The sequence below is a fragment of the Streptomyces sp. NPDC007084 genome (assembly GCF_040703595.1).
GTDB lineage: Bacteria > Actinomycetota > Actinomycetes > Streptomycetales > Streptomycetaceae > Streptomyces.
This window is the reverse complement of sequence record NZ_JBEYFY010000049.1, coordinates 1-48,654: the sequence shown is the minus strand read 5'-3', so window position 1 is coordinate 48,654 and position 48,654 is coordinate 1. Positions and strand designations below refer to the sequence as shown.

The window sequence follows — 48,654 nt, the reverse complement described above, 5'->3', positions numbered from 1 at the left end:
CCGCAGAGGCCGCGGCCGGCGCGCCGGGCGCGGACGCTCCGGCCGCAGGGGCGACGGCGGCCCTCTCGTCGGCTCCGGCCGTCTCGGTTCGGGCCGTCTGGCCGATGCCGGCCGTCTCGTCGGCGGCGGCCGTCTCGGTGCCGGCGCTCTGGCCGATGCCGGTCGTCTCGGTGCCGGCCGTCTCGTCGGCTCCCGCCGCCGGGGCGGCGGCGGCCGTCTCGTCGGTGCCGGTCGCCTCGTCGGTGCCGGTCGTCTCGTCGGTGCCGGTCGTCTCGTCGGTGCCGGTCTGTTCCGTGGCCTGCTCCGCGGCCTGCGAGTCCGTCATGAGCGGCAGCGTATGCCCGCCCGCCCCCTTTGGGTACCCGTCGGTAATGTCCTTTCACGGACCACTCACACCCCGCCAGCGATCACTGGCAGCAAACCCGCTGATCAGGGCGTTGTCGGTGCTCCGGTCACCTGGGCGGCGTTTTTCCGGCTCACAGCCTGTCCACGTCCAGGTTGGCGATGGCCTGCCGGGCGACCTCGCGGCCGCGTTCCGTGAAGTCGCCCTTGCCCGGGTAGCTGACCGTCAGCTTGTACATGTCGCCGGCCGTCGACTTGTAGTAGAAGAGCCGCAGTTCCCGTGGACGGGGGTGCTGGCTGTCGGTCGTCGTGTACGTGAGCGTGTTCTCGGCGGACTTGCGGCCCCGGTAGGTCGTGTCCCCCTCGGTCCTGGTGTGCGGCCCCTTGGGCATGCTCAGGGAGTACTCGCCGCTCTCCTTGAAGTCGCCGTTGTCGGCGTACATCTCGGCCGCCGCGGAGTCCTTGATCTGCTTGCCGGTGTCCTCGGACTTCTTCGCCAGGCTCAGCCCGATCCAGATGCTTCCGCTCCAGTCCGTGTACGTGACCCAGTGCTTTTTGTCGGAGGAGCGGTCCGGGGTGGCCACCTGGTAGTCGGCGGGCACCGCCAGCGTCGCGGCGACGTCCGCCACATGCCGTTTCGTCCAGCCGTCGGGCAGCGGACCGGCGAACGGGTCGGCGATCACCAGGTACGCCGCCACCGCGAGGGCGACGACCGCCGCGCCCAGGCCGATCAGCGTCCTGCGGCCGAGCCGGATTCCCGGGCCTGCCGGCCCCACCGGTCCGGACGGGCTCGCGACCGTGACGACCTGCGTGGGCGCGGGGGCCGGGGGCCGCGCGGCCTCCTCCAGCAGCCGGCGGACCCGGTCGGCGCCGGGCCGGTGCGCGGGGTCCTTGGCGAGCAGTCCGTTGATCACCTCGGCGAGCGGTCCCGCGCCCGGGTTGGGCGGGGCCGGCGTGGAGTTGAGGACGGACTGAAGAGTGGCGGGCGTGTTGCTGCGGCGGAACGGTGAGACGCCCTCGGTCGCGGTGTAGAGCACCACGCCGAGCGACCAGAGGTCGGAGGCGGGGCCGGGCCGCTGTCCGAGCACCCGCTCCGGGGCGATGTACTCGGGCGAGCCGACGAAGCCGCCGGTGTCGGTGAGGCTGGTCTCGCCCTCGATCTGGGCGATCCCGAAGTCGGTGAGCACGACCCGGCCATGGCTGCCGAGCAGGACGTTGTCGGGCTTGACGTCGCGGTGCAGGATGCCCGCCGCGTGCGCCGCCTCCAGCGCGCCGAGCACCTCCAGGCCGACCCGGGCGGCCTCGCGGACACCCAGGGTGCCCTCCTGGAGGGCGTCGCCGAGTGAGCGGCCCCGGACCAGCTCCATGACGATCCAGGGCTGTCCGTCCACCACCGCGACGTCGTGGACGTTCACCACGGCGGGGTGGTCGAGCCGGGCCGCCGCGCGCGCCTCGCGCCGCATCCGCTCGTACACGTTGGCGCGTTCACGCTCGGGAAGATGGTCCGGAACGCGCGGTTCCTTGACGGCGACCTCACGGTCCACGGTCTCGTCCTTGGCCCGCCACACCGTGCCCATGCCCCCGTGGCCGAGCTTGGCGAGCAGCCGGTAGCGGCCGGCGATGAGCCGCCCGGCTCCCGGGTCGGGCGCGGACGGCGCGGGCCCCGGCGCCGGACCCCCGGCGGACCCGGACGCCTCGGACGCTCCGGAGGCCCCAGACCCTGCGGAGGCCCCGGAGGCTCCGGAGGCCTCAGACGCTCCGGAGGCTCCGGACGGCCCGGACGCGGGCGCGCCCTGCGGCTGCTCCGGGACGATCCGGGTGGGCGTGGCGTACGGATTGCCCGGGTACGGAACGGCGGCCTGGGCCTCGTGCGCACGGCCGGGCACGGTGGGCCGTGGTGGTTGCAGACCGAAACTCGTCGGCTCGTCGCCCCCGTGCGGGACTCCCCCGTTGTCGCTCATGGGTCCATCTCTATCGCGGCGGGCCCGCCGGTATCCAGCCCTGTCGCCCGCCGGTCACAGACCCGTGACGCGCGCCATCCCTTATCTCCCGCTTGGTTCAGGTACGGGCGAAGGTGTCCACGGCCACGTCGAAGTACTCCTTCGCCTCCGTCACCCGCCCGACCGGCGCCGACACCCACACGTCGTACATCCGGCCGCCCTCCTCCCAGCACAGGTCGTAGGTGTGCCGGGCGCCCTCGGCCGTGGTGAAACCGTCCCAGGTGAACTCCCACAGGGCGGCGGGGCGACCGCCGTGCGTGGTGCGGGTGACCCTGCCGTCCCGGTAACCGGGGTTGGCCGAGGGGCCTTTCCCGGCGGCCCGGCGCAGCACGCCGAGCGGGCCGCCCGGCGCGGGTTCGCTCACCTTGACGCCGAGCCGGAAGACCTGACCCGGTGACATGTAGAAGACCCGCTCCCCCTGCGGGTCCCGGGTGAAGTCCTCGGGCACGGCGAGCGCGAAGCCGTACGGATCGGACGCCAGCCGGTATCCGGAGGGCGGCGCCGGACGGGTGCCGATGGCGGTGGGCGCGGCGCCGGCGGGGGACGCCGGGTGCGTGGCGGACGCCGGAGGGCCGGAGGTGGGCGAGGTGGTGCCGGGCGTGGGCGAGGTGGGGCCGGGCGCGCTCGACGTGGGCGGCGGGCCCTTTCCGTCGCCGCCGTCGTGCACGAGGAGGGTGGCCGCCGAGACACCGGCCCCGGCGAGAGCGGCGACCAGCGCGGCGGCGAGCAGCAGACCCCGGGCGGACTGCTTGGGCGGGCCCCCGTCGGCCGCGCCGGAGGGAGCGGGGGGCGTGGGCGCGGGCCGGTGCAGCGGGTTGTCCCGCCGGGTCGGCGTGTACGGGGCGGACCGGCGCGGGGTGCGCCCGCTCTCCCGGAAGGCGCGCAGCATCCGCTCCGCCTCGGCCGCGCCGAGCCGCCGCTCCGGATCGCGCTCCAGCAGACCCCGTACGACCGGCAGCAGGGGCGCGGCCTGCGCCGGGGGACGGATCTCGTCCACGACGACCGCGTGCAGGATGCCGCCCAGCGAGTCGCGGCGGAACGGGGACGCGCCGCTCAGCAGCGTGCACAGCAGCGCGCCCAGCGACCACAGGTCGGACTCGGGCCCCGTCCTGGCGCCGGACATCCGCTCGGGCGCGGTGTACTCGGGCGAGCCGACGAACGCGCCGGTCTCGGTGAGCGTCGTCGCCCCGGCGACCTGGGCGATCCCGAAGTCGGTGAGGACGACCCGGTCGGTGCCCGCCTCGATCAGGACGTTGGCGGGCTTGAGGTCGCGGTGCAGGACCCCGGCCTCGTGCGCCCGGCGCAGCGCCCCGAGCAGGTCGACGCCGATCCGCGCGGCCTCCCGGGCGTCGACCGGACCGCGCGCCGAGATCCGCTCGGCGAGCGAGCCGCCGTCGATCAACTCCATGACGATGTACGGGCGTTCGTCGTCCACCACGACGTCGTGCACGACGATGATGTGCGGGTGGTGGAGCTGGGCCACGGCCCGCGCCTCGCGCAGGGTGCGGTCCCGCTGGAGACGGAACTCCTCGGCGGAGAGCGAGTCGTCGAGGGCCAGTTCCTTCACGGCGACCTGGCGGCCGAGCAGTTGGTCGGTGGCACGCCAGACGACGCCCATGCCGCCCCGGCCGATTCTCGCCTCCAGCCGGTAACGCCCCGCGATCAGACGGACGTTCTCCCCCTCGGTCCCCATGCGCCCCATGATGCACCAACGGACGCGGACCCTCCGGAGCCGTGTCGTCGCCGTGGGTGTTATCCGGCCTCGGCCCAGCTGCGCAGCACCGCGCCGAACTGCTGCCGGGTCACGATCCAGTCCTCCAGCGGCGAGGACATGTAGATCGCGTACTCGACGCCCTTGCGGGAGATGTAGGTCTCCTCGATGGCGCGGCGCAGGCCGGGGAAGTCGCTGCTCTGCTCGGCGGTCCAGGTGAAGTCCCAGAGGGAACCGCGGCAGTCCCGGAAGGTGTTGGCGGCGGGACCGTCGCTCGTGTAGTTCTTCAGCTTCTTCAACTGCTGTTGCAGGTCGAGCTGATGACGGTAGGGGTCGTCGAAGTCCGGCGACTCGTCGATGGCGATCCGGACGAAGTGCTGCCCGCCGTCGGGGCTGTAGTCGATCTGGGAGCCGGTGACCTTGCGCTTCCAGTCCTTGCCGGGCAGGGCGAGGCGGAAGCCCAGCGGGTCCGTCACCCGTACCCAGCCCTTGGGCAGGGCGTCGGCCGGCGCCGTCGGCGTGGTGTGGGTGGACTCGCCCGTCGGCTTGTCGTCGTCGCCGCCCGTGCGCCCGCCCGTCGAGGCGGCGGTGGTGTCGTCGTGCCGCCAGTCGTTCGCGTAGCGCATGGCCACGGCGCCACCGCCGCCGACCAGCACGGCCAGGGCCAGGACGAGCGCGACGGTACGACCGCGCCGCCGCTGCCCCGCCGCCGGGCCGGACGCGGGCGCGGGTCCGGTCCGCATCTGGTACGCGGTGCCGGCCGGGCCGGCCCCTCCCCCGGCGGGCGGCCCGTAGGCCTGGCCTCCGTAGGACGGGCCGCCATGGGTGCCGCTCCCGTACGGTCCGCTCCCGTACGGTCCGCCGCCGTACGTTCCGCTCCCGCCCCCGTGCGGCCCGCCTCCGGGCCCGTTCGGATGGGCGGTGTCGGGGCGGGCGTTGTTCGGATGGGGGTTGTTCGGGCGGGCGTTGTTCGGGCGGGCCGCGTTCGGGTCGACGCGGGTGTCCGTGTGGCGGGCCGTGGGGACGTGGGCCCGCGCGGTCCGCGGGCGGCGGCCCTCCGCGGCCTCCGCGAGCATCTCCTCGGCTTCGGCGGGACCGGGCCTGGCCTCGGGGTCCTTGCTGAGCAGCGCGGCGATGACCGGCTCCAGCGGGCCGGCGTTGCGCGGCGGCTCGGGGTCCTCGTCGACGACCGCCTGCATCGTGGTCAGCGGGGAGGTGCGGCGGAACGGGGAGCGGCCCTCGACCGCCGTGTACAGCGTGGCGCCGAGCGCCCACAGGTCGGAGGACGGGCCGGGGTCGTGGCCGCGCACCCGCTCGGGCGCGAGGTAGTCGACGGAGCCGACGATCTCACCGGTGCGGGTGATGGTCGTGTCGCCCTCGACCTGGGCGATCCCGAAGTCGGTGAGCAGCACCCGCCGGTCGGGCGACAGCAGGACGTTGCCCGGCTTCACGTCACGGTGCAGGACGCCCGCCGCGTGCGCGGCGCGCAGCGCGCGCAGCACCCACAGCCCGATCCGCGCCGCCTCGGCCGGGTCGATCCGGCCCCGCTCCTTGACCTCGTCGGCCAGCGAGTTGCCCTCGACCAGCTCCATGACGATCCAGGGCCGGTTGTCGTGATCCAGCACGTCGTGGATGGTGACGACGGCCGAGTGGTTGATCCGGGCCGCCGCGCGCGCCTCGGCGTGCGTCCGGGCGAGGAGCCGGGCACGGTCGCCCTCGGCGGCGTACAGCGCGGCGGTCAGCTCTTTGACCGCCACGGCACGGTGCAGCACCTCATCGTGCGCACGCCACACCCGGCCCATGCCACCGCTGCCGATGGAGTCCACAAGCCGGTAGCGGCCCGCAAGGAGCAGGCCCTGCATCTGATTCACGTTTCCCCGCAATGGTCTTGACAGGGTCAGACTAAAGATCCGTCCCCGCGCAGGGAACATGCGGGGTCGTACGGAGACAGCACTGTGACGGTTCTCCCTTGCGGGTACGCGGGAGAACCGTCCGGTGTTCAACCGTTCACGGCGGACCGGATACGGGCGGCCGGGCGGGGGAGGCCGGGCGCGGGCGGCCCTGCGCGGGAGGCCGGGCACAGGCGACCGTGCGCGGGCCCGGGTGCCTGGGGATCAGGAGCGGCGCTCAGCCAGTGACTTGACAGGAAATCAGGAGCGGTGCTCAGCCGGTGACTTGATAGGTGTCGGCCGCCTGCTCGTACAGCCGCGAGACCTCGTCGCGTTCGGCTTCCGGGCCCCGCACCTGCACCACGTGGTAGCGGCCGGCGACGATCATCGCGAGGTTGCGCACGTAGAGCGAGCGGCCCGCCGAGTCCTGCCAGGTGAACTGGCCCTCCGCCATCGCCCGGCCGCCCACGTCGATCCGCCGCATCCCGCTCGACGTGGCCCACGTCGAGTCCCGGAAGGGCTGCAACTCCTTCTCGCTCTCCCGCTGATACGTCATCGGGTCGGCGCCGTAGCTGCCCGTGGTGTCCCGGCCCGGGACGACGATCAGCTCGAAGTCCCCGTGCGAGTAGACGACCTGGCCGCGCCCGTTTTTCGGTGTACGGTCCCAGCCGCTCGCCACCGCCACCCGGAACCCGGCGGGGTCCTTGCGGAGTGTGAAGCCCTGCGCGACATCGGGATCGCCCGCCCCGCCCGACGGTGCCGAACTCGCCTTCCCCGAGGGGCTCTTGCCGGTCGACGGCGAGGTCTGGTCCGGCCGGGGCTCACTGCTCACCGCGGGGCCGCCGCCGGTGTCGGGGGCGGGACTGACCTGGCCGGCGTTGCCGGTACGCCGGCCGTCCGCGCCGTTCGCGCCGTCCTCACCGGACTTGGGCATGAAGACCATCGCGTACGCGACCGCCGCGACCAGCAGGAGCAGTACCAGGAGGACCAGGTTCCGGCCCAGGCTGCGGGGTTTGCCGGAGGTCTCCCTCCGCGCGCGCTTGTGGCGGGCGTGCGGGCTGGTCGCGGGGAGCCCGGCGCGACGCCTGCGGACCAGCTCGCCCCGCCGCCGTACGATCGGCAGCCGGCTCGGGTCGACGGGCGGCACGGCCACGACATGCGCCCCGGCCTCGGGTTCCGGCGCGGACCGCACCAACGACCGCAACCAGCCGCGCAGTTCCTCGAAGTCGAGCCGCTCGGTGGGGTCCTGGCGCAGCAGCGACTCGACGACGGGCCGCAGCGGGCCGCACTCCTCGGCGAACGCGGGGGGTTCGGAGCAGACCAGTTGGACCAGCTCGGCCGTGTTCTCCTCCGGGTAGGGCGCGTGGCCCTGCACGGCACGGAAGAGCAGGGCGCCCAGCGCCCACAGGTCGGTCGCGGGCCCGATGGGGGCGGCGAGCTGCCAGTTCTCGTGAACGGGGCCGGCCTGCTCCGGTGCCCAGCGCTCGGTGACCGGCCCGACCACGGCCATCCGCGCCTGCCGGGCCCGCTCGGCGGCGAGCGCGGTAGCGGGCCCCCGCCGCGGCGGCCCACCGGCGACAAGCGCGCCCCAGCCGCCTTGTCCGGTACGGGGGTTGGGCGGGCCGGAGGCACGGGTGTGCTCCGGGACGGGACCGGCCTCGAATGCGTCGGCCGCGCTGTTGTGCCCGGGGTCCTCGAAACCGCGCTGCTGCGACGGGAGTTGGGCACCCCGTCCGACGCCCAGGCCAACGCCCTGGCCTGCGGGGAGAGGGGGGCGGCCCTGGCCGTTCTCGCCCGTGCCGCTTCCGCCGACCGCTCGCGTGGGGCGCGGCTGAGCACCGTGCCAGCCGGCGCCGCCGACGCCGTACGGGTCGGCTATCTGACCGGGGGGTGCGGCGGGAGGCCGCTGTTGCCCTGCCTGGGAGGGCAGTTGGGGCATCCCGTACGGCTGGGTCCGCTGCGGGTCGGCGGCGGAGCCGTGGCCCTGGTTGTGCTGGGGGTTCGTCTGCTGGGGGTTGGCCTGCTGGGCGTTCGTCTGCTGGGGGTTCGTCCACGGGGGGTTCGCATACCGGGGATCGGCCGACGGGGCGTACCCCTGGTGCCGGCCCTCGCCGCCCTCGCCGCCCTGTTCGCCCCGGCCTTGCTGGGAGGAGCTTTCCGCGCCGTACCCGCCGTCCCGGCCGGGGTGTCCGTACTGGGCCTGCCTGTCCTGCCGGCCCTGTTGCCCGTACGGGTCGGGGCCGCCGGTCGGTTCGGTGTCGGCCGCCGGGCGCGGGGCGGGGAGGGCGAGCGGGTCGCCGCGCTGTTCCTCCTGGACGCGGGCCGCCGCGCGGGCGCCCGCGCGATAGGCGGCGATGGCTCCGGCGCGGGCCGCCCGGATGTCACCCCCGGGGCCGTCCGCCCGGCCACCCGCCTCCGGTTCGCCGGCCGGTGCGCCGGGGCCGGTACGCCGGGCGCCCGGATGTGCCGGACCGCCCGCTTCGAGAGCGCGCGGCCCCCGGACCGGGGCCCCCGGCGTCGGCTTGCCGGGTACGGGTGCGCCCTGCTCGGCGCGGGCCTCGATCGCGGCGCGCCGGGCCTCCTCCGCGTCGGCACCGGAGGTGGCCGCCACGGCGACACCGTGCCCGGCACCCCCGCCGAAGCCGATCCCGCCCCCGGGACCACGCCCACCGGGGCCGCCGGAACCACCGGGACCGCCAGAACCGCCCGTACCGCCGGCACCGCGTGGCGCGCCGCCCGGCCCCAGACCCGCCGGGCCGTCACCCGCGTACCCGAACCGCCCCTGCCCTTGCCCCTGTTGGCCCTGCTGTCCCTGGTGTCCTTGCTGTCCCTGCTGACCAGCGGCCCCGCCGAAGCCACGCCGTGCGACGCTCCCGGCACCGGGGTCGGCGCCGGGGTCGAGGCCGGGAACTTCCTCCCGGACCGGCACCGGGTCGTACCCGCACAGCGCCTCCTCGGCGGCGCCCGCCGCGAGCCCGGTCAGCAGCACGCGGCCGTCGTCGCAGACGAGAACGGTCCGGGCCGTGACGTTCCGGTGCACCCAGCCGTGCGCGTGCAGGACGCGCAGCGCGGTCAGGACGTCGGAGGCGACCTCGGCGGCGCGATACGGGGTGAGCGGCTTCTCGGCGAGCAGCGCGGCCAGCGGTCGCGCGGGCACCATCTCGCTCACGATCCACAGCGAGCCGCCCTCGGCGAACACGTCGAAGACCTGGTCGAGCCGGGGGTGGTCGGGGATCTGCGCGGCGGCCTGCGCGGCCTCGATCGCGCGCCGCACGGCCGGTTCGGTGGGCCGGCGCGTGGTGCGCGCGGACGCCCGCCGCGCTCCGCCGTCCCGCGCGATGAACCCCTCGGGCAGACCGTCCGCGTCGAGCATCTCCGCCTCGACGACCTCCGGCAACGGCACCTGGCGCACCAGGACTTCCTGCCCGCTGTAGGTGTCGAAGGCCCGGCTCTCGGCGAGTTCGTACTCGTCGGAGGGCGGCAGCGGCAACCGGTAACGGTCCGCGAGTACTCGTCCCGCGTAGTCGTCCACGATGCCTCCCCCAGCCGACCGGTCGGTCAATTCCGTTCGCCTCGCGGCCCGTTACGGCTTCGTACGGTCCGCAACCACTCACGATACGTGCCCGAGGCAACCCGCAGAGCGCTGATGCGAGATCTCGGCCGCCCGTCCGTGGCGGAACGTCACCCCGTCGAGCGGTACGTCACGACTTCGGCTGGAACGTCTGGGTCAGCGTCTTCCACGTGTCCTTGCGCAAGTCGCCGTCCCAGTCGGCGTCCTTCGCCGAATACATCAACGCGTACCCCTGATGCGCGTTCACAACGAAACCCCGGTCGATGGAGCGGTACTTGGTGCCGTTGTCCGAGTAGGTGAACTCCCAGTCGGCGGTGTTCCAGCCGCGGTAGTCCACCTTCTCTATGCGCACGCGCGAGTACTGCGAGCGCGTCATGTAGCGCTCCTGGTTCTTCCAGTCCGCCACCGGGTCGGATTTGGGGGTCGTCGTCCAGCCGACGAGGAGCCGCTGTCCGTCGGGCCCGGTGAACCGCGCCCCGGCCGCGTCCGCCGACTGGTACTTCCAGCCCTTCGGCAGCCCGATCGAGAACCCCTGGGCGCTCTTGTACGTCGACTCCGCGGTGGAACCCGAGCCGCCGCCGTCACCGCCCGCACCCGCCGGCGCGCTCGCGTCCGGGTCCGACGTGGACCCCGGGGACTCCTTCGAGCCGGAGCCCGAATCCGAGGTGTCGCCGCTGTCGGTGTGCTCGGCGCCCTTGCCGCCCTTGTCGTCCGTGTTCTTGTCGTCCGTGTTCTTGTCGTCGCCCTTGCCGCTGCCGCTCTTGTCGCCGCCGGCGCTCGCCCCTGCGGACGCGGCCGGCTTGCCGCCGCCCTTGTTGTCCTTGGTGCCGCCGTCGTCCCCGCCACCGAGGGTGAGGGCCAGTACGGTGCCGAGCACCACCAGCGCCACGACCAGGGCGAGTATCACCAGCGTGCGGCGCGGCACGACGTCCGTCAGCGACGCCTTCGGCACCGGGCGCGGCGGGCGCTCGGGGGCCACCGGCCAGCCGGACCCGGGGGTGCTCCGCGTGGCGGCGGCAGCCGCCGCACCGGAGCCCTCGGCCGAACTGGAGTTCACCGACGAACCGTCACGACCGGTTCCCTCTGCCGGGCGGCCGGAGGCGGCCGACCCGGCGGCTGCCGCCACCCCGGCGGCCCCCGCGGCTCCGGCGGACTTGGCGGCCCCGCCGGACGCTCCGGCCCCGCCGGACGCTCCGGACCCGCCGGACTTGGACAGTCCGGTGGACGGAGACGCCGCCGCCACGGAGGTGTCACCGGCCCCGGCCTTCCCGGCCGCGGCGGCACCCCCGGCCGCACCCGCACCCGTCCCCGCACCCTTGCTCGCACCCGTACCCGGGCCCGCAGCCGTGCCCTTGCCCGCAGTCGTGCCCGTGCCCTTGCCCGGCGCGGCGGCCGTGCCTGCCGCGCCCGCGCCCGCGCCGGAGGTCTCCGAGGACCCGCTCGCGGGCTTCGCACGCGCCGTGGCCGCTGCGGTGGCCGCCCCGGCGGCGGTCGCGGCCTTGCGCACCGACCGCAGCGCCCCGCGCAGCCGCTCGGACGCCTCCTCGCCCTTCCGGGGACCGGAGCCCGTACTGCTGCTGCCGCTTCCCGGACCGCGCCGCCCGGCGTCCTCCTCCGGGACCGGCGGCAGGGTCACGACCTTCGTCGCGTCCAGCGGCTCCGGCTCGGCGGCGGGCTTCGGCTCGAACCCGCGCAGCACCTCGTTCAGCAGGGCGCGGGCGCCCGCGTCGTCGAGCCGCTGCTCGGGGTCCTTGGCGAGCAGGCCGTAGATCACGCTCTCCAGCGGGCCCGCGTTCTTCGGCTGCTCCACCGGCTCCGTCATCACGGCGGTGAGCGTCGCGATCGCCGAACCCTTGTCGTACGGCGGCACGCCCTCCACCGCCGCGTACAGCAGGCCGCCCAGCGACCACAGGTCGGCCGCGGGGCCGGGCTTGTGGCCGCGCGCCCGCTCGGGCGAGATGTAGGAGGGGGCGCCGACGAGCATGCCCGTCGAGGTGATGGAGGGGTCGCCCTCGACCTGCGCGATGCCGAAGTCGGTGAGCACCACCCGGCCGTCGTCGGACATCAGCACGTTCGACGGCTTCACGTCCCGGTGCAGGATGCCCTGGCGGTGCGCGGCGCGCAGCACGTCGAGGATGGCGAGGCCCACCTCGGCGGCGCGCTTGGGGGTGAGCACCCCGTCCTCACGGATGGCCTCGGCGAGGGACTTGCCCTCGATCAGCTCCATCACGATCCACGGCCGGTTGTCCTCGTCGACCACGTCGAAGACGGTGACCGCGCCGGTGTTCCGGATCCGGGCGATCGCCTTGGCCTCGCGCAGCGTGCGCGTGATGAGCCGGCGCTTCTCCTCCTCGTCGATGCTCGACGGGAACCGCAGCTCCTTCACGGCGACCGTGCGGCCCAGGGTCTCGTCCTGCGCGCGCCACACCGTGCCCATGCCGCCGCGGCCGAGAACATCCCCCAGCCGGTACCGCCCGGCGAGGAGACGTTCGCTCTTGTCCTGACGGGATGCCCCCGCCCGCTCCGCCTCCGACATGCGTCCCCTCATGCAACCCGCCCTGACAGAGCCTCCATTGTCCCTCACCCGACAAGTGCCCGACGCCCAGGGGCCCCCTGGAACCGCAACAGCTCAGCCAGTGAGACGCCCCGCCCTCACCGGCGCCCGCACAGCAGCCGCACGCCACCCACGGCGGCCTTCCCGCCCCGGCCGCCCCGCCCGTTCGCGGCATGGCTCAAACCGGCCTGTCACCACCGGTTTTCGCCACTCGAGGGGACGCGGCACCGGCAACACACGGGTGAGGGACGGCCCTTGACGGAGCCGCCCCTCACCCGCGTCCGCCGTCCCGTCGTTCCGCCGTCCCCTCGCCCGCTGTTCCGTCCTCGCCGGTCAGAACGACACGATCTCCGGCGCTCCGAGCCGTGCCGCGTCCGCCGTCAGGTCGTCCGGCTGGCGCTGGGACTCCCGCTCGGCCTCGACGCGCTTCTCGTAGTGCTCCACCTCGCGCTCGATGGTGTCCTTGTCCCAGCCGAGGACCGGCGCCATCAGCTCGGCGGCCTCCCGGGCGCTGCGGGTGCCCCGGTCGAACGTCTCGATGGAGATCCGGGTGCGCCGGGTCAGTACGTCGTCGAGGTGGCGGGCGCCCTCGTGCGAGGCGGCGTAGACGATCTCGGCCCGGAGGTAGTCCTCGGCGGCCGGCATCGGTTCGCCGAGCGAGGGGTCCTCCGCGATGAGGTCGAACAGCTCCTCGGCGAGCGATCCGTAACGGTTCAGCAGATGCTCGACGCGCACCACGTGCAGGCCGGTGCGGGCGGAGATGCGCGCTCGCGCGTTCCACAGCGCGTGGTAGCCCTCGGCGCCCACCAGCGGGGTCTCCTCGGTGACGCATTCGGCGACCCGCTGGTCGAGGCCGTGCACCGCCTCGTCCACGGCGTCCTTGGCCATCACGCGGTAGGTCGTGTACTTGCCGCCCGCCACCACCACGAGCCCCGGCACCGGGTGGGCCACGGTGTGCTCGCGGGACAGCTTGCTGGTGGCGTCCGACTCCCCGGCCAGCAGGGGCCGCAGCCCCGCGTAGACCCCTTCGACGTCGTCACGGGTGAGGGGGACGGAGAGCACCGAGTTCACATGCTCCAGCAGGTAGTCGATGTCGGCGCTGGACGCCGCCGGGTGCGCCTTGTCGAGGTCCCAGTCGGTGTCGGTGGTGCCGATGATCCAGTGGCGGCCCCACGGGATGACGAAGAGCACGGACTTCTCGGTGCGCAGGATCAGGCCCGACGAGGAGTTGATCCGGTCCTTCGGCACCACCAGGTGGATGCCCTTGGACGCGCGGACGTGGAACTGGCCGCGCTCGCCGACCATCGCCTGCGTGTCGTCGGTCCACACGCCCGTGGCGTTGACCACCTGCTTGGCGCGGATCTCGTACTCGCCGCCGCCCTCGACGTCCCGCACCCGGGCGCCGACCACCCGCTCGCCCTCCCGGAGGAAGCCGGTGACCCGCGCCCGGTTGGCGACCTTCGCGCCGTACGCCGCGGCCGTGCGCACCAGGGTGGCCACATAGCGGGCGTCGTCCATCTGGGCGTCGTAGTACTGCAGGGCGCCGACCAGGGCGTCCTTCTTCAGGGCCGGGGCGACGCGCAGGGCGTGGCTCCGGGTGAGGTGGCGGTGGGTGGGCAGGCCGCGTCCGTGGCCGCGGGCCATCGACATCGCGTCGTAGAGCGCGACGCCCGAGCCCGCGTAGAGCCGCTCCCAGCCCTTGTGCTGCAAGGGGTACAGGAACGGGACGGGCTTCACGAGGTGCGGCGCCAGCCGTTCGAGCAGCAGGCCGCGCTCCTTCAGCGCCTCCCGGACCAGGGCGAAGTCCAGCATCTCCAGATAGCGCAGGCCGCCGTGGATCAGCTTGCTGGACCTGCTCGACGTCCCCGAGGCCCAGTCCCGCGCCTCGACCAAGCCGGTGGACAGGCCGCGTGTCACGGCGTCCAGCGCGGTGCCCGCGCCGACCACGCCCGCGCCCACGACCAGCACGTCCAGCTCCCGCTCGGCCATTCCCGCCAGTGACTCGGCTCGCTCCGCCGGCCCCAGTGTCGCTGTCCTCACCGCTGCCTCCCGCTGTTGTCGCGCTGGCCGCACCTGTCGGGCGACGCCCGGCTCACATCCCCCTTGCCCAAAGTCTGACCGTCTTGCCCCTCATCGGCCACCGTCCATCCTCAGCCTGTGGACAACACTCGGCGACTCGGGGGCGACGCGCACGGAATCTCGGCCGGACAATCCCGTAAATCGGTCATATTTACTCCTAGTCTGACATTGCGCTCGCCCATCCTGTCCACAGGGCTTGCGCACCTGTCCCGCTTCGGTTACTGGGAAGGACGGCCCACTCCATGCCCGCAGACCTCGCCGTCATCGGACTCGGTCATCTCGGCCTGCCCCTGGCCCAGGCCGCCGTCTCCGCCGGCATCTCCACGGTCGGCTACAAAACGGGGCCGGAAGGCGGCTCCCTCACCCCCGCCGAACTGCGCCGGATGCTCTCGGGGGGCTTCCGGACGACCGCGAACCCGGCCGAGCTGGGCCGCGTGCGCACCGCCGTGATCTGCGCGCCGACCCCCCGGGGCGCGGACGGCGCCCTCGACCTCACCCAGGTGGAGACGGCCGCGCGCACGCTGGCCGCCCGGCTCCGCCCGCACACCACGGTGATCATGGAGTCGGCGGTGCGGCCCGGCACCACGGAGGACTTCCTGCGCCCGCTCCTGGAAGAGGGTTCCGGGCTCCGCGCGGGACGCGATTTCCACCTGGCCTACTCGCCCAGCCGGGTCGATCCCGGCAGCCGCGACTTCACCCCGGCCAACACGCCGAGGGTCATCGGCGGCCTCACGCCCGCCTGCACCGAGTCGGCCGCCGCCTTCTACGGGCGTCTCACCGACAAGGTGGTACGCGCGCGTGGCCCGCGCGAGGCGGAGACCGTGCAGGTCCTGGAGACCAACTTCCGGCACGTCAACATCGCCCTCGTCAACGAGATGGCCGTGCTCTGCAACGACCTCGGCGTCGACCTGTGGGACGTCATCCGCTGCGCGGAGACCAAGCCGTTCGGCTTCCAGGCCTTCCGCCCCGGACCCGGCGTCGGCGGCCACGGCCTCCCCCAGGACCTCGCCGGGCACTCCGGCCGCCCCCTGCGGATGGTCGAGCTGGCCCAGCAGGTCAACAGCCACATGCCCCAGTACGTCATCCAGCGCGCCGCCACCCTGCTCAACGAGCACGGCAAGTCCGCCCGCGCCGCCCGCGTCCTCCTCCTCGGCGTCACCTACAAGGCCGACGTCGCCGACCAACAGGGCTCCCCCGCCCACGAGATCGCCGTACGCCTGATGGAACTCGGCGCGTCCGTCAGCTACCACGACCCGCACGTCCCCGCCTGGAGCGTCCTCGGCCGCCCGGTCCCCCGCGCCGACTCCCTCTACGAGGCCGCCGCGGACGCCGACCTGACGATCCTGCTCCAGCAGCACCGCACGTACGACCTGCAAGGACTGTCCGTCAAGGCCCAACTCCTGCTGGACACAAGGGGAGCGACCCCCACCGGCGCGGCCCACCGGCTCTGACCCGGGGAATTCCCCGCCCGGACTGTCCGTCCCGCCTGCTACTGTGCGGCAGCTCTCGCACACAAGTGCGCCCGCGTCCCGGGCGTCCCGCACGTGTGCGCGAACGCGTCTCGCGCACCGCACCGTGCGCCCGTATCCCTGGGGGGGATTCCGCATGAGCCAGACCACGCCTCCGCCCGGTCCACCGGTCGAGAACAACCCGTACGCGGCCGAGCCCACCGCACCGGCCGACGGCAACCCCTACGCCGGCCAGGCCGCGGCCCCCGCGGCGCAGCCGGGCTTCCCGCAGCAGACCGGACCGCAGGGCGCGCCGCAGCCGGGCTTCCCGGTCGCGCCCGTCGCCCCGGCCGCGCCGGCGCGCGACAACCTGGTGCTCGGCCTCCTCGCCGCCCTCGGCGCCGGTGTCGTCTCCGCGATCCTCTACGGCGTCGTCATCGGCGCCACCAAGCACGAGATCGGCTACGCCGCGGTCGGCGTCGGCTTCCTGGTCGGCATCGCCGCGGGCCGCCTCGGCGGACGCAACCAGACCCTGCCGGTCGCGAGCGTCGTCGTCTCGGTCGCCGCGATCTACCTCGGCCAGCTCATCGGCGAGGCGATGATCATCGCCAAGCACTTCGGCGTCGGCTTCAACGAGGTCTTCTTCGACCACCTCAGCGCGGTGCAGGAAAGCTGGAAGGCCGACGCCGACCCGCTGACCTTCCTCTTCTTCGCGATCGCCGCCTACGTCGCGTTCCAGAGCACCCGCAAGGCCGGCCACTGATCCGTCCCGTACCGGGGCAGCCGCAGGACACGAGAGGGGCCCGGCCACCGGACGGTGGGCGGGCCCCTCTCACGTAGGCCTCCAGGCCGCCGCGACTAAAGCGTGTCGTTTGGATCAGGTGGCACCGGGATGCGGCGCCTTGTCGGCTGCCCCGCTCGGCCCGCCGCATGATCCAAACGACAGGCCCTACCGCTTGTGCTGCGCGTCCGCGACCGTGACCTCGACGCGCTGGAACTCCTTCAGCTCGCTGTAGCCGGTGGTGGCCATCGCGCGGCGCAGGGCGCCGAAGATGTTCATCGAGCCGTCCGGGATGTGCGACGGGCCGGTGAGGATCTCCTCGATGGTGCCGACGGTGCCGAGGTCGACCTTCTTGCCGCGCGGCAGCTCCTCGTTCACCGCCTCCATGCCCCAGTGGTGGCCGCGGCCGGGCGCGTCGGTGGCGCGCGCGAGCGGGGAGCCCATCATCACCGAGTCCGCGCCGCAGGCGATCGCCTTGGGCAGGTCGCCGGACCAGCCGACACCGCCGTCGGCGATGACGTGCACGTACCGGCCGCCGGACTCGTCCATGTAGTCGCGGCGGGCCGCGGCCACGTCGGCGACCGCGGTGGCCATCGGGACCTGGATGCCCAGCACGTTGCGCGTGGTGTGCGCGGCGCCGCCGCCGAAGCCGACGAGGACACCGGCCGCGCCGGTACGCATCAGGTGCAGGGCCGCGGTGTACGTGGCGCAGCCGCCGACGATCACCGGGACGTCCAGCTCGTAGATGAACTGCTTGAGGTTCAGCGGCTCGGCGGCACCGGAGACGTGCTCGGCGGAGACCGTCGTACCGCGGATGACGAAGATGTCCACACCCGCGTCAACCACGGCCTTGGAGAACTGCGCGGTGCGCTGCGGGGACAGCGCGGCGGCGGTGACGACCCCGGCGTCGCGCACCTCCTTGATGCGCCGGCCGATCAGCTCCTCCTTGATGGGAGCCGCGTAGATCTCCTGGAGGCGGCGGGTCGCGGTGTCCGCGTCCAGCCCGGCGATCTCGTCCAGCAGCGGCTGCGGGTCCTCGTAGCGCGTCCAGAGGCCTTCCAGGTTCAGGACGCCGAGGCCGCCCAGCTCTCCGATGCGGATCGCGGTGGCCGGGGAGACGACCGAGTCCATCGGGGCCGCCAGGAAGGGCAGGTCGAAGCGGTAGGCGTCGATCTGCCAGGTGATCGAGACCTCCTTCGGGTCCCGCGTACGGCGGCTCGGGACGACGGCGATGTCGTCGAAGGCGTACGCCCGACGGCCGCGCTTGCCGCGCCCGATCTCGATCTCAGTCACGTTGTGGCCTTTCCCTCTTCGCTTCTGCGCCTCCCAGTATCCCCGACGCCCACGACGAGGGCGGCCCCGGAACCTCCCGGGGCCGCCCTCGCGGGGGTGCACACGCGCGCGTGACGCCCGTCGGCCGATACCGCGTGTCTACTTGATGCGGCTGTAGTTCGGAGCCTCGACCGTCATCTGGATGTCGTGCGGGTGGCTCTCCTTGAGACCCGCCGAGGTGATCCGGACGAACCGGCCCTTGGACTCCATCTCCTCGATGGTGGCGGCGCCCACGTATCCCATGGTCTGCCGCAGACCGCCGACGAGCTGGTGCAGGACGTTGGCGAGCGGGCCCCGGTAGGGGACCTGGCCCTCGATGCCCTCGGGCACGAGCTTGTCGTCGGAGGCGACCTCGGCCTGGAAGTACCGGTCCTTCGAGTACGACCTGCCCTGGCCGCGGGACTGCATGGCGCCCAGCGAGCCCATGCCGCGGTACGACTTGAACTGCTTGCCGTTGATGAACTGCAGCTCGCCCGGCGACTCCTCGCAGCCCGCGAGCAGGCTGCCCAGCATCACGGTGTCGGCGCCGGCGGCCAGCGCCTTGCCGATGTCGCCGGAGTACTGGAGGCCGCCGTCGCCGATCAGCGGCACCCCGGCGGCGCGGGCGGCGAGGGAGGCCTCGTAGATCGCGGTGACCTGCGGGACGCCGATGCCGGCGACCACCCGGGTCGTACAGATGGAGCCGGGGCCCACACCGACCTTGATGCCGTCCACGCCGGCGTCGATCAGGGCCTGGGCGCCGTCACGCGTGGCCACGTTGCCGCCGACGACGTCGACGCCGACGCTCGACTTGATCTTCGACATCCAGGTGAGGGCGTTGCTGTTGTGGCCGTGGGAGGTGTCGACGACCAGGAAGTCCACGCCGGCCTCGGCGAGGGCCTGGGCCCGGTCGAGCGCCTCGGGGCTGGCGCCGACGGCGGCACCGACGATCAGGCGGCCCTCGGCGTCCTTCGCGGCGTGCGGGTACTGCTCGGCCTTGACGAAGTCCTTGACGGTGATGAGGCCCTTGAGGACACCCGCGTCGTCGACCAGCGGCAGCTTCTCGATCTTGTGGCGGCGCAGGAGCTGCATCGCGTCGTCGCCGGAGATGCCGACCTTGCCGGTGACCAGCGGCATCGGCGTCATGACCTCGCGCACCTGGCGGGAACGGTCGGTCTCGAAGGCCATGTCCCGGTTGGTCACGATGCCCAGCAACTTGCCGCCGCCGTCGGTGACCGGCACGCCCGAGATACGGAACTTGGCGCAGATCGCGTCGGCCTCGGCGAGCGTGGCGTCCGGGTGGATGGTGATCGGGTCGGTCACCATGCCGGACTCGGAGCGCTTCACCAGGTCGACCTGGTTGGCCTGGTCCTCGATGGACAGGTTGCGGTGCAGGACGCCGACCCCGCCCTGACGGGCCATGGAGATCGCCATCCGGGACTCGGTCACCTTGTCCATGGCGGCGGACAGCAGCGGGATGTTGACCCGGACGTTGCGTGAGATGCGGGACGAGGTGTCGACCGCGTTCGGAAGCACCGCGGAGGCGCCCGGCAGCAGCAGCACGTCGTCGTAGGTCAGCCCGAGTGTCGCGAACTTGGCGGGCACTCCGTCGACGTTGGCAGTCATGACACCTTCCCCAAATGGCCTTGATCGGTGCGGATGTCCATGCTAACGGGAAGCGCGCCTCTCTCATTCCACGGTTCCGGGCAGCCGACCGCTTCGTATGTTCGTACGGCAATTCAGCCGTCCGTGTTCACCCCGGTGCCCGGCGGGGTCCTTGGGGCTACTGCTCGGCGAGCGCGCGCAGCCGGCTCAGGGCGCGGTGCTGGGCGACCCGGACGGCGCCCGGTGACATTCCCAACATCTGGCCCGTCTCCTCGGCCGTGAGACCCACCGCGATCCGCAGCAGAAGCAGCTCGCGCTGGTTCTCCGGGAGGTTGGCGAGGAGTTTCTTGGCCCATTCGGCGTCACTGCTGAGCAGCGCGCGCTCCTCGGGGCCGAGGGAGTCGTCGGGCCGCTCCGGCATCTCGTCGGAGGGAACGGCCGTGGACCCCGGGTGGCGCATCGCGGCGCGCTGGAGGTCGGCGACCTTGTGCGCAGCGATGGCGAAGACGAACGCCTCGAAGGGGCGCCCGGTGTCCTTGTAACGGGGCAGGGCGAGCAGGACGGCGACGCAGACCTCCTGCGCCAGGTCCTCCACGAAGTGCCGCGCGCCGCCCGGCAGCCGGGACAGCCGGGTGCGGCAGTAGCGAAGGGCGAGCGGGTGCACGTGGGCGAGCAGATCGTGGGTCGCCTGCTCGTCGCCGTCGACCGCGCGATGGACGAGCGCACCGATCCCCGTCGTCTCGTCTTCGCGCATCGGTCCATGGTGCCCTGGCGCCGGGTCGCCCGCGGCACCGCGTCCGTAGTTGTGCACCGAAGCGTTATGAGCAGGTGCGCCGGAACTCATCTCCTGCGCCCTCCCCTTCCGCTCGTCCGACTTGTCCCCGAGGAACTCCACACCTCAAGGATGCGGCATCCGCCGGGAAACGGGGATCGGACGCCGAAGACACTCTCTTCGGGGGCCCGGCCCCACCCGCCGTCCAGCGGGTAGGGACTCCTACCGTCATACCCCCGAGTCCGCTCGCTTAGCGGACCAGACCCCAGCGGAATCCGAGGGCGACCGCGTGCGCGCGGTCCGAGGCGCCGAGCTTCTTGAACAGCCGGCGGGCGTGCGTCTTGACCGTGTCCTCGGAGAGGAACAGCTCCCGGCCGATCTCCGCGTTCGAGCGGCCGTGGCTCATGCCTTCGAGCACCTGGATCTCACGCGCGGTGAGCGTGGGCGCCGCGCCCATCTCGGCCGAGCGCAGTCTGCGCGGGGCGAGCCGCCAGGTCGGGTCGGCGAGCGCCTGGGTCACGGTGGCGCGCAGCTCCGCCCGGGAGGCGTCCTTGTGCAGATAGCCGCGGGCACCGGCGGCGACGGCGAGCGCCACGCCGTCCAGGTCCTCGGCGACGGTGAGCATGATGATGCGCGCACCGGGGTCGGCGGACAGCAGCCGGCGGACGGTCTCGACGCCGCCCAGTCCGGGCATGCGTACGTCCATCAGAATCAGGTCCGAGCGGTCGGCACCCCAGCGGCGGAGGACTTCCTCGCCGTTGGCCGCCGTGGTCACGCGCTCGACACCGGGCACGGTCGCGACCGCGCGGCGGAGCGCCTCTCGGGCAAGCGGGGAGTCGTCGCAGACGAGGACGGATGTCATGGCCGCCCTCCGCAGCAAATGCGCGTCACCTTGAGCCTCCAGGCTGGTACGAATCGTCACCTGTGCGGTCGACACTCGCCGACGGATAGGTCCGCCTGCCCGAGCGCTTGTTCCTTCAACCGCCTCCGCCCATCTCAACGATGGTCACCCGAAAGAGTTACGGGGCAGCCGGTCGTCATCGGCACTGTACGTGAGGGTGTGGACACGGTGCCGACATGCGCGCCGACCCTCAACGTTTCATCACAACCTATGCCCCATTTAGCCTGTTTTCTTCCCCTTTGCTGGTGTCTGCGGCTAGATTCGCAATGAGTCATATTTTCATCTCCTTAGATCGTAGATGTACGGTCGGTGGGCACAGAGCAGCCCAGAACGGCAACAAGGGGACACGCAATGGCAGATTTCTCCCGCCTTCCCGGTCCGAACGCGGACCTCTGGGACTGGCAGCTCCTCGCGGCCTGCCGTGGGGTCGACAGCTCGCTCTTCTTCCACCCGGAGGGCGAGCGTGGTGCGGCACGGAGCGCTCGTGAGAACTCGGCCAAAGAGGTCTGCATGAGATGCCCGGTGCGCGCGGAGTGCGCGGCACACGCGCTCGCGGTGCGCGAACCGTACGGCGTGTGGGGCGGACTGACCGAGGACGAGCGCGAAGAGCTGATGGGGCGGGCCCGCAACCGACTGGTCACGGCGTCGGCCACGGGCGGCGGCGGCCCCGCTTCGAACACTTGAAGGAACGTTTCTGCATAACGGGCGCAGGTCTCGGTGGCGGGCACATGTCGCGATGACGGGCGCAGGTCCGTCCGACTGACGGGCGAACGTCTCGGCACCCGCGCGTGGTGCGGGTGACGGGTGACGGGTGACCGGCGGGCAGTGAACCGGTGTCCGGCGTCTGCCCGGGGAGCGACCCGGGGGCTGTGGCCCGTGCGCAGTGGCTAGCGGGCAGTGGCTAGCGGGCAGCCGCCCGGGCCAGTCGGTCCAGGGTCGCGGCCACCGCGGGCACCTCGGCGAGGTCGGGAAGCGTGAGGGCCACGATCTCGCGCCGCACCGCGGGCTCCACCGTCACCGTGCGTGCACCCTTGGGGCGAACGGACTCGATCGCGAGTTCGGGCAGAACGGCGACTCCCAGTCCCGCGCCCACCAGTCCGACCACGGCCGGATAGTCGTCCGTGGCGAAGTCGATACGGGGTTCGAAACCGGCGCCCCGGCACACCTCGACGAGCCGGCCCCGGCAGCGCGGACATCCCGCGATCCACGACTCGTCGGCGAACTCCCCGATGGAGACGGACCCCGCGCGGGCGAGCCGGTGCCGCTCGGGGACCAGCCCGACCAGACGGTCCGTCAGCAGCGGCCGTACGACGAGGTCGTCCCACTCCTCCCCGCCCGGCGCACCCTCGTAGCGGAAGGCGAGCGCGATGTCGCAGTCGCCCGCCCGGAGCTTCTCGACGGACTCGGGCGGCTCGGCCTCCTCCAGGAAGACGCGGGTGCCGGGGTGGGCGGCGCGCAGGGCGGCGAGGGCGGTGGGGACCAGGGTGGAACTGCCGCTGGGGAAGGAGACGAGCCGGACGCGGCCCGCCCGCAGCCCCGCGATGGCGGCGACCTCCTCCTCGGCGGCGGTGAGTCCGGCCAGGATGGTCGCCGCGTGCCGGACCAGGGCCTCACCCGCCTGGGTGAGGCGCATCTCGCGGCCCGTCCGGATGAGCAGCGGGGTGCCGACCGACGCCTCCAGCGCTTTCATCTGCTGGCTGACGGCGGGCTGGGTGCAGCCCAGCTCGCGGCCGGCCGCCGAGAAGGAACCGGTGGTGGCGACGGCGCGCAGGACGCGGAGATGACGGGCCTCGATCACTTCTTGAGCATAAGCCAGGCTTGGACAGAGCGCCGAATACCGCGTCGACGCTTTGGATTGGATCACTTAGCGTGGCCCCATGAAGCTTCTGTCGCTGAACGTGGGCCGGGCACGGTCCGTCGACTACACGGACCATCCGGAGGGGGTGACCGGCATCGACAAGCGGCCGGTCCAGGGGCCGCTGCGGGTGTCGGCCCCCGGCCCGAAGGGCGTCGCCGGGAGCGGGGTGGCCGGGGACACGGTGTGCGACCTGCGCCATCACGGCGGCGACCACCAGGCGGTGTACACGGTCGCGCGGGAGGACCTGGACGACTGGGAGCGCGAGCTGGGGCGCCCGCTGCCGAACGGCGCGTTCGGCGAGAACCTCACGACGCGGGGGCTCGACGTGTCCGGGGCGCGGATCGGTGAGCGCTGGCGGATCGGCTCCGAGGTGGTCCTCGAGGTGACCAGCGGGCGGATCCCGTGCCGCACCTTCCAGGAGCACTTGGGCGAGAAGGGCTGGGTCAAGCGGTTCACCCTGCGGGGTGCCCCGGGGGCGTATCTGCGGGTCGTGGTGCCCGGGGAGATCAGCGCCGGGGACCGCGTCGAGATCGTGCACCGGCCCGCCCACGAGGTGACCGTCGCGGTCCAGTTCCGCGCGGTCACCATCCAGCGCGACCTGCTGCCGGGCCTGCTGGCGGCCGGGGACGCGCTGCATCCGGAGGCGCGGGCGACCGCGGAGAAGTACGTGGCCCGGTACGGCGGATGAGGCGGGTCCCGGGCCGCCTGGCCCGGGGCGCGGGGGGAGCCGGGGAGCGGGGGCGGGCGTCGGGCGGCACCGGGCGCGGGGCGGCCGGGCGGATCACTAACCTTGCGCCATGACAACGGCTCTGATTACGGGATCGACCGCGGGGATCGGTGCCGCCTTCGCGCGGCGGCTGGCGGCGGACGGGCACAACCTGGTGCTGGTGGCGCGGGACACGCAGCGGCTGCGTGAGCAGGCCACCGAACTGCACGACCGGCACGGCATCGAGGCGGAGGTGCTGACCGCCGACCTGGCGACGGACCAGGGCATCGAGGCGGTCGCCGCCCGCCTCTCGGACCGCAGGAGCCCGGTCGACCTGCTGGTCAACAACGCGGGCTTCGGCAACAAGGGCCAGTACCTCGACGTGTCGATGGCCGACGAGCTGACGATGCTCAAGGTGCACTGCGAGGCGGTGCTGCGGCTGACCTCGGCGGCGGCCGGGGCCATGCGGGAGCGCGGCCGGGGCGGCATCGTGAACGTCGCGTCGGTGGCCGCGTTCGTGCCGCGGGGGACGTACGGGGCGTCGAAGGCGTGGGTCGTGCAGTTCACCCAGGGCGCGGCGCGGGACCTCGCGGGCAGCGGCGTACGGCTGATGGCGCTGGCCCCCGGTTTCGTGCGGACCGAGTTCCACGAGCGGGCCGGGATGGGCACCGACAACATCCCGAACTGGATGTGGCTCGACGCGGACAAGCTGGTCACGGCGGCCCTGGCCGACCTGGCACGCGGCCGGACCCTGTCGATCCCGGACGCCCGCTACAAGGTGCTGATGGGCGTGGTGAAGGTGACCCCGCGCGCGCTGCTGGGCGGCATCACGTCGAAGACGGGACGCAAGTACGGTCCCCGGTAAGGGGGTTGAGGACGTGAGTCGGGCTTCGTTACGCGAGAGGGCCGGAAAAGGTCGGGCACGCGCGAACTTCATCCGCGCGGATTCGCTCCTCCCTGACGACCGCTCGTCGACGAAGCACTACCAGTGGTGGACGGCGCTTCGGCAGGACCGCGGGCTCAGGGGGACCCCCTGGGCCCGCACGCTTCTTTGGGGGAAGCCATCAGCACGTCAGACATCATCTCCGCCGTCGGAGTCGACCTCTCCTACGGCGACCGGCCCGCCGTACGCGACGCCCATCTTTCGGTCGCGCCGGGGGAGGTCGTGGCCATCACGGGGCAGAGCGGCTCCGGGAAGTCCTCGCTGCTCTACTGCCTCGCCGGGGTTTTGCCGGCCGCGCGCGGCCAGGTGCGCTTCAAGGGGCGGTCGATCGGTGACCTCTCCGACGACGAGATCAGCACCCTGCGCCGGACCCGTTTCGGGTTCGTCTTCCAGTACGGCGAACTGCTGCCGGAGCTGACCATCGAGGAGAACACCGCTCTGCCGCTGCGCCTGAGCGGACAGCGCAAACGGCCCGCCCTCGCCAGAGCGGGCGAAGTGCTGGAGCGGCTCGGCCTCGGCGAGCTGCGTGAGCGCCGGCCGTCGCAGGTCTCCGGCGGGCAGAGTCAGCGCGCGGCGGTGGCACGCGCCCTGGTCCACCGGCCCGCGGTCGTGTTCGCGGACGAGCCGACGGGCTCCCTGGACACCGCCAACGCCTCCGCCGTACTGGCGGAGTTCCTCGGGCTGGCCCGCTCGCAGGGCACCGCCGTCATCCTGGTGACGCACGATCAGCGGGTGGCCGCCCGGGCCGACACCCGTTACACGATGGCGGACGGGGCGCTCACGCCACGGGGTGCGGCGTGAGCGAGTTCCTGCTCGGTCCGCGACCGCTCCTCGGCGCCGGGCGAGGCAACCGCGCCGCTTCCTCCTGATGGCCTGATGGCGGCCGGCGGCTCCATCGGCTTCCGCCGGTCCGGCCCTCGTCCGCACGGTTCCGGCGATCCCGCGTGCCCACGACGGCCGGGCCGCGGCACGTCAGGTGGGGCGGCCCCGGTGCCGGCCGTCATGGAAGACGACTGGGCCCCGCCGTCGTGACGGCGGGGCCCAGTTCATCACTGCTTACGGCTTACTGCTCACCCGTTCTGACGGCGTGCGTCAGTGGGAGTGGCCGTGGCTGTGGCCGTGGCCGGCGTCGGCCTCTTCCTCGGCCGGCTTCTCGACGACGAGGGTCTCGGTCGTGAGGAGCAGGGAGGCGATGGAGGCGGCGTTCTCCAGGGCGGAGCGGGTGACCTTGACCGGGTCGATGACGCCGGCCTTGACCAGGTCGCCGTACTCGCCGGTGGCGGCGTTGAAGCCCTGGCCCTTGTCCAGCTCGGCGACCTTGGAGGTGATGACGTAGCCCTCCAGGCCGGCGTTCTCGGCGATCCAGCGCAGCGGCTCGACGGCGGCCTTGCGGACGACCGCGACACCGGTGGCCTCGTCGCCGGTCTTGCCGAGGTTGCCCTCCAGGACCTTCACGGCGTGGACGAGCGCGGAGCCACCACCGGAGACGATGCCCTCCTCGACCGCGGCGCGGGTCGCGGAGATGGCGTCCTCCAGACGGTGCTTCTTCTCCTTCAGCTCCACCTCGGTGGCGGCGCCGACCTTGATCACGCACACGCCGCCGGCCAGCTTCGCGAGGCGCTCCTGGAGCTTCTCGCGGTCCCAGTCGGAGTCGGTGTTCTCGATCTCGGCCTTGATCTGGTTGACGCGGCCGGCGACCTCGTCGGAGCTGCCGCCACCATCGACGATGGTGGTGTCGTCCTTGGTGACGGTCACGCGGCGGGCGGTGCCGAGCACGTCCAGGCCGACCTGGTCGAGCTTGAGGCCGACCTCCTCGGCGATGACCTGACCACCGGTGAGGGTGGCGATGTCGCCGAGCATGGCCTTGCGGCGGTCACCGAAGCCGGGGGCCTTCACGGCGACGGCGTTGAACGTGCCGCGGATCTTGTTCACGACCAGGGTCGACAGGGCCTCGCCCTCGACGTCCTCGGCGATGATCAGCAGCGGCTTGGAGGCGTTGGCCTGGATGACCTTCTCCAACAGCGGCAGCAGGTCCTGGATGGAGCTGATCTTGCCCTGGTGGATGAGGATGTACGGGTCGTCGAGGACGGCCTCCATACGCTCCTGGTCGGAGACCATGTAGGGCGAGAGGTAGCCCTTGTCGAAGGCCATGCCCTCGGTGAAGTCCAGCTCCAGACCGAAGGTGTTGGACTCCTCGACGGTGATGACACCGTCCTTGCCGACCTTGTCCATCGCCTCGGCGATCAGCTCGCCGACCTGCGGGTCCTGGGCGGACAGACCGGCGACGGCCGCGATGTCCGACTTCTCGTCGATCGGGCGCGCGGTGGCGAGCAGCTCGTCGGAGACCGCCTTGACGGCCGCGTCGATGCCCTTCTTCAGCAGCGCCGGGGAGGCACCCGCGGCGACGTTCTTGAGGCCCTCGCGCACGAGCGCCTGGGCGAGCACGGTGGCGGTGGTCGTACCGTCACCCGCGATGTCGTTGGTCTTGGTCGCCACCTCCTTCACGAGCTGCGCGCCGAGGTTCTCGTACGGGTCCTCGACCTCGACCTCGCGGGCGATGGTCACGCCGTCGTTGGTGATGGTGGGAGCGCCGAACTTCTTGTCGATGACGACGTTGCGGCCCTTGGGGCCGATCGTCACCTTCACCGTGTCGGCAAGCTTGTTGACGCCGCGCTCAAGGGCGCGACGGGCGTCCTCGTCGAACTTCAGGATCTTCGCCATGGGAGCGGTTCAGCCCTCTCGGAAAACTTGGGAGAAACGAACGGCGCCCCCAGCGCCCGGTTCATCAGAAATAGCGGGGGCCAGGGGCGCAGTTCACTGCAATGCTGGGTGTCGGGTGGTCCGGGGGAAGCCCCCGCACGCCCTCGCCCGGTGAATTACTTCTCGATGATCGCGAGCACGTCGCGAGCCGAGAGGACGAGGTACTCCTCGCCGTTGTACTTCACCTCGGTACCGCCGTACTTGCTGTAGAGCACGACGTCGCCGACGGTGACGTCGAGCGGAAGACGGTTACCGTCCTCGAAGCGGCCCGGGCCCACGGCAAGGACGACGCCCTCCTGGGGCTTCTCCTTCGCGGTGTCCGGGATGACCAGGCCAGAGGCCGTGGTCTGCTCGGCGTCGAGCGGCTGGACCACAATGCGGTCCTCGAGCGGCTTGATGGCAACCTTGGAGCTGGCGGTCGTCACGATCCGACCTCCCCCTTCGGAGATCTCACGGGGTTAACTGTCTGAGGTGGCGACCAGGTCGATCCGTCGTCGCGGGTGCCGGATCTGCCCGTCGCTGTTGGCACTCTCCAGTGGGGAGTGCCAGGCCTGAGACTATGACTGTGATTAGCACTCGGTCAAGCGGAGTGCCAAAGCCGGCGGTCGTGGCGTGGCGCGAAGGGCCCGAGAGGGCGACCGGGCGGGCCTCTCCGAGCCCGGGAGGGCGACCCGGCGGGCCTCTCCGAGCCCGGGAGGGCGACCGGGCGGGCCTCTCCGACAGGGTTCGCCGGCTCCTCGGTCCGCCGGGAGCTACAGGTAGTTCTCCAGCCGGGCGGGGGTGAAGCCCTCGGCCTGGACGCGGCGGAGCAGCCGGAGCGTGGCGTCGGTGAGGTCGGGCTCGTCGAAGCCGGCGAGGATGTCGCCCGGCCGGAGCGGCTGCGTGGCGTCGGGGGTCCGGCCGAGGACGACGGCGCTGACCCCGCAGTGGGCGGCGGCCCGCAGGGTGGTCGCGTCGTAGCGGCCGTAGGGCGGTCGCAGCAGCCGGGGCCGGACGCCGAAGCGCTGCCGGAGCTTCTCCTGCTGGCCGCAGATCTCGGCGCGCTGGCCGGCGTAGGGCAGGCCGCGCAGCGAGGCGCGGTCGAGGGTGTGGTTCTGGACGCTCGCGCCGACCGCGCGCAGCCGGGCGAAGTGCGCGTAACCCGGCCCGACGACCGTGTCCGTGAGGAACATGCTGACGGGCAGCCGCAGTTCACGGACCATGTCGACGAACCGGGGATCGCGTTCGGCTCCGTCGTCGTACGTCAGGAAGACGACCTTGTCGCGGGTGCGGACGTGGTCCACGACGGGCGGCAGGCCCGGGCCCCCGGTGCGGGCAGCGGGCCGGGCGGGCGCGTGCGGCGCCGGGGCGAGCGGGGCGGCCAGGCCCCAGCGGCGGTACGCCGTCTCCTGCGGGCGCACCCGCTGTGCCGCCTTCTTGCCCAGCCGCTCGATCGGGTCCACGGACTGCGCGCAGCCGGTCAGCAGCAGCGCCGCGAGCAGTCCGGCGACCGTCACCCGCAGCCTCACAGGTAGTCCTCCAGGCGCGCGACCGCGTAGCCCTCGGCGGTGACCCGCTGGAGGAAGCGGCGGACCAGGTCGGGCATGGTGCCCTTCCACTCCTTGGGGCCGCGGAAGTGGGTGAGGACGATGTCACCGGGGTGCAGGTCCTGGTCCTCCTCGCGGTACTCCCAGTGGTCGACGAAGACCTCCTCGTCCCAGATGGGCGCGTACTTGACGCCACAGGACTTGGCGGCGCGCAGGGTGTCCTGGTTGTAGTTGCCGTACGGCGGCCGGAAGAGCGTCGGGCGCTTGCCGAACTGCTTCTTCATCACCTCCTGCATGCCGCAGATCTCCTGCTTCTGCCGCGCGTAGGAGAGGCCGGGCAGGTAGGGGTGGTGCAGCGTGTGGTTGTTCAGGGTGATGCCGTTGTCGCGCATCTTGCGGAAGTAGCCGTAGTCGTCCTTGATCAGGTAGTCGCTGAGGAAGACGGTGTACGGGATCTTCAGGTCGCTCATCATGCGCAGGAACCTGGGGTCCTTCTCCTCGCCGTCGTCGATGGTGAGGAAGACGACCTTGTCCTTGGTGGGGACGGTCGTGAAGACCGGCGGCAGCCCCAGTTCCTTCTGGCCGTCGACCTCGAACCCCTTGCGGGCCTCGACGACCGGCTTCTTCGCGGGCGGCGCCGGGGGCATGAGGGGCGGGGCGGCGAGGCCCCAGCGCTTGGCGACGGCGGCGCGGGCGGCCTGCGCCTTGCGGAGCCGGCTCGCGTACGCGTCGAGGGCGCGGGCGGGCGGCGCCTGGAGCCCCGCGGCCGGCTGACCGGCGGCCGGACGGCTGCCGCCGGAGCCGGTGCCCGAGGAGCCGGTGCCGGAGGAGCCGGTGCCTGAGGGGCCGGAGGCGCAGCCGGAGACCAGGGCGGCGAGGGCCAGCGCGCCGATCCCGCAGCGCACAACCACCCGATTCGCGCCGTTCTTATCGTTTTGTCGTACGGGTCGCATGGGCCCGGATCTTCGCAGCTCACCCCCCGGACACGGCCCCGAACCGCCGCCCGGGGCACACCGTCCACCGACTGGCCCACAATGGCCGGGTGAACGACGTCTCCTTCGCCGCCCTGCTCACCCCCGAGGGCCGCGCCCTGCTCGCCGAGGTCCACGGCACCGAACCGGCGCGGGAACTGGCCGTCGCCACCCGGCTGCGCCGCGAGCACCCCGCCGGACTGGTGTCGGCCGCGCTCGGACAGGCGCGGCTGCGGCAGCGGGCCGTGGCGAAGTTCGGGGCCGAGGACGCGGGGCGGATGTTCTTCACCCCGAACGGGGTGGAGCAGTCCACCCGTACGAGCGTGGCGGCGCACCGCGCGGAGCGGCTGCGCGCGCTGGGCGTCCGGTCCGTCGCCGACCTGTGCTGCGGGATCGGCGGCGACGCGATCGCGCTGGCCCGGGCGGGCATCCGCGTCCTCGCCGTGGACCGCGACCCGCTGACGGTGGCCGCCGCCCGGGCGAACGCCGACGCGCTGGGGCTGGCCGGGCTGATCGAGGTGCGCGAGAGCGATGTCACCGAGGTGGACACCGCCGGGTACGACGCGGTCTTCGTGGACCCCGGGCGGCGGGGCGGCCGGGGCCGCGTCTTCGACCCGGAGGCCTACTCGCCGCCGCTGTCCTGGGCGGTCGGCGCGGCCACGAAGGCTCCGGTCGCCGCGCTGAAGATCGCCCCCGGCATCCCGCACGAGGCCATCCCCGCCGAGGCGGAGGCCGAGTGGGTCTCGGACGGCGGGGACGTCAAGGAGGCGGTGCTGTGGTTCGGCACCGAACCGGGCCTGGTGCGCGCCACCCTGCTGCCGGGCCCCCGCGAACTGCGCGCCCGGGGGCTGCCCGACCCGGCGGTGCGGCCGGTCGGGCGCTACCTGTACGAGCCGGACGGCGCCGTGATCCGCGCGCACCTGGTCGCCGAGGTGGCCGAGGACCTGGCCGGCGGACTGGTCGACGAGACGATCGCCTACGTCACCGCCGACGAGCTGCGCCCCACGCCGTACGCCTCCGCCTACGAGATCACCGATCAACTCCCGTTCAACGTCAAGAAGTTGAAGGCGCTGCTGCGGGAGCGGGAGGTCGGGGTGCTGACCGTGAAGAAGCGCGGGTCGGCCGTCGAGCCGGAGGAGCTGCGGCGCAAGGTCAAGCCGCGGGGTCCCCGCTCCGCGACGGTGTTCCTCACCCGCGTGGCGGGCGCCCCCACCATGCTGGTCGGCGCACCCGCCGGGCCGCCCACGGCCTGATCACCGAGCCGCCGCCCGCCCAACAGGCCGCTCGCCCACCCGGCTGCCCGGCTGCGCGGCTGCCCGGCCTCAGGGGTCGGCCAACTCCCGTGCCCGTTCGGTGAGCAGCGCGCGTTCGCGGTCGTTGCGGGCCAGCGCGGCCGCTCGTTCGAACTCGGCCCGTGCCTCCGCCGTGCGGCCGAGCCGGGCCAGCAGGTCGCCGCGCACGCTGGGCAGCAGGTGGTAGTCGCGCAGCGCGGGCTCGCCGGTGAGGGCGTCGACCAGCTCCAGCGCGGGCCCGGGTCCCTCGGCCATCGAGACGGCCACCGCGCGGTTCAGCTCGACCACGGGCGAGCGGACGCGGGCGGCCAGCAGCCCGTACAGGGCGGCGATCCGCGCCCAGTCGGTGTCCTCGTAGGTGCCGGCCCGCGCGTGGCAGGCGGCGATGGCGGCCTGGAGGGCGTACGGGCCGGGGCCGCCGGTGGCCACGGTGTTCGAGCGGTCCAGCGCGGTGAAGCCCCGGCGGATCAGCAGCCGGTTCCAGCGGCGCCGGTCCTGGTCCTTGAGGAGGACCGGTTCACCGGACGGGCCGGTCCGCGCGGCGGCACGGGACTCCTGGAGTTCCAGCAGGGCCGCGAGCGCGTGCACCTCGGGCTCCTTCGGCATCAGCCCGGCGAGCACGCGGGCCAGCCGCAGCGCGTCCTCGCACAGCGCCGGCCGCAGCAGGGCGTCGCCCGCCGTGGCCGCGTACCCCTCGTTGAAGATCAGGTAGACGACCTCCAGCACCGAGCCGAGCCGGGCCTCGCGCTCCGGGCCGTACGGCACCTCGAAGGCGACCGCCTTGGCGGCGAGCGTCCGTTTGGCGCGCACGATGCGCTGGGCGACCGTCGGCTCGGGGACCAGGTAGGCGCGGGCGATCTCGGGGGTGGTCAGACCGCCCACCAGCCGCAGGGTGAGCGCGATCCGGGCCTCGGCGGACAGCACCGGGTGACACGCGGTGAAGATCAGCCGGAGCAGGTCGTCGTCGATGTCGTCCGGGTCGGCGGGTTCGTCGACATGGTGCGGCGCCGACAGCGAGAGGTCCCGCCCTACCTCCTCCAGCTTGCGGGCGTAGCGCTCCCTGCGGCGTACGAGGTCGATCGCGCGGTGCTTGGCGGTGGCCGTCAGCCAGGCGCCGGGGTTGTCCGGCACACCGTCGCGCGGCCACTGCTCCAGCGCGGCGACCAGGGCGTCCTGCGCGAGTTCCTCGGCGATGCCGACGTCACGGACGATCCGGGCGACGCCCGCGATGATGCGGGGCGACTCGATACGGAAGATGGTCTCGACCGTCGCCCCGACGCCACCACGCCGGCCCCCGGGACCGCCGTTCCGGGCTCCCGTGGCGTGGACGCCGGTGTCCTGGGCGGGCGGGGCCGCAGTGATCCGGTCTTGGGTGGCGCTGTCCCCGGCGGGCGAGTCCGAGGTGATCCGGTCCTGGGCGCCGCTGTCCCCGGCGGGCGAGTCCGAGGTGATCCGGTCCTGGGCGCCGCTGTCCCCGGCGGGCGAGTCCGAGGCCACCCGGTCACGGTCACCGCCGTCCCCGGCCACCCGGTCCCGGTCACCGCCGTCCCCGGCAGACCGGCCCGAAGCGACCCGGGCCCGGGCGCCGCCGTCCTCGATGGGCTGTTGTTCCACAGCTCACCATCAGACACCCCCGGCGCCCCGGGACCAAGCGGGCCGCTCAGGCGCCGGCGATCTCGCGGACCTCGCAGGTCACCGTCCAGTGCTCCTCGTGTGTCTTCAGGAACCGCTTGGTCCACTCCAGCGCCTCGTCCAGGTCCCTGCACTGCAGGATCGCGTAACCGCCGACGACCTCCTTGGACTCGGTGAAGGGCCCGTCGGTGACGGTCAGTTCGCCGCCCGACCACAGGACGCGCTTGCCCTGCGCGGAGGGCGTGAGGCCGTCGGTCTCCAGCATGACGCCGGCCTTGGTCATCTCGTCGATCAGCTCGCCCATGCGCCGCATCAGCTCGGGGCTGGGGCCCTCGGCGGGCGCGGTGCTCTCGTCGATCTGGATCAGCGACAGGTAGCGGGGCATGATGACTCCTCGTTTCTCGGTGGCTCTCGGGGACGGGGTCCGTCCCCGCCTCTCACCTGTGCGTCGATCGGGGGACGCCGGTTTCGACACCGTCCTGGAAGTCTTTTCCACGGGTGCCGTCCGCGCAGCCGGAGACGGCCCGGAACGTACGGTCACCCGCCCGCTCCCCCGGCGCGAAGACGGCCAGGTCCGCACAGCCGTCGCCGTCGGTGTCGAGGACCAGGGCCGGGGGGCCGGATGCCGGCGCCTTCGATGCCGGCGTCTTCGATGCCGGGGACCTCGGTGCGGCCGGCCTCGGTGTCGGCGGCTCCGCCGGCACCGTCTTCCAAGGGGTGCCCTCGCCGACGCCCGCGCCCGAGCCGTACGCGACGTCGATCCGCCCGCCGGGACCGGCGCCGGTACCCGTACCCGTACCCGTACCGGGATCGGGATCGGTGCCGACCACGATGTCCGCGTAACCGTCTCCGTCGAGGTCCCGGACCGCGACTCCGGGCCCGCCCCGGTGTCCGGCGGCGCGCACCGGCCCGGCGGCGGTCGACCGGTAGACGTACGCGTGGAAGTCGCCCGTCCCGTGGCGCACCGAGAGGACCAGGTCGTCGCGGCCGTCGCCGTCCACGTCCCCGGCGGCGCTCCCGGCGACGTCGACGTCCGCGAGTCCGCCGGGGTCGAGCGGGGCGGCCCGGGCGGGGACGCCCGTACGGCGCACCGGGCCGGTCCAGACGGCCGCCGTGGTGGCGGCGGACGTGCCGTGGTCGGAGCCCGGGGCGGGGCGGAAGAGGGCCAGGTCCAGCAGCCCGTCGCCGTCGAAGTCACCCGTCTCCCCGGTGGCGGCCGGCACGGAGGCGGCGCCGGACAGCCCGTGCGGGCCGCCCCAGACGATCACCGCGTCGCTCCCGCCGGCCGTTCCGACGACCAGGTCCGCGTAGCCGTCGGCGTCCAGGTCGCCTTGGGACAGCCGGGTCCCGAAGCCGTCCCCCGCGACCGGCCCGCCCGGAACGCCTCCGGTGGCCCGGCTGATGACGGCCCGTCGGGGGGAGGCGCCCGAGGACCTGCCGTCCGGGCCGCCGTAGAACACCGTGACGCGACCGGCGCCGTGCCGCCCGTCGACCGTGGCCCGGGGGTCGGCGACCGCCAGGTCCTCGTAGCCGTCGCCGTCGAAGTCCTCGCGGACCGGAGAGGCGGCGGGGACCGGGACGAAGGCGGGCGTGACGGGGACGGTGATCGCGCCCGCGGGGTCCGTCCCGGTGGGCGCGGCCAGCGCCAGCAGGCCCACGGCGAGCGGCCCCGCCCAGCGCGTGCGCGGACGCGAAGAATTCATCAGAAGGACCTCCCGTCACGGTCACCGGCTCACCGCACGAGACTCACCGCCCGGCGCTTAGGTTGTACGCGGCACCGGCGGCCGGCCCCCCGAAGGGGCGCACGGCACTGGGCTGTTCGGGCGGCGCCACACCCGGCCGGCGCCACACCCGGCCGGCGCCACACCGGGCCGGCGCCACACCCGGCCGGCGCCACACCGGGCCCCGGAGCCCGGCCCGCGGGGCGGAGACCCCGGGCACTACAAGCACTACGGGCACAGCTGAAGCACTACGGGCACACCTGCTGTCACCAACACCTCAGCAGGCTCACCCGCCCCCCGAACGTTTCGGAAACTCGGCCGATCGGTCGCGACCCCGGCGACTACCGCGACCACGGCGCCCCCACCCCGAAGGCACCTGCCCCCCCTGGACGGAACCCCCGCTCACACCGAAGGCGGCGCCCCCGTACTGCTCCTGACCACCAGACTCGTCGCCAGTTCCATCCGGGTCCCGGCGGCCGGGCGTTCCTGGCGGCCCAGTTCGAGGACCAGCTTGGCCGCCGCCTCGGCCATCTCCGTCAGCGGCTGCCGTACGGTCGTCAGCGGCGGCCCCACCCAGCGCGCCACCGGCAGATCGTCGAAGCCGACGACGCTCAGGTCCTCGGGTACGCGCAGCCCCAGCTCGCGGGCCGCCTCGTACAGGCCGAGCGCCTGGAGGTCGTTGCCGGCGAAGACGGCCGTGGGCCGGTCGGGCATCCGCAGGAGTTCGAGCCCGGCCCGGTAGCCGCTCTCGTGGTGGAAGGTGCCGGGGCGGATCAGTTCGGGGTCGGCCGGCAGCCCGGCGGTCTCCAGCGCGGCCCGGTAGCCGTCCACCCGGGCGCGGCTGCACATCATCCGCGAGGGCCCGGTGATCGCGCCGATCCGGGTGTGGCCCAGCTCGATCAGATGGCGTGTGGCGGCGAGTCCGCCCTGCCAGTTGGTGGCGCCGATGGACGGCACGTCGTCCCCCGGGTCGCCTGCCGGGTCCATCACCACGAACGGGACGGATCTGCTGGTCAGCAGCGCCCGCCCGGACTCGTCCAGCCCGGACAGCACGAGGATCACCCCGTGCGGGCGGCGCGCCGCGACCTGGTCGGCCCAGGTGCGGCCGGGGGTCAGCCGGCCCGCGCTCTCGGAGAGCACCACGCTCAGCCCCTCCTCGCGGGCGACGTTCTCCACCCCCCGGATGACCTCCATCGCCCAGGCGCTCTCCAGCTCGTGGAAGACCAGGTCGATGAGGGGCGACCGGGCCGCCTCCCCGCCGCGCCGCCGGTAGCCGTGGCCCCGCAGCAGCTCCTCGACCCGGGTGCGGGTCGCCGGGGCGACATCGGCGCGGCCGTTGAGCACCTTCGAAACAGTCGGCGCCGAGACGCCGGCCTCGCGGGCGATCTCGGCCAGCGTCGCGGTCCTTGCTTCCACGGGATTCCCAGGCTTCATGCCCGCGATCGTATCCCTGCGCGACCTCTTGACGAACCCTCTGGATCGCCTTACGTTCCCGGAACATTCGTTGTTCTGCTCGAAACATTCGCGACGGCTCACCGCTGAGTCCTCGCGCATACCGAGAGGTGCCGTCCCATGGAGTCCTACAGCAGACGCTGGTTCCTCGGCGCGGGCGCGACCGCCCTGGCCTCCGTCGGCGGGCTCACCGCCTGCGGCTCCGGCAGTGGTTCGGGCGGCGGCGGCGACACACTCACCGCGTTCGTGTACGGCGACGACGCGGCGAAGATCCAGGTCAAGTCCGTCAGCCGGTTCAACGCGTCCGCCGCCGCGAAGAAGACCAAGGGCACGGTCAAGCTCCAGAAGGTGCCCGCCACCGACTACCCGGCGAAGCTGCGCACCGCGATGGGCTCGCCCAACGCCCCCGACGTGTTCTTCAACTGGGGCGGCGGCTCGATCAAGGCGTACAAGGACGCCGGACAGCTCGTCGACCTGACCGACGTCATCGCCTCCGACGCGGTGCTGAAGAGCGGCTTCCTGCCCTCGGTGCTCGGCGCGGGCGGGCTGGACGGCAAGAACTACGGCGTCCCGATGCGGGGCATGCAGCCGGTGATCCTCTTCTACAACAAGACCGTCTTCGCGGAGCACAAGCTCCAGCCGCCCACCACCTGGGACCAGCTCCTCGACAACAACGCCAAGCTGAAGAAGGCCGGGATCACCCCCTTCGCGCTCGGCGGCTCGGACATCTGGCCCGAGCTGATGTGGCTGGAGTACCTGGTCGACCGGATCGGCGGCCCGGACGTCTTCGACAAAATCAAGAACGGCGACACCTCCGGCTGGGGCGACCCGGCCGTCCTCAAGGCCGCGCAGACCGTCAAGGAGCTGATCGACGACGGCGCCTTCGGCAAGGGCTACAGCTCGGTCGGCTACGGCAACGGCGGCGCCCCCGCGGTCTTCGCCAAGGGCAGGGCGGCGATGCACCTGATGGGCTCGTGGGAGTACTCCACGCAGCTCGGCAAGTTCCCGGACTTCGCCAGGAAGAACCTCGGCTGGTGCGCCTTCCCGAAGATCGAGGGCGGCTCGGGCGACATCCGCAACGTGGTCGGCAACCCCACCAACTACTGGTCGGTGAACGCCCGTACCTCCAACAAGGACGCGGCGATCGCCTTCCTGCGGGACAGCGCGTCCGAGGCCTACACCAAGGAACTGATCGCCAACGGCGACGTGCCGGCCACCTCGAACGCCGCGAGCCTGCTGGACGCCTCCCCCAACCCGGAGTTCGCGAAGTTCCAGTACCAGATGGTGCAGGACGCCCCGGCGTTCACGCTGAGCTGGGACCAGGCCGTCGCCCCGAACGTGTCGACCCCGATGCTCACCGAGGTCAACAAGCTGTTCGTGGGCAAGTCCTCGCCGGAGCGGTTCGTGTCCGCGCTCAAGGAGCTGAAGTGAGCGCCACGCACGTCAAGGGCGGCCCGCCCACCCCGGGCCGCCCCCGCTCCACCGGCCCCGACACGGCCGGCCGCCCCCGCCGCACCGGCCGGGACCGGGTGGGCCGGGACAGGGCGGGCCGGGACAGAGCGGGACGGGACAGAGCGGGCCGTCCGAGCGCGGTGCTGGCCCTGCCCGGAATCCTGTTCTTCGCGTTCTTCGCCGTCGCCCCGATGGCCCTCGCCTTCTATCTGTCGTTCACGCGATGGAACGGCCTGGGCGACCCCCGGCCGGTGGGCCTGGAGAACTGGCGCAAGCTCCTCGACGACGACCGGCTGACCCAGTCGCTGACGGTCACCGTCGGGCTGACCGTGGCGAGCTGGGTGTTCCAGACGGTGATCTCGCTGCTGCTGGGCGTCTGGGCGGCGGGCCGGCAGCGCAACCGCGCGATCCTCTCGGCGGTGTTCTTCACACCGTTCCTGCTCTCGTCGACCGCGATCTCGCTGCTGTTCTACGCGCTGCTCGACCCGAACTTCGGCATCATCCACGCGGACACCCTCGGCACGACCAGCGGCGCGTTCCTCGCGATCGTGTTCGTCGGCGGCTGGCAGTTCATCCCGTTCCACACGCTGATCTACCAGGGCGGCGCACGGCAGATCCCCGAGGTGCTCTACCAGGCGGCGGCCATCGACGGCGCCGGACGCCTGCGGCAGTTCTTCGCGATCACCCTGCCGCAGCTCCGCAACACGGCCACCACCTCCGGGGTGCTCATGGTCGTCGGCTCGCTCACCTACTTCGAGACGGTCCTCATCCTCACCCAGGGCGGCCCCGGCACCGACACCGCGATCCTGCCGTACCTGATGTACGAGGCGGGCTTCAAGAGCTACGACTTCGGCTACGCGAGCGCGGTCGCCTCGTTCCTGGTGATCGCCGCGACCGCGTTGTCCCTGCTGATGGTGCGGCTGTCCGGCTTCGGCGCGATGCGCAGTACCAGGGAAGGAATGTGACGTGGTGTCACACGACACGCTGCGGCGCCCCGTGAAGCCCGCCCCGGCCCCGGCCGAAGACCCCGCACCGCCCCGCCGCGGGCACTGGTCCCGGCGCGCCAACCCGCTCGCCGGGCTCGGCTCGGTGCTCTGGCTGGCCGTCGTGATCGTCCCGGTCTACGCGATGATCTCGTCCTCGCTCACCCACCAGAGCGAGGCGCTCGGCCACAACGCCCTGAAGCCGCCCGCCCATCCGACCCTCGACAACTACAGCACCGTCCTGCACAACGGCTTCGGCCACCTGCTGTGGAACACCGCGCTCGTGGCGGCGGCGGTCGTGGTGATCGTCCTCGCGCTGTGCGTCCCGCTGTCCTACGTCGCCGTACGCACCCGGAGCGTCTGGTCGGGGGCGGCCTTCCGGCTGTTCCTGCTGGGCGTCGCGATCCCGGCCCAGGCCGTCGTGGTCCCCCTCTACCTGATGATCGCCAAGCTGGACCTGTACGACAGCCTGCTCGCGATCATCCTGCCGACGGCCGCGTTCGCCATGCCGGTGTCGGTCCTCATCCTCACCGGCACCCTGCGGGACATCTCGGAGGACCTGTACGAGGCGATGGCGCTGGACGGCGCCTCCACCACCCGGATGCTGTTCCAGCTCGCCGTCCCGCTGGCCAAGGGCGGCATCGGCACCGTGGTCGTCTACGCGGCACTCCAGGCCTGGAACGGCCTCCTCTTCCCGCTGATCTTCACGCAGTCCGACGGCCCCCGGGTCCTGACCCTCGGCCTGTTCACCTACGTCAGCGAGTTCGGCGTGGACATCCCCGCGCTGCTCGCCTCCGTGGTCCTCTCCGGCGTGCCCATCTTCGCGGTGTACCTGGTGGCCCGCCGCGCGCTGGTCGGCGGCCTGATGGGTGTGGGCGGCAAGTGAACGCGTACCACCAGGGGCAGTGCGACCCCTTCTCTCTGACAGGAGTTTCATGACCACCGCTCCCTGGCGCGACCCCGCACTGACCGCCGAGGTCCGCGTCGACGACCTGCTCTCCCGGATGACCCTGGAGGAGAAGACCGCCCAGCTCTACGGCGTGTGGGTGGGCGCGGCGACGGACGGCGACGGAGTCGCCCCGCTCCAGCACGAGATGACCGCCGACCACGACTGGGACGAGCTGATCACACTCGGCCTCGGCCAGCTCACCCGCTCCTTCGGCACCGCCCCGGTGGAACCGGCGCTCGGCGCGCGGGCGCTGGCCCGCGCCCAGCGGGCGATCGCGAAGGCCGGCCGCTTCGGCATCCCGGCCGTCGCCCACGAGGAGTGCCTCGCCGGGTTCACGGCCTGGCGGGCGACGGCCTACCCCGTCCCGCTCGCCTGGGGCGCCACCTTCGACCCGGAGCTGGTCGAGGAGCTGGGCCGGCGCATCGGCGGCGACCTGCGCTCGGTCGGCGTCCACCAGGGCCTCGCCCCCGTGCTCGACGTGGTCCGCGATCTGCGCTGGGGCCGGGTGGAGGAGACGATCGGCGAGGACCCCTACCTGGTCGGCACGGTCGGCACGGCGTACGTGCGGGGTCTGGAGTCGGCCGGGATCGTCGCCACCCTGAAGCACTTCGCCGGCTACGCCGCCTCGGTGGGCGGCCGGAACCTCGCGCCGGTCCGGGCGGGCAGCCGGGAGTTCGCGGACGTCACACTCCCGCCGTTCGAGATGGCGCTGCGCGAGGGCGGCGCCCGTTCGGTGATGGCCGCCTACAACGAGACGGACGGCGTCCCGGCGTCGGCGGACGCCCGCCTGCTCACCGAACTCCTGCGGGAGCACTGGGGGTTCACCGGAACCGTGGTCGCCGACTACTTCGGCGTCGGTTTCCTCCAGACCCTGCACCGGGTGGCCGGCAGCCCCGCCGAGGCGGCGCACGCGGCACTGGAGGCCGGCATCGACGTCGAGCTGCCGACCGTGAACTGCTACGGAAAACCCCTCGTGGACGCCGTACGGAATGGAACCACCCCGGAGTCGCTGATCGACCGGGCGGCCCGCCGCGTACTGCTCCAGAAGTGCGAGCTGGGCCTGCTCGACGAGGACTGGAGGCCGGAGCCCGAGGGGCCCGTCGACCTGGACTCGCCGGCCAACCGCGCCCTGGCCGGCCGGCTGGCCGAGGAGTCCGTGGTGCTGCTGGACAACCCGGCCGGGGTGCTGCCGCTGGCCTCCGGAACCCGGGTCGCGGTCGTCGGCCCGCGCGCGGCGGACCCGCTCGCGATGCTCGGCTGCTACTCCTTCCCCTCCCATGTCCTCACCCACCACCCCGAGGTGCCGACGGGCATCGCCATCCCCACCGTGCTCGACGCCCTGCGGGCCGAACTCCCGGACGCCAAGGTGACGTTCGCGCGGGGCTGCGAGGTCTCGGACCCGGACCGGGCCGGTTTCGCGGAGGCGGTGGCGCGGGCGTCCGAGGCCGATGTGTGCGTGGCGGTCCTCGGCGACCGGGCCGGGCTGTTCGGCCGGGGCACCTCCGGCGAGGGCTGCGACGCCCCCGACCTCCAACTCCCCGGTGTTCAGGGGGAGTTGCTGGACGCCTTGGTCGCCACCGGTGTCCCGGTGGTGCTGGTCCTGCTCACCGGCCGGCCCTACGCGCTGGGCCGCTGGGACGGCCGGCTGGGCGCGGTGGTGCAGGCCTTCTTCCCCGGCGAGGAGGGCGGCCCGGCGGTGGCCGGCGTGCTGTCCGGCCGGGTCAACCCCTCCGGGCGCCTCCCGGTGAGCGTGCCCCGGTCGCCCGGCGGCCAGCCGTGGACCTACCTCCAGCCCCCGCTCGGCCTCGCCGGCGAGGTCAGCAACCTGGACCCGACCCCGCTGCACCCCTTCGGCCACGGTCGCTCGTACACGACGTTCGCCTGGGAGGACTTCACGGGGACGGACGCGGAGATCACGACGGACGGCTCGTACGAGGTGTCGCTCACCGTCCGCAACACCGGCGACCGGGCGGGCGCCGAGGTCGTCCAGCTCTACCTGCACGACCCGGTGGCGTCGGTGACCCGCCCGGACGTACGGCTGATCGGCTACCGGCGCCTGGCCCTGGAACCCGGCGAGGCCCGCCGGGTCGCCTTCGGCTTCCACGCGGACCTGTCCGCCTTCACCGACCGCGCGGGCGAGCGGGTGGTCGAGCCGGGCGCGCTGGAACTGCGGCTTGCGGCGTCGAGCGCGGAGCCCCGGCACACCGCCCGCCTGACCCTGACCGGTCCCCGCCGGGTGCTGGGCACGGACCGGCGGGTGCACTGCGAGGTGTGGACGGAAGAGGTGGCCGCCGACGAGGTGCCGGCCGGGTCCTGAGCCGCACGGCGGGTCCGGAGTCGTATGGCCGGGTCCTGAGCCGCACGACGGGTCCTGAGCGTATGGCCGGGTCCTGAGCCGCACGACGGGTCCTGAGCGTATGGCCGGGTCCTGAGCCGCACCCCGCGTACGGCGGGTTCTGAGGCGTACGCGGGCGCCCGCGACTGTCCGCCCCCCTGCCGGCCCTGGGCCGGACAGTCGCGTCAGTCTCCGGTCACCGACTCGAACCGCCACCGGTGCACGGCGCGGGTCACCAACTCGGCGTCCGGCTCCGGCAGTTCGGGCAGGTCGGCGTCGTAGGGGGCGTCCCACCAGGTGATGACGAGGACCCGGTCCTCGGACGCCCGCAGGATCTCGCGGCGGACCGGCTCCGCCGCGAGATCCTGCCGCCGCACCCAGGCGAGCAGTTCCCCGCCCTTCCCGGCGACGGCACGGGCCTCCCACATCAGCGCGACGGTCACGAGTAGAGGTTCTCCTTCGAGACCTCGTGCACGTGGTCGTGCGTGTGCGTGTGGGTGTGGGCGTGTCCCGGCACGTGCGGGTCGGTCACCGGCAGGGACGAGTCCGCGGACAGGTCCCAGTCGGAGGCGGCCCGGTTGCGGGCGACCATCTCGGCGCCCAGCGCGGCCACCATCGCGCCGTTGTCCGTGCACAGCTTGGGGCGCGGCACCCGCAGCCGGATACCCGCGGCCTCGCAGCGCTCCTGGGCGAGCGCCCGCAGCCGCGAGTTGGCGGCCACGCCGCCGCCGATCATCAGGTGGTCGACGCCCTGGTCCTTGCAGGCGCGGACGGCCTTGCGGGTGAGCACGTCCACCACGGCCTCCTGGAAGGACGCGGCGACATCGCGCACCGGCACGTCCTCCCCCGCCGCCCGCTTCGCCTCGATCCAGCGGGCCACGGCGGTCTTCAGACCGGAGAAGGAGAAGTCGTACGCCGGGTCGCGCGGGCCGGTCAGACCGCGCGGGAACGCGATCGCCGACGGGTCGCCCTCCTTCGCGTACCGGTCGATGACCGGGCCGCCGGGGAAGCCGAGGTTCAGCACCCGGGCGATCTTGTCGAAGGCCTCGCCGGCCGCGTCGTCGATGGTCGCGCCCATCGGCCGGACGTCGGAGGTGATGTCAGTGGACAGCAGCAGCGAGGAGTGCCCGCCGGACACCAGCAGCGCCATCGTCGGCTCGGGCAGCGCGCCGTGCTCCAACTGGTCCACGCAGATGTGCGAGGCGAGGTGGTTGACGCCGTAGAGCGGCTTGCCGAGCGCGTAGGCGTACGCCTTGGCGGCCGAGACCCCGACCAGCAGCGCCCCGGCGAGGCCGGGCCCGGCGGTGACGGCGATGCCGTCCAGGTCCCTGGGCGAGACCCCGGCCTCCTTCAGCGCCCGTTCGATGGTCGGCACCATCGCCTCCAGGTGCGCGCGGGAGGCGACCTCGGGCACCACACCGCCGAAGCGGGCGTGCTCGTCGACGCTCGACGCGATGGCGTCCGCGAGCAGCGTGGTGCCGCGGACGACGCCGACACCGGTCTCGTCGCAGGAGGTCTCGATGCCGAGGACGAGAGGTTCGTCAGCCATGGGTCTCTGTTCCTTGTACGGAGGTGGAGGGGTCGTGCAGCCGCATCACCAGGGCGTCCACGTTCCCCGGCTGGTAGTAGCCGCGCCGGAAGCCGATGGGCTCGAAGCCGAAGCGCTCGTAGAGCTTCTGGGCGCGCACGTTGTCCACGCGGCACTCCAGCATCACCTCGGCGCAGTCGAAGGCGGTGGCGGCCCGCAGCAGTTCGGTGAGCAGCCGGGAGCCGAGGCCGGTGCCCCACTGGTCGCGGCGCACGGCGATGGTCTGCACGTCGCCGAGGTCGCCGGAGGCGGCGAGCCCCGCGTAGCCGACGAGCAGGTCGCCGTCGCAGGCCACCACATAGCGGCGGGTCGCCTGCGGCCCGCGCGCGTGGGCCAGCTCGGACCAGAACATGCCCCGCGACCAGGCGTCGACGGGGAAAAGTTCCTTCTCCAGCTCCAGTACGGGATCGATGTCCCACCAGCGCATCTCGCGCAGCTCGGCGGTCACTTCGGGGTGACCACCTTGTAGTTCTTGGGCACCTGCGCGTCCGGGCGGCGCAGGTACAGCGGCCGGGGCGGCTCCAGTTCCTCGCCCGCGGCCAGCTTCTCGGCGGCGAGCGAGGCGAGCGCGGCGGCCGAGACGTGCTCGGGCGGGCGGGCGTCCGGGAAGGTGTCGGGGTAGAGGAGCGCGCCCGCGCCGACGGCGGGCAGCCCGGCGACCGCCTCGGCGATCTCGGCGGGCCGGTCCACGGCGGGCTCCGACACCCGGCTACGGGGGCCGGAGTACCGCGCCCAGTAGACCTCCTTGCGGCGGGCGTCCGTGGCGACGACGAAGGGACCCTCGACGCCGGCCGCGTAGGCGAGCCCGTCGAGGGTGCACAGGCCGTGCACGGGCACGCCGAGGGCGAGTCCGAAGGTGTCGGCGGTCATCAGGCCGACCCGCAGGCCGGTGTACGGGCCGGGGCCGACGCCCACGACGACGCCGGTGACGGCGTCGAGGCCGAGACCGGCCTCGGTGAGCACCCGGTCGACGGCCGGCAGCAGCAGTTCCCCGTGCCGTCGCGCGTCCACCTGGCTCGACGAGGCGACGACGGACGTCCCGTCGTGCAGGGCGACGGTGACGGCGGGAGTGGCGGTATCCAGAGCGAGCAAGAGCACGCAAACAGCCTACGGCGCCCGAGCCGGACGTACGGCCGCCCGGGAGTCCCGTCCCTCTGCTGCTACCGTCACAGCAAAGACGTACGAAGGTCGAGAGGTGGGCACACACGGTGGCTAGGAGCAGCTCGGGAATCGTGGCCGGGCTCACCGCGGCGGCACTCGCCGTAGTCGGCTTCCTCGCCTACCAGGCGTCCGCGAACGTGCCGGACAACCTGGGCAAACCGGACGCGAGCGCGACACCCAAGGCCGCCGCGTCCAAGGCGCCCCGGGACAAGAAGAACCCGGCGGCGCTGCCGGCCCGGTCCGGCACCGGCGAGCGGGTCGTGTACTCGACCGACGACGACCGGGTCTGGCTGGTCGAGGCGAGCGGCAAGGTGCGGCGCACCTTCAAGGTCACGCCCGGCACGGTCGACCCGGCCCCCGGTACGTACGGCGTGACGACTCGGGCGGGCTCGATCACCGGCTCCGACGGCGTGCGCATCGAGCACCTCGTGCGGTTCACGCTGGTGGGCGGCGTCGCGATCGGGTTCAGCGCGGCGGTGGACGGCTCGACGACCGCGCCGGACCCGGAGAAGAAGCTCGGCGGCATCCGGACGTCCCGCGCCGACGCGGACGCGCTGTGGGAGTTCGCGACGGTGGGCGAGAAGATCGTCGTCATCAAGTAGGCGACCCCTCCGGACCCCGGCCGCCCCGCCCGCCTTCGTACGCACGCCTCCGGACACCGGGCGCCACGCACGCCTCCGGACACCAGACGCCCCGCACGTCCCCGTACCCGCCCGCTCGCGTCAGGCGGCGCGGCGGGGTTCCTCGACGGCGCGCGGCTCGGCCAGCGGGGCGCGGGGCGGCCGGGAGACGGCCTCCGCCGCGGCGCAGGCCGCCAGCAGGTCACGCATCGACACGCCGCCCGTCGCGCGCGGCGCCACCGGCACGCCACGGTCCGAGGCCGGCACTGCGGCCGACTCTGAAGCCGACATGGACGCCTCCTGGAGCTTCGGGGGCCAGCGTGGTTAGGTAGACCTAACCACGCACTGACGTCCATGTGACCACGCCCGGACCACGAAACGCAATATCTTCCCGACACCCTGTCGGATACCCACCCTGCCGACCGGCCGCCGGACCGCGGCCAGGGAGCCGGGATCAGGAGGCCGGGATCAGGGAGCCGGGATCAGGAGGCCGGGATCAGGAGGCCGGGATCAGGGAGCCGGGATCAGGGAGCCGGGATCAGGAGGCCGGAGTCTCCAGGTTCTCGATGCCCGCCCCGGCCCAGCGCGCGCCGAGGCCGGTGAGGGTGACGTGGCGGACCTCGTCGGTGGTGTCGCCGACCGCGCGGTGGATGTCGATGTGCAGCCGGTCCTCGGTCAGCTCCTCGACCTTGCCCTCGCCCCACTCCACGACGATCACCGAGTCGGAGAGCGAGACGTCGAGGTCGAGGTCCTCCATCTCGTCCAGCCCGCCGCCGAGCCGGTACGCGTCCACGTGCACGAGCGGCGGCCCGTCGACGAGGGAGGGGTGCACCCGGGCGATGACGAACGTCGGGGAGGTGACCGCGCCCCGCACGCCGAGCCCCTCGCCGAGGCCCCGGGTCAGCGTGGTCTTGCCCGCCCCCAGCTCGCCGTTCAGCATCACGAGGTCGCCGGCGCGCAGCAGTCCGGCCAGCGTGCGGCCCAGCTCCTGCATCTGTTCGGGGGAGGTGACAGTGATCCGCGCGCCGGCCCCGTCCCGCGTGGACTCAGCCGGGTTGTGCGCTGCTGCTGGTGCTTCCATAGCCACCCACCGTAGCTCCTGCCGGGACGGCTCCCGCGCGCGTCAGCAGGTCGGCGAGGCGGTCGGTGACGACCTCGGGATGCTCCAGCATGACGAGGTGCCCCGCGTCGGGGACGAGCACCAGCTCGGCGTCCGGCAGCAGGTCGGCGATGGCCTCGCTGTGCTCGCTCGGGGTCACCAGGTCCTTGACCCCGGCGAGGACGAGGACGGGCAGGTCCGCGAAGCGGGCGAGCGCGGCCGTCTTGTCGTGGTCGGTGAACGCCGGGTAGAACTCGGCGACCACGTCGATCGGCGTGCCCTCGATCATCCGCTCGGCGAACCGCTCGATCGCCGGGTCGACGTCCCGCCCGGCGAACGAGTACCGCTTGATGACCCCGGCGAACAGATCGGCCGTGGCCCGCCGGCCGCGCTCCACCAGGGCGGCCTGCTGCCCGAGCGCCTTCAGCACACCCGGGAGCACCCGCCGCACCGCGTTGACGCCCGCGACGGGCAGCCCGAAGTTGACCTCGCCGAGCCGCCCCGACGACGTACCGACCAGGGCGACGGCGACGACCCGGTCCCGGATCAGCTCGGGGAACCGGTCCGCGAGGGCCATCACGGTCATGCCGCCCATGGAGTGCCCGACGAGCACGATCGGCCCCTCCGACACCGCCGCGTCGATGACGGCCTTCAGGTCGCCGCCGAGCTGGTCGATGGTGACCGGCGTGCCGTCCTTGGCCTGGGCGGCGCCCCGCCCGGAGCGGCCGTGGCTGCGCTGGTCCCAGTGGACCGTGCGGACCACACCGCGCAGCGCGGCCCGCTGGAAGTGCCAGGAGTCCTGGTTGAGGCAGTAGCCGTGGCTGAAGACGACGGTGACGGGGGCGGGAGCCTTGCGGCCGAAGAGCCGGCGCCGGCGCGAGCCGAGCGGTGCCTCCGGCTCCACCTCGTCGACCTCGTAGTACAGCTCGGTGCCGTCGTCGGCGTACGCCTTGCCCGGGGTGCCGCGCAGTGTGCCGTAGGGGCCGGCCGAGTCGAGGGCGAGACGGGCCTTCCTGCGCATGCCGCGGCCGACCGTGAGCCGCTCTATCGCGACTCCGGCCGCGGCCCCCGCCGCGACCACGCCTATCGCGGCGCCGGCCACTCCGGCCCGGCGCCAGTTCCCGGCGGAGGCGGCGGCCGAGGCCGCACCCACGACAGCCTCCGCGCTGCTCTCGCTCACGTCCCGCTCCTCCTCGTTCCGGCGTTCCCGCGTTCCGCGTTCCCGTGTTCGGCCGTTCCGGCGTACGCACTGTTCGGCCGCTGCGGCGTACGTACTGACCGCGCGCCGACCGCGCGCCGGCGGTTCCGGCCACGCGCCACCCGTCCGGCCCCCCGGGGTGTTACCCCACTTGTTCCTCGTTCACCTTCACGTAGACGCGGGGAACGCGGGTTCCGATGCGCGTCACGATCTCGTACGCGATCGTGCCCGCCGCGCGGGCCCAGTCCTCGGCGGTGGGCTCGCCCTGGTCACCGGGGCCGAACAGGACCGCGCGGGCGCCGGGTTGGGGCTCGTCGCCGCCGAGGTCGACGACGAACTGGTCCATGGCCACCCGGCCCGCGACCGTGCGCCACTTGCCGGCGACCAGGACCGGTCCGGTGCCGGAGGCGTGCCGGGGGATGCCGTCCGCGTAGCCGACCGGGATCAGGCCGAGGGTGGTCTCGCCGGGGGTGACGTAGTGGTGGCCGTAGCTCACGCCGTGCCCGGCCGGGGCGTGCTTCACCAGGGCCAGCGACGCGCTCAGCGTCATCACGGGCCGCAGCCCGAAGTCACCCGGGGCGCCGATCTCGGGGCTCGGCGAGATCCCGTAGACCGCGATCCCGGTCCGTACGAGGTCGAAGTGGCTCTCCGGGAGGGTCAGGGTGGCCGGCGAGTTGGCGATGTGCCGCACCTCGGGGCGCAGGCCCTGCCGCTCGGCGTAGGCCACCATCTCGCGGAACAGCGTCAGTTGGGCCTGGATCGAGGGGTGGCCCGGTTCGTCGGCGCAGGCCAGGTGCGACCACAGGCCGGTGACGGTGACCAGCCCGCGGGCCTCGGCGGCGAGGGCGGCGGCGACCAGCTCGGGCCAGTCGGCGGGCTGGCAGCCACTGCGGCCGAGGCCGGTGTCGGCCTTGAGCTGTACGCGGGCGGGCGCGCCGACGGCCTCGGCGGCGGCCGTGACCTCGCGCAGCGCCCACATCCCGCTCACCGACACGTCGAGGTCGGCCTCGATCGCCTCGGCCCAGGGGCCGCCCGGGGTCCAGAGCCAGCACATGACACGGCCCGGGATGCCGGCCGCACGCAGCGCGAGCGCCTCCTCCGGGGTGGCCGTGCCGAGCCAGGTGGCGCCCGCCTCGCGCGCCGCGCGGGCACACGGGACCGCGCCGTGGCCGTACGCGTCGGACTTGACCACGGCCATCAGCGCCGCGGCCGGCGCGTGGGCGCGCAGGGCCCGTACGTTGGCCCGCAGGGCGGCCAGATCGATCTCGGCGCGGGCGCGCAGGGGGGCGGTCCGCGGGTGTGCTGTCTCTGTCATCGCGCCCCAGTCTCTCAGAGGCCCCCGGCACGCCCTAGGGCGTGTCGTTTGGATCATGTGGCGGGTCGCGGGGCAGGGCACGCACATCTGCGGCGTTGTCGTCGGTTGCCGACGCTCCGCGTCGTCGCC

At 73.2% G+C, this 48,654-nt stretch carries 39 protein-coding genes and 1 pseudogene; 12 read left to right on the top strand and 28 right to left on the bottom strand.

Going from position 1 to position 48,654, the window contains the following annotated elements; genetic code table 11:
• The 7 genes and pseudogenes from AB0912_RS28300 to AB0912_RS28270 form a co-directional block, all read right to left on the bottom strand.
• Positions 1 to 325 (bottom strand): annotated as a pseudogene (locus tag AB0912_RS28300) (hypothetical protein); the annotation flags it as partial.
• A gap of 151 nt (positions 326 to 476) precedes the next feature.
• Positions 477 to 2,303: a serine/threonine-protein kinase gene (locus AB0912_RS28295; protein WP_366704658.1), complete on the bottom strand. Its 1,827-nt coding sequence runs from the start codon at positions 2,301 to 2,303 to the stop codon at positions 477 to 479.
• A gap of 97 nt (positions 2,304 to 2,400) precedes the next feature.
• Entirely contained in the window at positions 2,401 to 4,035 is a 1,635-nt protein-coding gene (locus AB0912_RS28290; protein WP_366704656.1) for a protein kinase, read from the bottom strand.
• Between the two features lie 59 nt (positions 4,036 to 4,094).
• Positions 4,095 to 5,915: a serine/threonine-protein kinase gene (locus tag AB0912_RS28285; protein ID WP_366704668.1), complete on the bottom strand. Its 1,821-nt coding sequence runs from the start codon at positions 5,913 to 5,915 to the stop codon at positions 4,095 to 4,097.
• A 301-nt stretch (positions 5,916 to 6,216) separates the two neighbouring features.
• A complete protein-coding gene (locus tag AB0912_RS28280; protein WP_366704654.1) occupies positions 6,217 to 9,474 on the bottom strand; it encodes a protein kinase in 3,258 nt (1,085 codons plus the stop codon).
• A gap of 169 nt (positions 9,475 to 9,643) precedes the next feature.
• Positions 9,644 to 12,049 (bottom strand): serine/threonine-protein kinase, encoded by a 2,406-nt coding sequence (locus AB0912_RS28275; RefSeq protein WP_366704652.1) that lies wholly within the window; start codon positions 12,047 to 12,049, stop codon positions 9,644 to 9,646.
• 351 nt (positions 12,050 to 12,400) lie between these two features.
• Positions 12,401 to 14,107, bottom strand: coding sequence for a glycerol-3-phosphate dehydrogenase/oxidase (locus AB0912_RS28270; RefSeq protein ID WP_366704650.1), 1,707 nt, complete (start codon positions 14,105 to 14,107; stop codon positions 12,401 to 12,403).
• A 281-nt stretch (positions 14,108 to 14,388) separates the two neighbouring features.
• Between AB0912_RS28270 and AB0912_RS28265 the strand changes: the two genes are divergently transcribed.
• Both AB0912_RS28265 and AB0912_RS28260 read left to right on the top strand, forming a co-directional pair.
• Positions 14,389 to 15,597, top strand: coding sequence for a nucleotide sugar dehydrogenase (locus AB0912_RS28265; protein WP_366704648.1), 1,209 nt, complete (start codon positions 14,389 to 14,391; stop codon positions 15,595 to 15,597).
• Between the two features lie 154 nt (positions 15,598 to 15,751).
• Entirely contained in the window at positions 15,752 to 16,357 is a 606-nt protein-coding gene (locus AB0912_RS28260; protein ID WP_366704646.1) for a hypothetical protein, read from the top strand.
• A gap of 186 nt (positions 16,358 to 16,543) precedes the next feature.
• Here the strand turns inward: AB0912_RS28260 and AB0912_RS28255 are convergent, their stop codons facing one another.
• The 4 genes from AB0912_RS28255 to AB0912_RS28240 all read right to left on the bottom strand — a co-directional run bounded on the left by AB0912_RS28255 (position 16,544) and on the right by AB0912_RS28240 (position 20,925).
• A complete protein-coding gene (locus AB0912_RS28255; protein ID WP_366704644.1) occupies positions 16,544 to 17,668 on the bottom strand; it encodes a GuaB3 family IMP dehydrogenase-related protein in 1,125 nt (374 codons plus the stop codon).
• A gap of 138 nt (positions 17,669 to 17,806) precedes the next feature.
• A complete protein-coding gene (guaB, locus tag AB0912_RS28250; protein ID WP_366704642.1) occupies positions 17,807 to 19,312 on the bottom strand; it encodes an IMP dehydrogenase in 1,506 nt (501 codons plus the stop codon).
• A 157-nt stretch (positions 19,313 to 19,469) separates the two neighbouring features.
• Positions 19,470 to 20,045, bottom strand: a complete 576-nt coding sequence (locus AB0912_RS28245) for a sigma-70 family RNA polymerase sigma factor (protein WP_366704640.1) — start codon at positions 20,043 to 20,045, stop codon at positions 19,470 to 19,472.
• Between the two features lie 268 nt (positions 20,046 to 20,313).
• Positions 20,314 to 20,925, bottom strand: coding sequence for a response regulator transcription factor (locus AB0912_RS28240; RefSeq protein WP_003948568.1), 612 nt, complete (start codon positions 20,923 to 20,925; stop codon positions 20,314 to 20,316).
• A gap of 390 nt (positions 20,926 to 21,315) precedes the next feature.
• Between AB0912_RS28240 and AB0912_RS28235 the strand changes: the two genes are divergently transcribed.
• Positions 21,316 to 21,648, top strand: coding sequence for a WhiB family transcriptional regulator (locus AB0912_RS28235; protein WP_366704638.1), 333 nt, complete (start codon positions 21,316 to 21,318; stop codon positions 21,646 to 21,648).
• 217 nt (positions 21,649 to 21,865) lie between these two features.
• Here the strand turns inward: AB0912_RS28235 and AB0912_RS28230 are convergent, their stop codons facing one another.
• Complete coding sequence (locus AB0912_RS28230; RefSeq protein ID WP_366704636.1) at positions 21,866 to 22,762, bottom strand: LysR family transcriptional regulator; 897 nt, start codon at positions 22,760 to 22,762, stop codon at positions 21,866 to 21,868.
• Between the two features lie 79 nt (positions 22,763 to 22,841).
• Between AB0912_RS28230 and AB0912_RS28225 the strand changes: the two genes are divergently transcribed.
• The 3 genes from AB0912_RS28225 to AB0912_RS28215 all read left to right on the top strand — a co-directional run bounded on the left by AB0912_RS28225 (position 22,842) and on the right by AB0912_RS28215 (position 25,272).
• Positions 22,842 to 23,510: an MOSC domain-containing protein gene (locus tag AB0912_RS28225; RefSeq protein ID WP_366704634.1), complete on the top strand. Its 669-nt coding sequence runs from the start codon at positions 22,842 to 22,844 to the stop codon at positions 23,508 to 23,510.
• 109 nt (positions 23,511 to 23,619) lie between these two features.
• Positions 23,620 to 24,393, top strand: a complete 774-nt coding sequence (locus AB0912_RS28220; protein WP_366704632.1) for an SDR family oxidoreductase — start codon at positions 23,620 to 23,622, stop codon at positions 24,391 to 24,393.
• 186 nt (positions 24,394 to 24,579) lie between these two features.
• Positions 24,580 to 25,272: an ABC transporter ATP-binding protein gene (locus AB0912_RS28215; RefSeq protein WP_366704630.1), complete on the top strand. Its 693-nt coding sequence runs from the start codon at positions 24,580 to 24,582 to the stop codon at positions 25,270 to 25,272.
• Positions 25,273 to 25,563: 291 nt separating this feature from the next.
• Here the strand turns inward: AB0912_RS28215 and groL are convergent, their stop codons facing one another.
• The 4 genes from groL to AB0912_RS28195 form a co-directional block, all read right to left on the bottom strand.
• Positions 25,564 to 27,192 carry a chaperonin GroEL gene (gene groL, locus AB0912_RS28210; protein WP_366704628.1) on the bottom strand — a complete coding sequence of 543 codons (1,629 nt, stop codon included), beginning with the start codon at positions 27,190 to 27,192 and terminating at the stop codon, positions 25,564 to 25,566.
• A 155-nt stretch (positions 27,193 to 27,347) separates the two neighbouring features.
• On the bottom strand, positions 27,348 to 27,656 hold the full coding sequence (gene groES / locus AB0912_RS28205) for a co-chaperone GroES (protein WP_077796719.1): 309 nt from the start codon (positions 27,654 to 27,656) through the stop codon (positions 27,348 to 27,350).
• Between the two features lie 327 nt (positions 27,657 to 27,983).
• Positions 27,984 to 28,739 carry a polysaccharide deacetylase family protein gene (locus AB0912_RS28200; RefSeq protein WP_366704626.1) on the bottom strand — a complete coding sequence of 252 codons (756 nt, stop codon included), beginning with the start codon at positions 28,737 to 28,739 and terminating at the stop codon, positions 27,984 to 27,986.
• Complete coding sequence (locus tag AB0912_RS28195) at positions 28,736 to 29,710, bottom strand: polysaccharide deacetylase family protein (protein WP_366704624.1); 975 nt, start codon at positions 29,708 to 29,710, stop codon at positions 28,736 to 28,738. The genes AB0912_RS28200 and AB0912_RS28195 overlap by 4 nt, the downstream gene beginning before the upstream one ends.
• An 89-nt stretch (positions 29,711 to 29,799) precedes the next feature.
• Between AB0912_RS28195 and AB0912_RS28190 the strand changes: the two genes are divergently transcribed.
• Positions 29,800 to 30,981: a methyltransferase domain-containing protein gene (locus AB0912_RS28190; protein WP_366704622.1), complete on the top strand. Its 1,182-nt coding sequence runs from the start codon at positions 29,800 to 29,802 to the stop codon at positions 30,979 to 30,981.
• Positions 30,982 to 31,050: 69 nt separating this feature from the next.
• Here the strand turns inward: AB0912_RS28190 and AB0912_RS28185 are convergent, their stop codons facing one another.
• The 4 genes from AB0912_RS28185 to AB0912_RS28170 all read right to left on the bottom strand — a co-directional run bounded on the left by AB0912_RS28185 (position 31,051) and on the right by AB0912_RS28170 (position 35,807).
• Entirely contained in the window at positions 31,051 to 32,277 is a 1,227-nt protein-coding gene (locus tag AB0912_RS28185; protein ID WP_366704666.1) for an RNA polymerase sigma factor, read from the bottom strand.
• A gap of 403 nt (positions 32,278 to 32,680) precedes the next feature.
• Positions 32,681 to 33,037, bottom strand: coding sequence for a YciI family protein (locus AB0912_RS28180; RefSeq protein WP_366704620.1), 357 nt, complete (start codon positions 33,035 to 33,037; stop codon positions 32,681 to 32,683).
• Between the two features lie 52 nt (positions 33,038 to 33,089).
• Entirely contained in the window at positions 33,090 to 34,355 is a 1,266-nt protein-coding gene (locus AB0912_RS28175) for a VCBS repeat-containing protein (protein ID WP_366704618.1), read from the bottom strand.
• A 420-nt stretch (positions 34,356 to 34,775) separates the two neighbouring features.
• Positions 34,776 to 35,807 carry a LacI family DNA-binding transcriptional regulator gene (locus tag AB0912_RS28170; protein ID WP_366704616.1) on the bottom strand — a complete coding sequence of 344 codons (1,032 nt, stop codon included), beginning with the start codon at positions 35,805 to 35,807 and terminating at the stop codon, positions 34,776 to 34,778.
• A 138-nt stretch (positions 35,808 to 35,945) separates the two neighbouring features.
• Here AB0912_RS28170 and AB0912_RS28165 point away from each other — a divergent pair, with 138 nt between their 5' ends.
• From AB0912_RS28165 to AB0912_RS28150, 4 genes are all read left to right on the top strand, one after another.
• Positions 35,946 to 37,256, top strand: coding sequence for an extracellular solute-binding protein (locus AB0912_RS28165; protein ID WP_366704614.1), 1,311 nt, complete (start codon positions 35,946 to 35,948; stop codon positions 37,254 to 37,256).
• Between the two features lie 98 nt (positions 37,257 to 37,354).
• The gene (locus AB0912_RS28160) at positions 37,355 to 38,242 is read left to right on the top strand and encodes a sugar ABC transporter permease (RefSeq protein ID WP_366704664.1); all 888 of its coding nucleotides are present in this window, start codon (positions 37,355 to 37,357) and stop codon (positions 38,240 to 38,242) included.
• A gap of 31 nt (positions 38,243 to 38,273) precedes the next feature.
• Positions 38,274 to 39,146, top strand: coding sequence for a carbohydrate ABC transporter permease (locus AB0912_RS28155; RefSeq protein ID WP_366704662.1), 873 nt, complete (start codon positions 38,274 to 38,276; stop codon positions 39,144 to 39,146).
• A gap of 49 nt (positions 39,147 to 39,195) precedes the next feature.
• Positions 39,196 to 41,526 (top strand): glycoside hydrolase family 3 N-terminal domain-containing protein, encoded by a 2,331-nt coding sequence (locus tag AB0912_RS28150; protein WP_366704612.1) that lies wholly within the window; start codon positions 39,196 to 39,198, stop codon positions 41,524 to 41,526.
• Between the two features lie 203 nt (positions 41,527 to 41,729).
• On the opposite strand, the gene AB0912_RS28145 is transcribed toward AB0912_RS28150, so the two are convergent.
• Genes AB0912_RS28145 through tsaB form a run of 4 tightly spaced genes read right to left on the bottom strand, consistent with a single transcriptional unit; the run spans position 41,730 to position 44,230 of the window.
• Positions 41,730 to 41,987: a hypothetical protein gene (locus AB0912_RS28145; RefSeq protein ID WP_366704610.1), complete on the bottom strand. Its 258-nt coding sequence runs from the start codon at positions 41,985 to 41,987 to the stop codon at positions 41,730 to 41,732.
• Positions 41,984 to 43,093: a tRNA (adenosine(37)-N6)-threonylcarbamoyltransferase complex transferase subunit TsaD gene (tsaD, locus tag AB0912_RS28140; protein WP_366704608.1), complete on the bottom strand. Its 1,110-nt coding sequence runs from the start codon at positions 43,091 to 43,093 to the stop codon at positions 41,984 to 41,986. The genes AB0912_RS28145 and tsaD overlap by 4 nt, the downstream gene beginning before the upstream one ends.
• The gene (gene rimI, locus AB0912_RS28135) at positions 43,086 to 43,559 is read right to left on the bottom strand and encodes a ribosomal protein S18-alanine N-acetyltransferase (RefSeq protein WP_366704660.1); all 474 of its coding nucleotides are present in this window, start codon (positions 43,557 to 43,559) and stop codon (positions 43,086 to 43,088) included. Before rimI ends, tsaD begins: the two co-directional genes overlap by 8 nt.
• 17 nt (positions 43,560 to 43,576) lie before the next feature.
• Positions 43,577 to 44,230 carry a tRNA (adenosine(37)-N6)-threonylcarbamoyltransferase complex dimerization subunit type 1 TsaB gene (gene tsaB, locus AB0912_RS28130; RefSeq protein ID WP_366704606.1) on the bottom strand — a complete coding sequence of 218 codons (654 nt, stop codon included), beginning with the start codon at positions 44,228 to 44,230 and terminating at the stop codon, positions 43,577 to 43,579.
• Between the two features lie 110 nt (positions 44,231 to 44,340).
• Here tsaB and AB0912_RS28125 point away from each other — a divergent pair, with 110 nt between their 5' ends.
• On the top strand, positions 44,341 to 44,895 hold the full coding sequence (locus tag AB0912_RS28125; RefSeq protein WP_366704604.1) for a L,D-transpeptidase: 555 nt from the start codon (positions 44,341 to 44,343) through the stop codon (positions 44,893 to 44,895).
• Between the two features lie 120 nt (positions 44,896 to 45,015).
• Here AB0912_RS28125 and AB0912_RS28120 read toward each other — a convergent pair whose 3' ends face one another.
• From AB0912_RS28120 to alr, 4 genes are all read right to left on the bottom strand, one after another.
• Complete coding sequence (locus AB0912_RS28120; protein ID WP_366704602.1) at positions 45,016 to 45,204, bottom strand: hypothetical protein; 189 nt, start codon at positions 45,202 to 45,204, stop codon at positions 45,016 to 45,018.
• A gap of 247 nt (positions 45,205 to 45,451) precedes the next feature.
• Positions 45,452 to 45,994 (bottom strand): tRNA (adenosine(37)-N6)-threonylcarbamoyltransferase complex ATPase subunit type 1 TsaE, encoded by a 543-nt coding sequence (tsaE, locus tag AB0912_RS28115; protein ID WP_366704600.1) that lies wholly within the window; start codon positions 45,992 to 45,994, stop codon positions 45,452 to 45,454.
• A complete protein-coding gene (locus tag AB0912_RS28110; RefSeq protein ID WP_366704598.1) occupies positions 45,960 to 47,192 on the bottom strand; it encodes an alpha/beta hydrolase in 1,233 nt (410 codons plus the stop codon). The genes tsaE and AB0912_RS28110 overlap by 35 nt, the downstream gene beginning before the upstream one ends.
• 160 nt (positions 47,193 to 47,352) lie before the next feature.
• Positions 47,353 to 48,525, bottom strand: a complete 1,173-nt coding sequence (gene alr, locus AB0912_RS28105; RefSeq protein WP_366704596.1) for an alanine racemase — start codon at positions 48,523 to 48,525, stop codon at positions 47,353 to 47,355.
• Between the last annotated feature and the right edge of the window lie 129 nt (positions 48,526 to 48,654).

Bases quoted from the DNA above. Each gene is read 5' to 3' on its own strand.
- AB0912_RS28295 (WP_366704658.1), bottom strand. From the start codon at position 2,303: ATGAGCGACAACGGGGGAGTCCCGCACGGGGGCGACGAGCCGACGAGT.
- AB0912_RS28290 (WP_366704656.1), bottom strand. From the start codon at position 4,035: ATGGGGACCGAGGGGGAGAACGTCCGTCTGATCGCGGGGCGTTACCGG.
- AB0912_RS28285 (WP_366704668.1), bottom strand. From the start codon at position 5,915: ATGCAGGGCCTGCTCCTTGCGGGCCGCTACCGGCTTGTGGACTCCATC.
- AB0912_RS28275 (WP_366704652.1), bottom strand. From the start codon at position 12,049: ATGTCGGAGGCGGAGCGGGCGGGGGCATCCCGTCAGGACAAGAGCGAA.
- AB0912_RS28265 (WP_366704648.1), top strand. From the start codon at position 14,389: ATGCCCGCAGACCTCGCCGTCATCGGACTCGGTCATCTCGGCCTGCCC.
- AB0912_RS28260 (WP_366704646.1), top strand. From the start codon at position 15,752: ATGAGCCAGACCACGCCTCCGCCCGGTCCACCGGTCGAGAACAACCCG.
- guaB (WP_366704642.1), bottom strand. From the start codon at position 19,312: ATGACTGCCAACGTCGACGGAGTGCCCGCCAAGTTCGCGACACTCGGG.
- AB0912_RS28245 (WP_366704640.1), bottom strand. From the start codon at position 20,045: ATGCGCGAAGACGAGACGACGGGGATCGGTGCGCTCGTCCATCGCGCG.
- AB0912_RS28240 (WP_003948568.1), bottom strand. From the start codon at position 20,925: ATGACATCCGTCCTCGTCTGCGACGACTCCCCGCTTGCCCGAGAGGCG.
- AB0912_RS28235 (WP_366704638.1), top strand. From the start codon at position 21,316: ATGGCAGATTTCTCCCGCCTTCCCGGTCCGAACGCGGACCTCTGGGAC.
- AB0912_RS28225 (WP_366704634.1), top strand. From the start codon at position 22,842: ATGAAGCTTCTGTCGCTGAACGTGGGCCGGGCACGGTCCGTCGACTAC.
- AB0912_RS28220 (WP_366704632.1), top strand. From the start codon at position 23,620: ATGACAACGGCTCTGATTACGGGATCGACCGCGGGGATCGGTGCCGCC.
- groL (WP_366704628.1), bottom strand. From the start codon at position 27,192: ATGGCGAAGATCCTGAAGTTCGACGAGGACGCCCGTCGCGCCCTTGAG.
- AB0912_RS28195 (WP_366704624.1), bottom strand. From the start codon at position 29,710: ATGCGACCCGTACGACAAAACGATAAGAACGGCGCGAATCGGGTGGTT.
- AB0912_RS28180 (WP_366704620.1), bottom strand. From the start codon at position 33,037: ATGCCCCGCTACCTGTCGCTGATCCAGATCGACGAGAGCACCGCGCCC.
- AB0912_RS28175 (WP_366704618.1), bottom strand. From the start codon at position 34,355: ATGAATTCTTCGCGTCCGCGCACGCGCTGGGCGGGGCCGCTCGCCGTG.
- AB0912_RS28170 (WP_366704616.1), bottom strand. From the start codon at position 35,807: ATGAAGCCTGGGAATCCCGTGGAAGCAAGGACCGCGACGCTGGCCGAG.
- AB0912_RS28165 (WP_366704614.1), top strand. From the start codon at position 35,946: ATGGAGTCCTACAGCAGACGCTGGTTCCTCGGCGCGGGCGCGACCGCC.
- AB0912_RS28150 (WP_366704612.1), top strand. From the start codon at position 39,196: ATGACCACCGCTCCCTGGCGCGACCCCGCACTGACCGCCGAGGTCCGC.
- tsaD (WP_366704608.1), bottom strand. From the start codon at position 43,093: ATGGCTGACGAACCTCTCGTCCTCGGCATCGAGACCTCCTGCGACGAG.
- rimI (WP_366704660.1), bottom strand. From the start codon at position 43,559: ATGCGCTGGTGGGACATCGATCCCGTACTGGAGCTGGAGAAGGAACTT.
- AB0912_RS28120 (WP_366704602.1), bottom strand. From the start codon at position 45,204: ATGTCGGCTTCAGAGTCGGCCGCAGTGCCGGCCTCGGACCGTGGCGTG.
- tsaE (WP_366704600.1), bottom strand. From the start codon at position 45,994: ATGGAAGCACCAGCAGCAGCGCACAACCCGGCTGAGTCCACGCGGGAC.
- alr (WP_366704596.1), bottom strand. From the start codon at position 48,525: ATGACAGAGACAGCACACCCGCGGACCGCCCCCCTGCGCGCCCGCGCC.